The organism is Fibrobacter sp., assembly GCF_045112255.1.
Classification (GTDB): domain Bacteria; phylum Fibrobacterota; class Fibrobacteria; order Fibrobacterales; family Fibrobacteraceae; genus Fibrobacter.
In genome coordinates this window covers 1-57,671 of sequence record NZ_JBGUHR010000056.1, presented here as the reverse complement: position 1 = coordinate 57,671, position 57,671 = coordinate 1, and the positions used below count along the sequence as shown (strand labels likewise).

Here is a 57,671-nt window from a genome sequence, read left to right as displayed (position 1 = left end):
CCTTTCAAATAAGTTATACAAAGTATAGTAATACTTTATTTTACTTGCAATACAAACAAATAAATAAATTTCATTTTACATTAAACTTTATCAAAAAAAAAGGTAATTTATCATTTACGAACAACAAAATCCACACAAAATATTCACAACAACAAAAAAAAGCACGACAACAGCCGTACTTTTCAAAAAAAAACACATTTTTCAGCAATTTAGAGGTTACAGACCTTCAATTTCGAGCAATGACGCCATGTCGCTGGAATTGATTTCGAAATCAAGCTTGGCATTTTCGCGGATACGCTCCTCATGCACGGATTTTGGAAGCGGTAAAAGTCCGAGCTGCAGCACAAAGCGGCTTGCAAGCTGCGGCACCGTAACATGGTATTTTTCGGCCATCGCACAGACTTCAGGCACTTTCAGGAGGCGCCCCGTTGCATTCGGCGAATAAGCTTCCACCAGAACCCCCGTCTGTTCGCAAAAATCAATCAATTCCGTCGGCACATGCCCGATGTGGACGCGAATCTGGTTCACCGCAGGTATCACGCGGGCACTCGCCAGTAAATTATTCAAGTCGTCAATTTCAAAGTTAGAAACGCCAATTGCTCGGATTTTACCCGCCTCGTAAGCTTCTTCAAGGGCTTTCCAGACTTCGAGATTTTCCTTAAAATAGCGATTTCCGCCGATTGAACCCATCTCGGCCCACGGGCGCGGAGCATGGATCAGCATCATGTCGATATGGAACGCGTCTAAGCGGTCCATCGATTCCTGAATGCAGCGAACCGCATCATCGTAATTTTTGACTTCGGCAGGGATTTTCGTCGTGATAAAAACGCTTTCACGGTGGATTCCAGTCGATTTCAGCGCCGTTTTGAGACCTGCGCCGACCCCCGCCTCGTTTTCATAGGCAATTGCCGTATCGATATGGCGGTAACCCGCATCTATGGCAGTGGCAACGACGGTTGCAGCCACGTCATTTGGCGTTTGCCATGTCCCTAGAGCTATTTTGGGGATACGCTGACCGTTGTTCAGCTTGTAAAATTCTTCGAGTATCATATCCAACCTCACAACTTATTCTAAACTAATATAAATAGAAACACGAATCTCGCAAGGTAGATTCGTTAAAGTGCTAATACCACTTTGGAATATTTACTAGTGTGAAAGCCGCTTCGCGGCAGTTCCAAGTTCTGAGTTACTAGTTACTAGAGAATTTCATATTAAGAATTCTAGTAACTACTAACTATTAACTAGTAACTGTGCCGAAGGCTCTAAGTAATTACTTCTCTATAGTCTTGATGTCGCCTTGGGCGGCGCGTTTGGCGTTGTAGGGGTCAATATGAACGAGGGCATCGACGACGTTTTCGTTTGAATCGATGAGCAACTGTTCGACCTCTTCGGCTACGTCATGAGCATCTTTCAGCGTCATTCGGTCATCCACCACGATATGCACGTCCACATGCAAGTCGCTCCCGACATAACGCGAACGGAGTCCATGCAAACTGATAACTTTCGGGTGAGAAAGCGCCAAATTACGCAATTTTCCAAGAACATCCGGGTCCGCACCGCGGTCCACGAGCTGTCGAAGCCCCGGAGCCGCAATTTCAACGGCGGAATGCATAATGAAGAACGCCACAACCAACGCACCAACGGAGTCCGCAAACCACAGCTGAGGGAGCAAAATGGCGAAAACGACCGCCACAAGCACAGGGATCGAGCTGAAGGAGTCGCTACGGTGGTGCCAAGCGTTCGCTTCGAGCACCTGACTGCGGATTTTCCGCCCCGCATTTCGCGTATAGCGGAACAGGATCTCTTTCACAATAATGGACACAAGCGCCATCACAGCAACGACATTTTCCGGATGTGAAGCTTCGCCCGCCAAAAGGGCAATTACAGCCTTATACCCGATACCCACACCAACAGCGGCTACAGCAAGGCCGATTCCAATCGTAATTAGCGTTTCAAAACGGCGATGCCCGTACGGATGTTCCGCATCTGGCGGGGAATTCCAGAAATGACTGCCCACAATAACAGCAACATCCGTCACAAAATCCGATGCACTATGGACCGCGTCTGCAACTAGAGCTTGAGAATTGCCAACAACGCCCACAACAAACTTAGCAATAGAGAGCGCGGCGTTCCAGCCAAGCCCAACCCAAGTCACTTTGCGAACTTCTGCACTGTCATCTTTTTTGCGTACGCGAGTCATGACCTTTAAGCTAGAAAATTTGCAACCTTACGTGCTCCCAAATCATCAAAATTGCTGTAATAAAAAATCAATGTTACTATTTTTCTAATGCATATGAAAAAACTCTTGAAAATCATCATCGTTATCGCCGTTTTGGCAGGGGTCGCCCTCGGCATCAAATCGTACTTCTTTAACGACGAATCCGCCAATCAGGCGGGCGCCCTCATCAGTACCAAAGTGGTGACAGATACCATCAAGACAACAATTTCGGCCACAGGCACTTTGGAACCCGTTGACCAAGTGGAAGTCGGCACCCAGGTTTCCGGCGACATCGCTAAAATCAACGCCGATTTCAATTCCAAAGTCAAGAAGGGACAAGTCATTGCCGAGCTCGACAAGTCCAAGCTGCAATCGACATTGAAACAGGCTCTGATTTCGTACAAGAGTGCCGAGAACGACCTAAAGTTTAAACAAAGTACTTACGACCGTGTAAAGAAGCTCGCCGAAAGCAAGAGCGCAAGTGCGGTCGAACTGGAACAGGCTGAATACAACCTAAACGCAGCCAAGCTTTCCGTAGAACAGCGCCAGAACGAAGTGGCGCAGGCCCGCTTGAACCTCAGCTACGCGACCATCAAGAGCCCGATTGATGGTGTCGTCTTGAAACGCGCTGTAGATGTAGGCCAGACGGTTGCCGCCTCCATGAGTACGCCTACGCTGTTCATCATCGCAAAGGACTTGGTACAAATGAAGGTCATGGCTGCAGTAGATGAAGCGGACATTGGACAAGTTAAAGCCGGGCAGCGAGTTACATTTACCGTCGACGCTTTCCAGAACGATATTTTCAACGGCACCGTACAAGAAGTCCGCTTAAATCCGACGACCACGAGCAACGTGGTGACCTATACCGTCGTGATTACCGCCGAAAATCCAGAACAGAAGCTTTTGCCGGGCATGACCGCCACCTGCACGATTGTCACGCAAGAAATCACGGACGCAGTCACAATTCCCGTCAAGGCGCTCAAATTCAAGCCCGCCGAAGGCACTCCGATGATGGACCCGAAGGATATGCCGCGCCCGGAACGTCCGAAGACCGCCGAAGCTGGCGACAACTTCCCGCCACCGCCTCCCGGCATGGGACCGGGTAGCGCACCGGGCACAGGCGCCAAGAAAAAACACAAGAAGCCAAAACTTGAAGGCGACCACGTCTGGATCAACATCAATGGAAAGGCAGCACCGCGTCGCGTGAAGATTGGTCTTAGCGATGGCGTGAACGTCCAGATTCTCAAGGGCCTTTCCGTCGGCGATTCCGTGGTCACAAGCCAGGAAACAGCAACAGCAAAAGCTCGCAAGTCGGATGCCGCAAGCCCGTTCATGCCGCAGAGACCCGGAAAGAAGAAGAAATAATCGGCAAAACGTCATTCCGAGTCCATTAGGACGAGGAATCCAGTTATTTCTAGCGAATAATTTTACTGGATGGGGCCAAAGCCCCAACTCCTTGGCTCGGTCATAAAAATATATAAGCGTAATCGGAATTGTATGGATCCTCCTAACGGAGGATGACCGTGGACGCAACTCTCGCCTTCCTTATTACTCTAAAACGTACTTAAAATAAACGTCCAAAAGCGCTGAACCCCAGAGGTAAATAATTGGGGCGGCAATGGCGAGGAACGGTCCGAAAGGAATTTGCCCGGCGTCCTCGCTGTTCTTGTTTTGGGCATTTTTTTTCGCGGCAAGCATCCCGTACGGGACCATCACCACGATTCCAAGCAGAGCCGCAACTAGGAGCGTTTCGACAGCACCCGTCACGCCCATCAGCGCGCCATACCCCGCTAAAAGCTTGACATCGCCAAAGCCCATTGCATCTTTCTTGAGCACTTTAGTCGCAATCCAGCCGAGCAGATAAAGCCCGCCACCCGCAACAACGGCCCCAATCAAGCTCTGGAGAGGCGTCACGCCACCAGGAACGAGCGAAATCAAAAGCCCAGCGACAATTCCGCCCACCGAAATGGAATCAGGAATAAGCTTGTACTTGCAATCGACCGCGCACACAGGGTAAGCGCCAAGCAAAAGCCAGAACATTGCAGCCGCATCAGCCCAAACCACAGGAGACAAGACCGGTCGCGAAAAATCCGTTCCGAAGCCAGCCGCCGCATAAAGCGCAAGCGCCCCAAGCAACCCACAAAGGCTCTCGCCAATCGGATAAATCACGCTGATAGGTTGTTTGCAGCAAGCGCTCTTGCCACGCAGCCAAAGCCAGCCTACAATCGGCAAATTGTAGCGGATCGGGATCCTCTTTTTACAAAGCGGGCAATGCGATGGCGGGTTAATCAGCGAAATTCCGCGCGGCATGCGGTAAACAATGACATTATAGAAGCTCCCGACACAGGCGCCAAGGCAAAAAAACACGATCAACCAATACCAAAGTGGAATTTCTTGCATAAAATCCTCGTCTTTTCCGGAATATAATTATAATTTAGTTAAACATTTATCTAACACTTGGAGACCCCATAATGAATATTGAAATTGCCGCTATCTGTGATGCCGCCACCGCCAACGATGCCGGTGGACGTTTGAACATCCTGGGTGCATTTGACCGAATTTTCGCTAAGTTCCCGCTTGTGATCCCGCAGTGTTCTGCCGCTTTCCGCTTGCGCTACCAGCGTTCCGAAGCAGGCACACACCAGTTGAGCCTTTCAATCGAAGACGTTGTTGGACACGCCGTTGTACCGCCGATGCAGTCCGAGATCGAACTTTTGCCAGTCGTCCAGGGCTTTGACACCGCTGCCGTGAACATGGTTTTGAACATGCAGCGTTTGCAGTTCAAGCGCCCGGACAAGTACATCGTGCGCCTCGTCGTGGATAACGAAGAACTTGCCACGCTCCCGCTTTACATTCTCGAAGACCCGCGTCTCGCCCAGCAGAAGCAGCCTCCTCAGGCTGACGAAACCGGCGTTGACGGCAGAGCATAATCAGACGAGAGACTAGAGACGAAAGACTAGAGAGCGTCGGGTATCTAAGCCCGGCGTTTTTTCTATTTTAAGACTTAACTGGATGTGGCAAGCCCCAACCTCTTTGGCTCGGTTATATCCATGCAAGCACGGCTGCAACGCTCGCCTTCTGAGGTTGTCTTCGCTTCGCTCGGAATGACGTAATTCAACAATCATTTTTATCTTAATAAAATGTACTCTAGTTCTTTTAAAATTTTCGTTCCATTCATCGCCGCAAGCCTCACCGCATGCAGCGGCATCAACGACAGCTGGGAAGTCAAAGGCGGCGGGTTCCTCAAATACACCATCAACGGCAAAGACCAGATCAAGCAGGAACTCAGCAGAGACGATATCGAAATTCCATTCATCCGGAATAACCACCACTACCTTCAGATAAGAATTCCAATGGAAAGTAGTGAACGCAAGGACCAGCTGAGTATTCTTGTAAACAACCCAAAGCTCGGCAACAACAATATCGTCCCAACATACACGTGGATTCAAGTCCAGGGAACCCCCAAAGCATTTGTCAAAGGAGACAGCAACTACGTCCACATCGACCAGAAAGACGATGCAAAATGGACGGCCAATATCCATTTGCATTTTACGGATTGCAGGCAAGGAAAATGCGACGAAAGCCTCCCCCCGATACTTTTCGAAGGCCGTTTGCATTACTGGATTTCGGAAGACGACCGTTAAAAGCGAACTGAAATGAATTCGCTTCATTTTTTTTGAAAATTATCGTCCTCCACCCTTGACAAAGGGAAATTCTTTTTCTAATATTGGGCTACCTTAATGGTCGATTAGCTCAGTTGGTTAGAGCGCTACCTTGACATGGTAGAGGTCACAGATTCGAGTTCTGTATCGACCACTGAAAAGCCTCGCAGAAATGCGAGGCTCTTTTTTTTGTTTTAAAAAGTGCGGCTCATTCTCAACACCGACAGTGCAACACGCAAGAGCGAGATGCGCCAAGGCGAAACGCGACGGCTATACAAACAGAAAAGCTCGGGAGTTACCCGAGCGAATTTCGTAAATGGCGACCCGACGCGATGGCCAGGGTGACATTCTTAATTACTTAGCGATAGAATCTACCACAACCTTAGCAGCAGAGTCAGCCGGAATGGCGACAGCAGCGCTATCGGCAACCGGAGCAGCAACTTCAGCGGCGGCCGGTTCAGCAGCCTTTTCTGCGGCAGGAGCCGGAGCGGCAACAGCAGCAGGAGCGGCAGCAGCTTCAGCCGGATCTTCAAAGAAGTTCACCTTGGAAAGGCCAAACATCATGATCCAGGAGAGCACAAGACCGCCAACGCCCATTACAATACCTGTAACAGCCATGCCACGCGTATCCGTGTAACCCGTAGCGTGTGCAAGAGCGTTAGGAGGCGTAGAAATCGGGAGGCACATGCCGAGAGAGCTTGCGAATGCGACAGCAACCATCAAGGAGGTCACGCCACCGAGCGGAGCGAGGTTGTCCTTGCAGCTCACTGCCACGACGATGAAGATCGGGACGAGCAAACTAGCCGTGGAGGTATGGCTCATGAAGTTTGCCATGAAAAGGCAGATGAAGCCGCAACCGACCATGAGGACGACCGGGGACCAGGTGTTGAACGGAATAGCGTTGATGAGGTCCTTGGCAAGACCCGTCTGCTGCAAACCGAGACCGAGAGCAAAGCCGCCAGCCACGAGCCAGAGAACGTCCCAGCTCATTTCGTTGAGGTCTTTCTTGGTAATCACGCCCGTCAAAGCAAACACAGCCATCGGGATCATAGCAATCACGTTGTCGTTGAGGCCATGAACATTCTTACCGGTCACCCACAAAAGTACGCAAACAGCAAAGGTAATGTAAACGATGATAGCGCGCGGACTCTTGTCAAAGCCTTCGGCACCTTCGATATCGAGGTTCATTTCCTTCATCTTGATCGGATAGAGCTTGAGGAGCAAAAGCCAAGCGAGGATCATCATAATAATCACATACGGAACACCGAATTCCATCCACTGGCCAAACGAGATGTTGAAACCGCTGGACTGGAGAGCGCCAAGAGCAATGGCGTTAGGAGGCGTACCGATCGGAGTACCCATACCACCGATGTTAGCACCAAGCGGGATGGCGAGGGCAAAAGCAGCTTTACCGCGGTCGTTGGCATCAAAGAGCTTGAGCACCGGGCCGAGGATAGCGAGCATCATAGCAGCAGTAGCGGTGTTGCTCATGAACATGGAGAACACAGCGGTAATAATCATGAGGCCAAGGAGCACCCACTTCGGGTCCTTTCCGAACGGCTTCAAGAGCACACGGGCAAGGTTCTTGTCCATGTTGTACTTGCAAGCGGCAGAAGCAAGGAAGAAGCCACCCAAGAAGAGCATGATGATCGGGTTGGCAAACGTTGCCATGATATCCTTGAACTTGAGCGGTTCAACACCTTCCACGCGGAACGGGATAAGAGCCGAGTTCGAAAGCGTGAGAATCATCAACACGATGACGAACATGGAGGTGGACCAGATCGGGAACGGTTGAAGGATCCAGAAAAGGGCTGCCATCACAAAGATTGCGATGACGCGAATTTCGAGAGTGTTCAACGCGTGGTCACCAACGAAGCCGAGGGCTTCGTACGGGACGAAGAGGGCAGCGATGGCGAGCACCGATGCAATAATGAGTTTGATGAGTTTAGCTTTTGTCATAACGAGCGCAAATTTAGTAATTAAACTTGCGTTCGGCTAGACCGCTATTCAATTCGGAATTAGGAAGTAAGAATTAGGAGTTGTTTAATATGGCGGCTACGCCGCGATTATTTCTATTCCGAACTCCGAAATCCGAATTCCTAATTATCAGTGCACCATGATTCTCGTGACGGCACTAAGGCTTCCGACCTTGACCTTCACGAAGTAGACGCCCTGCTTGGGCTTTTTCATAGCGATGGCGTTCGTGCCCGCATTAGCAGTAGACTTGCCCGTCGCAACGATTCGGCCATCGATACCCACGACGCTAACTTTCACCTTGGCACCGGTGAGCTTGGTGGCTGCATCGAAACCGACGTTCAGGACGTTCGGAGTCTGGTTCACGCGGAGTCCCTTGAGGAGATTCTTCGAGACTCCAGAGACTACTGCACTCTTGGTCACTCGAACAGAGATATTCTTCGCCTTCGACGAGAGCGTCACATCCAGCGGACGGTCTTTTGCAACCTCGACAGTTTCATTATCAACCGTCGCGTATACACGCAAGCCCTTCGCCCAGACGCTTTCGAGACCTTCAAAACTCAAGTGACCATCGCGCATTGTCGTTGCACTCACTTCGAGATCCCATTCAAGGTCGTCAGCGTTCTTTTTCACACTCTTGACCAGGCGTTTTTTACCATCAACAATGGAGAGGTTCACTCGGTCACCCATGCCTGCGGGCGGTTCACCCAAAGTCGAAGCAGTCTTCCCGGCAGCAAGTTCGTTCCAGGAGTCGCGCTTGCCGTTATTGTCCGCCAGGACGACACGGAGATTCCAGTCGTCAGGCGCGGCATTCTTGTTCAAGGACTTCTTTCCATTTTCCTCTTCGAAAACGATGGCAGCCTTCAGCGGAATGCGATACGTCATGGGCTTTTCCGTATGAACCCAGATTGCTTCGTACGGTCCAAGCGTATCCGGTTCTACGTAAGTGCTCGCTTCAGGATCCCACTGGCAGAACTGAAAACCCTTTTCCTTCGGAATTTTCACATACCAGCCAAACGGATTTGCCACAAGATTCCAGCCAGAGAACTTGTTTTCCAGGCGCCAGACAATCTCATCTTTCATGTCAGGAGTTTCTAGACTCATCACCAACGGTTCGCTATCGATAGGGCCGTACCAGTAACCACGAGTGGAATCGAACTTGTCATCCACGCTGAACTTGCGGTACTGCCAATAATCACCGACCGGATTCGTTTCATCCCACCAGAAAATCGATGTCGAGACATCCGAGCCGTTCGCCTGGGCACAAACTTCATTCATTTCACGATAGAACTGGTCATTGTCAGGAGCGTTGCCTCGCTTGACTTCTGACTTCATTTCTTCGCACTGTTCAGCAGCCTTGTCATGCCGCTTACGGGCAAAACGTTCTTCAAGATTAGACAGGCATTCTTCGCCATTGTTTTGGCAGAAGGCATACAGCGAAAGCATCTGCCAGGAAGTAGTGGCGATTTCGCGAGTTTCCATAGACGTGATAGTCTGTTTGTAAGGAATGGAATCAACGCCGTCCCTAAGCATGAAGATTACGGTGTATTCGCCAACAGGTGCCGGGTCGAGGCGCCAAGTTCCGTTCTTAACGTTACCCACCGTTTTTCCATCAATCACGGTATCAAGGTAAATTCCGGCCTGCGAAATCACTTGAATGTGGTAATCCACCTTTTCAGTCATATTCGCAAGCTTGTTATCAAATTCCATACGGAGGGCTTTGCCATCCTGCGTTGCCGTCGGTTCTGCAATATCGAGCAGATACTTTTTGTGCTCTGTACTGCTGGAACTTGATTCGTCGTTGACGGAACCACCGGAACTGTACTTGCCATTACCCGCGCTGCTGCTAGAAGCGTTGCCGTTACCAGCGCTAGAAGAATTGCCACCATTGCCCGCACTCGAAGAACTCGAGGATTCCGAGGTATTTCCGCTGCTAGAACTGCTGGAATTTCCGCAAGCTTTAGTCTTCACCTTGACGGTCAGATCCGCCTTTACATTTGTATAAGTTCCGTCCCAGCTGTCGAAGCACTGGCCTTCGGGCAATTCTAGTTCCGTAGGAGCGGTTGCATCTTTGTTGTATTCAACCGTCTGCGTCTTAAAAACCTTTGTTCCGGCTTCATCCGTAAATTTAACCGTATAAGTGCAAGGAGCGGTTTTGACCTTAATGGTCAAATCAGACTTTACACTTGTATAAGATCCGTCCCAGCTGTCGAAGCACTTGCCTTCGGGCAATTCTAGATCCGTAGGAGCCGTCGCATCTTTGTTGTATTCAACCGTCTGCGTATCAAATATTTTCGTTCCATCTTCATTTGTAAATACAACTGTATACGTGCAAACCTTATATTGGGCAAGAATATCCACCGCAGCCATGATGTGAGTATAGTCTTCGCTCCACTTGTCAAAGCACTTGCCATCCTTCGGCGCAGGAGTTGCAGGAGCCACGGCGGCACCGCCAACTTTCACATTCTGGACATCAACAACTTTATCACCAATTTTGACAGATAGAACAGTTTTACCATCCTTGAACACAACAGGAACCGTCGAGATAATCTGCTCCGTCGATGGAGTTCCAAAGAACGGCAATCCCCCCGCATCATTAGAATAGGCCCACACCATATCTTCGGATTCAGTCCAGGGGCTGTTCAGGAACGCCGCAAAATTTGACGATTCCATATAGTCTTTAGAGACATAGCCGTTATTTTTAGCCGTCAATTCCGTTTTTGCACCATTGCGCACATTATTTGTAGCGGTGAATTCGCCAAAATTGCCCTCTGTAAAGTTCTTAACACTGGAACCATCCGCATCACCAATAGCAGCAACGTTATCTACACCATAATGGAAATTCGAAATAAGTATGGATTCTTTTTGTCCTTGAATTCCCGGGATTTCGCCAAACAGGTAACCCACTTTATTTTTGGGAGCTTCTTCATCAGCTTTTTCAACGGCAAACCCATCAGAAATGTTACCATTCGAATAGGTATTCTTTACAGTTATTGCTTCTGCAGCCCTTGATTTACCAACAAGACCGCCCAAGCTGAAAGTCTTTTTCTCAAAAGATCCGTTTTCGCCATCTAGTTTGTTAAAATGTCCCTTGACCGAGCTTTGTGCAATTTCACCAATCAAGGAACAATCTCCACAGAGGCCACCTACAGAGGCATAACTGTCATATCCAGGAGTACCATAAGCTTCATAATCCACAAGGATCGATTTTTTCGAATTTCTCGGCAAGACCTGGACATCCTTAAACGAGATCTTCGAATCACCACTGCTGATCAACGGGAACTTACCAACAACACCGCCCACATAGGATTCAATACCATCATCGACAACCTTGATGTAGTTTGAAGAACGCAAGCCTTTTACCACAGCCGATGAATTATACGTATTGACCGTACCAAATGCACCGCCAATATAAACCTTCTCCGAAGCTTCGGCTATTTTGATATTCGTTTTCTTTACGTCGTAAGTAATGCCAACGCTTATTTCGTTCTCAGCCACAGCATTTTCATTTCCGGCAATAACAGCCGCACCCACAAGGCCACCAATCGAAGCCGATACATGAACTTCAGCGGTCGACGCAATATCGGGTTCCTTGGCACTCAGATTAATCGAACCCGTAGCCTTTGACTTTGTAAGTGTCAAATACAAATCAGTCGATGACGAATTATTCACATGGTCACACCCTGCATAACCGGCAATGCCACCCATATAATACTGATAAATTCCATTTTTCTTTAAGGCTTCAGTAAACTCGAAATCCGTTACAGAAGCGTTTGATATTTCGAGCTTTCCACTATTGCATATATCACCGTTTCCTATAAGGCCGCCAAGATAAGTAGCTTTAGGCAAAGTCTTTTTGAATATGCTTTGCGAAACCTTCAGATTTTCAATCTTTGCATCCTGGATAATCAAACTTGATTTAGGGTAGTTATTCGAATCAATCCGCTTAACCTCTCCAAGCAAGCCACCCATTGATATACCACCAGCAACAGCAGGTCCCGTCGCTGCGTTTGAGCCTTTGATAGAAATCCTACTGATATTAAATTCTTTGTAGTCTTCATTATTCTGGTTACCCTTGGTGACATACAGGCCAACAAGACCACCCACGCTCGACAAGTCAACAGCAGCCTTGTTTCGGACATCGACCTGCAAGTTGATGTTGTCAAAAGAGGTTTGGTAAGCGACACCGGCAAGACCGCCGACAAGGGCCTTGTAACCTTTTGTATATGAAATATTGCAGCCTTCACATTCACCAACATAGCCATCGGTCACCGCAATTTCATTTGAAACATTTACTACGTTATTAGTTCCAAATGACCAAAAACTCGAAATCAAGGATTCTTCAATGACCCCAGCAAGACCACCAGCTAGCGGCCCCTGAATAACAACATTGTTAAAATCAACGCCTTCCACCCTGCTGTTATAAATTTTTCCAGCAAGCGCCCCAACAGGGTAATACTTAGTTCCCAAGTCAGAAGGGTTCTCTGTCGAAGTCACAAATTGCACATCTGAAAAAGCCACGTTCTTAACGATAGCATTAGAAATCTCCTTAAACAAGCCTACCGAGGAACCCGTCTGGTCATCGATGGTCTTGCAGAGATTTGAAATAATATAGCCGCTACCATCAAATACCTTTCCTGTAAAATCAGGCGCGAAATGATCTTCTACGCAGACCCCGGCTTGAAGCTCATGGAAATCAAGATCAGACGCCAAGACCAAGGTGGATGACTGTTTCAGATCGGGATCGGGATTTGTTCTCCATCGAAATCCAAACTTGTTCCCACCAAGATCCATACGAAGTACTTTAACGAAAGCATCCGACACGGGGAAATCAGCCTTCACCTGCGCAAAATTGACGCATTCAACGCCATCCTCATTTACCGATCCGATGGTACATTTTTCATTTTTCTGTTTCAGGTAAAGAGCGTTATCTGCGGCGCTATAGCCAAGATTCAAATACACGGACTTGGCCCAATTCAGCGGGGGTTCCGCAGCAAGTGCAGACATCGGGATAGCCAAACCTAAACCAAGCAGCAGACGTGTTAAATAATTCATTCAAGCCCTCTAAATTTTTTGCGCGCTAATGACAGATTACAGCGAGCCTCTCTGCCTGTAAAAATACCTTTTGTAGCAACTTTTGCAAGCGCAATGCAAACAAAAAATATCATTTGTGACTATAAACACGATATGAGGAAATTCTCATATACATCATTTGCAAGCTTCGATTTCTATTGCTAAATTGAAAACAGTCATTCAAGCATTTCATAGGAGCAAAAATGATAAAAAAGGTCATTCTCTTGGCAGCTGCGATTGCCACATCCAGCTTTGCAACGTGGGATTACTTTAGCCTCCTAGACGGGAACCAGGGATCCGTCAAGGCCGGGCTTTATTACGACATGGATAACGACTGGTCTCAAATGGGTCTCAAAGTCGGTGCACGAATGAACATAGCACCAAAAGTCGAACTTTCCATCCAGAGTTTCGGTTTCCAGTTCTGGGGCGAAACTGAATGCGACGCCTGCGCTGAAGGCGGCTATGGGCTTCGCGACTTGATCATCGGAGCGCGCTACGCCTTAGATCCGGAACTATACTTCTTCCTTGACTTCAATCTCCCCATTGGACGCGAAAGAAACGATGGAACGACACCTCCAAGCCAAGGCGAAATATTCCTTTACTTTGGCGCCCAGCACAACAAGGCCATCGACGCGATAAAGGGAGCCTCCTACGGTACTGAAGCAGGTATTTTCTGGGGATTCGAGCATCACGACCTGGAAAGAGGTCTTGAACTGCACCTGGGCGCAGAATTCGACTACAAGCTTCCTTCGGCGCCATTGACGCTTTTAGTCGGCACTCAGTTCTGGCTGCGCATTTTTGAATCCGAAGACCACGACAAGGACTTGCGCGACGACTGGTCTGACCAGTGGAAATTCTGGGTTGGTGCAAACTTTGAACTCAACAAGAACATTGCGCTCAACGGTCAAATTATCCTCCGTAGCCAGGACCTGAACCACCGTAAAAACAACGAAGGCTTCCGCGAGGTCCCTATGGAAGGCGACGCCCTCGGATTTGCGCTTGATATGGAATTCAAGTTCTAATTTTTCCCGGTCAATTTCACTTTAAAACCAGTCGATTTTTCGGCTGGTTTCTTTTATTTTACATAACATCATTTTTCCCTATAGTTTTTAATTATATTTGCCGCAAAACTCATGTATGGAGATGTTATGTTAAGAAAAATTCTTATGGGTGCAGCTGTACTCGCTACATCTAGCTTCGCAACTTTCAGCAACTTCCCAGTCCCTGCCGCACAAAGCGGCGAAGTCAAAATCGTCTCGGACTTCACGATGCAAGGCGACTGGAAGGATCTCGGTCTTTCTGCAAAAGGTCGCTTTGTTCCGGTCCAGAACCTGGAACTCTATTTGAAACTCCCCTTTACGGTCGTCACCCGTTGGGAAGGCCATGATGCCGACAAGGAAGGCATGAAGAACCTGACTTTTGGCGGACGTTACCAGATTATCTCGACTGTAGCCGCTTTCCTTGACGTAACTTTTCCGACCGGCAAGGACGCCATCAACGATGACGGATTTAACTTCTACTTTGGCGGACAGTACTCCAAGGACTTTGGAGCCGTAGCTCTCGGTTCTGAAGTTGGACTCACAATCGTCACCGAAGGCAGCAACCACAAGAAGCCGCCGATGGTATTGAGCCTCAATGCAGAACTGGACCCCAATGTTTCTCCGGTTGTAACCCCGTACTTCGGCGCAACAATGAATATAATCTTGACCAACCCGCAGGCTAACGGGCACAAGGACGGCGAGACCAGCGGCGATGTCGGCATATCTCCGTATGTAGGCGCCAACATCAAAATCAACCAAATGTTCTCCTTTGACGTAAGCGCTTCGTTCACCTTGGGCGATGACTATCTTGCCGCTACATGCGATGGCAATACAAAAACGCCGATTACATTGTCCGCCTCGTTCAACGCAAGCTTCAAATAAATAGTTTTAAAGGCTCACTACTAATATGTATGTGAAAAGTCCCGGCTATGCCGGGACTTTTGCGTTACGAGACTGACGAGATGGAGATGCCCGCGCAGTGGCGGGCATGACAAACGCTGGAGGAATGTGCCTAACGCGCTCAGGACGACGCTGGAGGAACAGCGCGCGAAGCGCAACTTCCTACTGTCTACCGTCTACTGCCTACTATCTAATATCGAACGGCGGAATCGGGAGCGATTCACCGGATTTCATTGCCTTGTCGAGAGCGGCAGACTTGACCGGATCGACCCACCAATATACCGGAATTGCGTCTTCGCGATTGAACTGGTCGAGAATCTTTTCGGGCGTACCGTAACGGTTCCAGTAGAGGATGCGGTGGTGGTCGCATTGCCACATCAGCACGTACGGGACGATTTCGGCAAGGCGGTTGTCGAGCGCCTTCAGGATTTCGTTGCGCTTTGCAAGGTCAAATTCCGTCTTCTGCAAATTGATGAGGCTATCGACAACCTTATCCTGGACGCCGGCGAGATTGTTCGTGCCTTTCTGCATCGCGGTCGTAGAGATCCAGCTTGCTTCCGGGTCGCGGAGGCGGCCAGCGCCCCAGTTCACCCAGTAAAGGTCAAAGTCGGCATCGTCCAAACGCTTGCGGAGCGTACTCTGGCTCATCTGCTCGATGGTCGCCACGACACCTACTTTCTTGAGGTCTTCCTGAAAAAGCGTAAGGTGACGCAAGTCTTCCTGGCTCGTGATGAAGTTGATGGCAAACGTCTTGCCATCCTTTTCAAGAACGCCCTCGCCATTCACCTTGTAGCCCGCTTCAGCAAAAAGCGCACGAGCCTTTTCAGGATTGTAGCTGTAAACAGGCGCCGTCGGGTTCTGGTTATTCGCCCAGAGGTCCGGATAATAGCTATTCAAAAGGAAGTACTGACCGTACATGTACTTTTCGTTCATCGCTTCGCGATTGAGGAGGTACGAGAGTGCGCGGCGGACGCGGACATCCTGGAACTGCGGCTTGCGGAGGTTAATCGCCATGCCCTGGAAGCCAATCGGTTCCTTGTTGTAGATACGCTGCTTGACGGCCCAGCCCTTCTTGACAGCATCAAAGTCGGTCTGTTTCATCCAAATGCTGCTCGTGTAAATCGCGTAGGCGTTGAAGTCCTGCTTCTTAAACGCTTCGAGAGCCTTCGTCTGGTCGTTCATGAAGCGGTAGCGGATTTTCTGGAAGTTGTACTTGCCATGGTTCCAGTTCTTCTTGAAACCCCACCAGTCGCTGCGGCGCTGGAGTTCCACGTAGCGGTCTTCGCGGAAAGTCTTGATGATGTACGGGCCAGAAACCACCGGAAATTCGTAACGGATCTTGTTGAAGTCCTTGCCTGCCCACACGTGCTTCGGGAATGCGAGCATGCCAGCAGCTTCCCAGAAGTTGCCCCAGTGGGATTCCTTCGCGGTCATGCGGACAGTCAAGCTATCAACGACTTCCGGGCGTTCAAAGCGGCTGAGGCCCACCTTGAAAATCGGCGTGAGGTTTTTCTCATCCATGATGACATCGTAGTAGAACTGCACATCTTCGGCGGTGATTGCTTTGCCGTCGCTCCACTTGGCGCGCGGGTCCACGTGGAAGGTGAATGTCTTGCCATCTTCGGAGACTTCCCACTTGTCCGCGAGGATGCCGACTTCGCGATCTTCGGTGGTATGCAGGCTCACAAGCGGTTCGAACATCATGTTCATGAGTTCGGCAGAGAAGCTGTTGTAGTCTTCCCACATGTTGAAAGACTTCGGCATGGCGGAGCCCCAAAGCGTGATGGAGCCACAAGCGCGGGCTTCCTTGGAGGCAATCGGGTCGAACTCGCCGGTCGCCGTAGAATCGAGCGGGAGAATCGGGCAATCGGCTTCGGAAACGGCGGTGCCTTTTTTCGAAGATTGACCAGATTTGGAATCGCCGGATTCATTGCAGGCGACAAGAGCAAAAGCGAGAGCAGCCGCCATCGGGACGGCAAATAAAGTGCGGAGGGAGAATGTTTTCATGCAGGATAAGATAATAAAAAGGCGACCCCGGCACGATGGCCGGGGTGACAATGCGAGATGTATCGTGTAGAGAGGCAAGAAATAATGGATCCCCTCCGCGTCGCTCCGAGGATGACAGGCCGGGGTGACACCATAGCGGACAGATGGCGGATCGAGTCCGCCATGACGCAACCATCTAAGTTCTAATTACGGCAATCCGATATGGTGTGCGGGTTGTTTGACTTTGGGAGCGGCTGCTTTTTTGGCATCGGCTTCAGCGGCTTCCGCCTTAAGTGTTTCAAGCGACAAGCGGGAAGCTTCCTGTTCGGCCTTCTTCTTGTTCGGGCCTTGACCGCGGGCATATGCCTTGCCGTTCACGACCACTTCGACCGTAAACACTTTCTGGTGTTCCGGGCCTTCTTCGCCAACAATCACGTACTCCGGAGAGCAGCGCAACTTGCCCTGGCAAAATTCCAGAAGTTCGCTCTTGTAGTTCACGAAGTCGGTCGCGCTGATGATTTCCTGTACGCGCGGGAAGTGGAACTTATTCAAAATGGCTCGGACCTCTTCAAGGCCACCGTCGAGATACACGGCACCGAGCACGGCTTCGTAGGCATCGGCGAGGATGCTTTCCTTGCCGCGACCGCCCATCTTGGCTTCGGACTTTCCGATTTTTACATACTCGCTCAAATCCCATTCCTTGGACGACTGGGCGCAGGCATGCCCCGAGACAATCGCGCTCTTGCGCTTGGAGAGTTCGCCCTCCGGATCGCTCGGATACATTCTGTACAAGTATTCCGTCGTAAGCATGTTGAGGACGGAATCACCGAGGAACTCCAGGCGCTCGTTGTTGCTTGCGTACGGGACATCTTTCCCGACGAGGAACGAGCGGTGGACGAGAGCATGAGCCAGCAGTTCTGGATCGCGGAATCTGTACCCAAGCTTAGCCTCAAGCCCGTCACCGGACTTCTGGCGAAACCAGAGTTTAAGAATCTTGTGGAGCAGGTTTTGATCTTCCAACAGAATCTCCTTATGTAGTTTGTGTTTCAAAATTATAAAAATGGCGATGCCGGAACGGAGTCCGGCATGACAAAGAGTCAGGCTTGATAAGAATAAAAAAGAATCCCCGGCGGAACCGGGGACCCAAAGCTCTTTCTTTGCCCAACAGATGCGGGCTAAAGTAAAACTAGATTACTTCTTGTGTGCTTCGAGGAAAGCAACAACGTCAGAAACCTTCTGGAACTTTTCAGCGTCGGAATCGAGGATTTCGACATCGAATTCGTCTTCGAGGGCCATCACGAGTTCAACACGGTCCAGGGAGTCAGCACCGAGGTCATTACCGAATTCAGATTCGGGCTTGACATCTTCAGCCTTGACTTCCAACTTAGCAACGATCACGTCCGTGACCTTCTTGAAAATTTCTTCGTTCATTTTTTTCTCCATGGGAAAAAGTTTTGTCCAAATTTAATAAAATGTTGTTAAGCGTTCAAGCCCCCATCGACACCAATTACCTGTCCGGTAATGTATTTGGCATCGTCGGATGCTAAAAATGCTACAGCCTTGGCGACATCTTCCGGCTGACCGAGGCGGCCAAGCGGAATCTGGGCGGCATATTTTGCACGGGTTTCTTCGCTCATGGCGGCGGTCATGTCCGTATCGATGAATCCTGGAGCGACTGCGTTCACGGTGATGCCGCGAGAGCCGAATTCCATGGAATTGGACTTGGTCATGCCGATCACGCCAGCCTTCGCAGCGGCGTAGTTGGCCTGGCCGGCCTGAGTTCTGATACCGTTCAAGCTTGCAATGTTCACAATGCTGCCTTTGCGGGCGCCCATCATCGTCCTGAGGACGGCTCTGGTGCAGAGGAACGTCGAGCGGAGGTCCGTTGCGATAACGTTATCGAAATCTTCGTCCTTCATGCGAAGTACGAGGCCGTCACGGGTAATGCCAGCGTTGTTCACGAGGCAGTCCACGCCACCCAGTGCGTCGATAGCTTGTTTGAAAGCGTCCTTCACGGATTCGGAGTTGCTCACGTCGCATGCGAACGTGAACGTCTTGACGCCGAATTCCTTGGCGATAGCTTCGGCCTGTTCCGGGCAGCCACCACGGGAAATAAGCACAACATCAGAACCACGAGCCGCAAGTTCCCTTGCAATAGCAAGACCGATACCGCGAGATGCGCCAGTCACAATAGACTTCGTAGGCATTATAAATAGACCTCCTGTATGACATTAACTGTCATTGGTGAATACAAATGATTTAAGCTTAGAAAAGCCGTCACACCACCGGTGCCAGACGGTTCGTTCAAAGCATATTTATTTGTTACTCAAGATAAAAAAAGACGAGAGACTAGAGACGAGAGACGAGAGAAAGCAAACGAAAAATCTTTAGTCTCTCGCCTGTAGGACCGGAGGTCCGTTCTTTCGTCTAAAATAAAACGGACCTAGCGTTCACTAGATCCGTCTAATTGCAACTAAAGTCTAAAGACAAAAGTTATGCTTTCGGAGCTTCCTCGGACTTGATTGCAGCGAGGCGAGCGTTGACCTTGTTGGCAACGTCAGCTTCGGCATACTTGGCAGCTGCATCGACAGCCTTTTCGATTGCAAGAGCATCGGAACGGCCATGAGCGATGATGCCAATGCCATTGAGGCCGAGCAGCAAAGCGCCACCCGTAGCGCGGTAGTCCCACATTTCGGCAAAGCGCTTGCCAGCCGGAGTGTCGATCGTGCCGAACATTTCCTGGTGCATTTCGAAGAAACCTTCCAGAAGCTTGAGCACGACATTACCCGTATAGCCGGAGCAAGCGACAACATCGGCCTTGCTTGCGATAAGATCGCGACCTTCGATGTTGCCCATGAAGTTGACCGGGGCCGACTTGAGGAGCTGGTAGGCTTCCTGCAAAACCGCCGGACCCTTGTGTTCTTCTTCGCCCATGTTCAAGAGGCCAACCTTCGGATTTTCGTAACCCAGGTAAGCTTCAGCAAATGCAGAACCTGCAATGGCAAAGTCAACGAGAGTAGAAGCGCGTTCATCAACATTTGCACCGCCATCGACCAACACAATGCGGCGATCCTTTGTCGGAAGTGCAACCCCGATAGGCGGACGGGAGAATTCGTCACAGGACTTACCGAGAATCATGAGGCAGCTAGCCATCATAGCGCCAGAGTTACCGGCACTGACAGAAGCATCGACAAGACCTTTCTTCTGCAAGGCAACGCAAGTCACCAAGCCAGAATGCTGTTTCTTCTTGACCACCATGACAGGATGTTCATCCATAGCCACAGGATCCGGAGCATCAACTACGGAAATCTGATTGCCGGTGTAACCAAGCTTCTCGAGAGAAGCCTTGACCTCGGCCTCAGGTCCGCAGAGAACCACATGAATATTGGGGTTTTTCTTGACGGCGTTAACAGCGCCTTCAATGCAAACACTCGGGGCGTAGTCGCCACCCATGGCATCCAGTGCAACTTTGATCACGGATTCCTCCTAGATTAAGCTTCGGCACCCTTCATGTCAACAACTTCCACACCGTTGTAGAAGCCGCAAACCGGGCACACGCGATGCGGACGCTTCACGGAACCGCAATGATCGCAGGTAGCCATAGCCGGCACTTCCATCTTCCAGTGGGTGCGGCGCTTGTCACGACGAGCGGTCGAAGTTTTTCTCTTAGGTACTGCCATTTTTAACTCCTGTTTTCCATTTTGCTCTTAAGAGCTTTGAGTTTTTCCCAGCGGGGGTCGAGCGGCTTTTCAGCATCGGCACCTTCGCCAGCTTGATTGTTTGTTACAAAGATAAAATCTTCGTCAGGATTTTTCACGGGCGCAATGGGTTCCTGTAGGGTCACCAGCTGTCGGACGCACTCGGAAACATCTACGAAGTCCTGTGTCTGCGGAATCGTGTAGGCGAAAACGTCATCGTCGTCGTCATGAAGTTCCTGTGCAGCACATGCTCCGCGTTCCACCTCGACAACAATCTCGGTTTCAAACGGACGGTCAAAAAGATCCAGGCTGCGGACACAAGTGAGTGTTTGCACTCCAGAGATAGTACCGGTCACAAGGCACTTGCCGTTGCCTTCGGGGCTAACCAGCACCTCGGCTACCAGATCGCCCTTGAGGTGCAGTTCGTCGAAGATTTCAGGAGCGTCGGCATGGGACCAGACCACTCGTTGGTCTTCGGAATCAGTAAGTTTTTGTGCGATATTTATTCTCAAAGTGGCACAAATGTAGTAAAACGAGGGAAAGGGGTCAAGTTATTTCGAAATTAGGAGTCCTGAATTAGGAATTAAAAGCATATGGCCGTTGTCTATAGACAACCCTTTATTATAGTAACAGGCAACATTTTCCCAAACAAAGGTATTTTAGCACTATATTGTCGTACAAGGGTGTATATGGGATAATCTTTTGGTTTTGGCCGAAATTTCGCGGTTTCGGCGCTCTGCTTATAAACGTTTTGGTGTATAGAAGCGAGCGCCGAGCCGCCTGTTTTATTGCAGGCACCGAGATTTTTAAAGAGAGAAAAGCTTTACTTTCCACCAACGGGGAACAGCGCAAACTGCAACTGGAAAACCTTGTCGCTATTTTTATCTTCTTCGGCGATGAGCGCAATTTCTTTACGGAAGGCGTTGATGCGTTCCACGATTCGTTCGTAGCCCTCTTGGCTGATGCCGAGCGTAAGCCCGGAAACATGGCGCGAACCCGGCGGGTCGCGATCGATTGAATCCGCAGCAAGCTTTAGACAATGCTGGTGGAAACCGCGCAATGCAAGTTTCGATGTGCGGTCGCCCGTGCTGATCGCACTTTCGGTGAGCACGTATTTGCCGTCCTCCCCTTTCTTGATGAGATCACATTCTTCGAGCAACTTGACCGATTTTTTAGCCTCATCCGCCGTCACGTGCGGGTGGACCATTTTCGCAAGCGCTTCATAATCGCCATCAAAGCCAAACATGCCAATAAGGCTGCGGATAATCAAATGGCGCCAATGCGAATACACCATATACTGCGTGTGCCCGAGAATATGCTGTTTCTCGGAAAATCGCACAACCTTGAGCGCCGACTGCATTTCTTCAAACGCAGCATTGCGTTCGTCCATCGTTTCGGCCTGATTGAACTTCACAAGTCCGACGAAAAACTCCGTTTCATGCTTGCCCAAGCGAAGTCCTGATGCGACCTTCGGGATGCTCGCGCTCGAAAGGTTCTTGTCGCCATTCATTACGCGACTGATGAAATCCTTGGCCTTGAACCCGATCTTATCAGAGAATACACGGAGCGAAAAGGCGGGGTTAGCCTCCTTCTTTGCGCTATAGTAATCCTTCAAAAATTCCCGGTAATCCAGGTATTCGAAGATTTTTTTCCCTAGTTTCTTTTCGCCCATGCCATAAATGTAAGAAAAACAGGCCATAAAAGAGTAGAAGATTTCACTTTTAGCGTTGTCCAGAAACAACGAGAAATTCGACTTAAGGAGAAAAGCGCTTTGAATAGCCACCAGCAAGATTTAGATTATAGATATATAAAAAGTGAGGATGAACAATATGGGTGTTAAAGGTTTTGGTTACATCGCGTTTGCAAGCGTTGTCTCAATTTTCGGAATTTCCGCAGTACACGCAGCAAATTCCGCTACAATTCCAGCTACAGAAGTGGTTTCGCTCCCGTCCGATGATGCATACGGCGGTGGCGACAAGATTGGTTCGCAGCTAATTGCAGCAACCTACAACGCAGGGATCGGTCCCGGTATTTGGATTGTCGCCGATGGCGGTTACAGGCTTTACCACAACGGCTCGCTCCTCGCCGAAGACAACCAGGCAGGCCGTGTACGCTTTATCCCGATGACATTCTTGCCCGGCGAAAACGCAATTTCTGTCGTGGGCGTAAACGGCAAAGGCGCCCCGGGCGTTCTCGTGCAAATTGACGACCTCGACAAATCTTACTATTCCGGCAGCGGTTGGAAATCAAAGCCAGTCGTTGGCAACAACTCTTGGAAAAACAAGGACCGCGACCTTTCGCAATGGGGAGGCGCTACGACGCTTTCTTACGCAAGCAACAAGATGCCAAGCGGAGGTTCACTCGAAAACTTCGCCGCGAATACGCAAGCCAAATGGATCTGGACGAGTGACGAATCTGACCCGACTGCTGTTTTACTTTTCACGTTCAACGTGAAAGCCGAGGGCTTCGGCGCATCAACGACAGGTGGCGACGCAGGCAAGGTCGTCATCGCAAGCGATTCCGCAAGCATCCGCAAGTACTTACAGAGCAACGATGCCATCACGATTCTCGTGCCCGAAGGCACTTACGACTTTAGGCAGTTCCGCAATGCCGTTACTGAAGCCAAAAGCAAAAACCGCACTTGGTGCAAAACGACCTGTACCGAAAAGAATCGCGTGACGGGAAAAACCAATACATTCTACCGCATTACATTCAAAGCGAACAGTTGCAGCGACCTCACCGAAGCAGGCGTACAAATCGTGAAAGAAAGCGAAAACTTGCAACAGTGGGAAAACTGGATTACCACCAAGCCAAACAAGAGTCTCGTAGGCATGGGCCGTGGCGCAAATCTGCGCGGTGCATCCATCGCCGTGCGCAGTAACGAAGGTTCCAGCAATCACATTTACCGCAACCTCGCCATTTACGACGTGAACCCGCATTTGATCGAAGGCGGCGACGGTCTTGAAACTGTAGGCACAGCTAGCAAACACGTAGACAAGTTCTGGGCAGACCACATCAGCTACAAATGGATTTCCGATGGCATGGACATGGAATTCGTAGACAACGCGACCATCAGCTACCTTGATTTTGATGGCGCCAACGAATACAACTGCTGGGGCACCGACCCATACATGGCACTCGTCGAAGACGCGCATTTAACTTATGCAAACAACTACTGGCACAACACTTACGGCCGTGTCCCGAAAGTCACCGGAGAAAACAACGGCTCGCAAGTTCATTTGTACAACCAGTACGTCGATTACAACCGATTCTTTGTCGCAGGTGCAAATGGCCACAGCGCAAACGCGAAGGCTTACGTGCGCTACGAAAACAGCTACATCGATAACGGCCAGGGCTACCTCGCCGAATGGGGCGACAACGGCTACGTTTACTTTAGCGGAGTCTCATTCGGGAATGGCACCAAGCAACAGCACCGCTACAACGGCACCGTGAAAAGCGGAATCCCGCAAGCCGAAACGTTCAACCCGAGCTACAGCTTTGAAAAGCGTAACGTTGCAAACCTCCAGAAAGAAATCCCGAGTCTCTCGGGCGTCGGCGGACGCTACGGCAAAATGCCCGAATACAACCAGGGCTTTGGCCAGAGCAACAAAGCTGCAAGCGTAACGCTCACCGCACCTGCCGCTGGCGCAAAAATCGCCGCAAGCGCAGGCGTGACCTTAAAAGCCGATGCCAAGGACAACGACGGTTCCGTGAAAAGCGTTGCATTCTACGTTGGCAACACGCTCGTCGGGACCACAACAGCCTCGCCGTACCAAGTCACCGCCAAGAATCTCGCCGCAGGCACACATTCCGCAGTCGCCGTCGTGACGGACAATTCCGGACTCACGTGGATGTCCGAATACGTGACGTTTACCGTCGAGGGATCGGCAGAATCTAGCAGCTCAACGATCGCGGAATCCAGCTCCAGCGAAGGTACCATCGGTATTGCCTCCCCCGTGCATCGCGCCACCGAAGCCGAAGCAGGTTTCTACCGCATCTTTGACATTCAGGGCCGCCCGCTATACTCCGGCGACCGCAAGCCCGCCAAAATGCCCGCCGTTCACGTCATCGTCATCGAATACTCCAAAACAGGCAAAACATTACGCCACTATATCCAATAACGATTACAATCGCGATTAATAGCCCTCCCGCTTTTCGCAAATCTTATATATATTGGTATTAATGAAGTTCTGCAAAAACATATTGGCTGTTTCAATTGCGTCCGCCGCAATTTTTGGAGGCTGTTCCTCCGACAGCCATATTGCAGGCAATAGCGCCGAGACGGGTTCTCCGGAACTCGCCGGTATTTTCCTTTTGGATAATGGCAACCCTGCCGCATTCGCACGCGTAAACTGCGTTCCTAGCGACTTTGACGCCACCTCAGGTGTGCTCCCCGCCGTCTACTCCACGGAAACGGATTCCGCAGGCCATTACAGTCTCGATTCCATCCCCGCAGGCACTTACGCCGTCGAAGCTTTCCACGAAGAATCCGGCAAGCGACTCCTCGTGCAGAACGTGAACGTTACCGAAGACGATTCCATCGCCGTTAGCGACACCTTGCGCGATCCGGGAATCATAAAATTCGAAGGCATAGGAAATCTTTCGGACGGCGCGACGGGTATCGCCACCGTTCTGGGAACGACGATTCATAGAAATATCGTTGTTCACGAGCATACACTGCTTATCGATAGCCTGCCTGTTGGTAAACTCGATTTGCTGGTTTTCTTTGACGAATATTCTAGTGAAAATCCTTGGGCGCATTTCAATATTGATGTTGTTGCGGGAGATACCGAGACGATTCTTGAGCCAAGTCCAATTGAACCCGACATTGAAATTCCTCGTGATTCAGTAACCCTTACCTTTGTGGCGCCGCTTGCACTCCCCAAAGGGACCGACACGCTGAATTCTGTTGTGACCGACATCCCGATAGCCCTTCGCCTCACAGAAGACGAATGCAACTTTGATTCGCTCAAGTATATTGACTATGGCCGCTGGGAAGCCGCGCGTATTTCGAAAGATGGGCGTCGCCGCAGCAATCTTCCGATTCGCTATACAGGTCTTGACAGAGAATCAAAGGAAATGATCATCTGGGTCCGCGTAGATTCCTTGAATGTTGATGATTCACTAGAGGTTGTTTATGACGGGTTGCAGCTCCCGGTTTATGCATTGGACATATTCCCGACCAACCGCAGCTATTCGCTCATGTACCATTTCGACAGCGGAACCGCCATCAAGGACGACGCCGAGAAGGGCTATTTCAACGGGTCGCTAAGTTCCACCGAAACAAGTGCAGAAACAGCCACAAGCCGCAAATCGGAAGGTGTTCTCGGATCATCCATCGCACTAGACGCAGCCACCTCCATCACCGCAACAAATTCCGCCAAAGTAGATTCGACCCGCAAAGTCAATTTATCCTTTGGAAACGGTCAATTCTCTTTCTCGCTGTGGATCAATCTCGAATCGCTAAATCAGCAGACCATCTTTGAAAAAGCAGACGAATACGCGCTCCGCTACAATCCCGATCAGGGCTTTGTCGTAGAGTTCTACGCCACGGACACCATAAGTTACAAACAAACGTGGGCCTCCGGCACAGAAGGAATCGAAGTGGGCAAATGGATTTTCATAGCATTCAGCAAGCACTCCATTCCACAAACAAGTTACTTTATCAATGGCACCCCAATCAAGGCCGAAGAAACTAGCAACGACTGGGATGGCAACCGCGAACTTGCAGACTTGAAAATTGGCGGATTCGCAGGGAAAATTGACGAGTTCATGCTCGGCAGCGCATTCCGCGACGATTCCTGGACCCGCCTCACCTACCTCAATCAAAATCCCGAAATTTCCTGGCCAAAACTTTCCGCGAGAAAGTAAAGCCTGCTTCCACCAATTCCTAACTCCGAAATCCTAATTCCTAATTATTTGCTGCCCACGCGTTCAGCACCTAGTCGCTTACTATAATATTATATGCGCAAAAATGCCCCGCGATTTTGATGGTGCGTTTTAAACATTCAAAAAAACCTTATTACATTTTGCCGAAGAACAATGTTCCTTACGGTTTTGACATACGTGGCCATCGGGCTTTTGGCAATACTCGCCATCTTCTATCTCGGGTTAGAAGTGCGGTTCTACCGTGCGCTCGGGCGCGTACGCGAGGGCTTTGCCGACCCGGAACCGCTCCCGAAGGTGAGCATCCTGATTGCAGCCCGAAACGAATCCGAAGGCATCCGCGAAACGCTCAACTCCGTCCTCTCGCAGGATTACGAGGGCGATTGGGAAGTCTGGGTGGCCGATGACCGCTCCACGGACGACACCCCGAAGATTCTCGCTGAATACGAAGCGAAATTCGAACGCCTCCATGTGCTCACGATTGATTCCATTCCCGAAGGAGTGAGTCCCAAGAAACAGGCCATCAGCAAGATGATCGAAGCCTGCAACGGTGAAATCCTCTGCCTCACGGACGCCGACTGCATCGTGCAGCCGTCCTGGATCAAGTACATCGTCAAGGAATTCGAACCGGGGATCGAACTTGTCGCCGGGCATTCGTACATCCCGACCGACAAGAATTCGCCATTCATCATCTGCATGCAGGCGGTCGAAACGCTGATTTACCGCATCGCAGGCACAGCAGGGCTTGCCATGCACCTTCCGCTCACAAGCACGGGCAACAACCTCGCCTACCGCAAGAGTTTCTTCCAGAGCGTAAACGGATTTACAGGCGTCATCAAGATCCAGAGCGGCGACGACGACCTCCTGATGCAAAAACTGGCAGCCGACCGTCCATGGGCCATGCGCTACTGCATTACCCCCTCTACGTTCGTCACCACAAACGGCAAGGAAACGCTCAAGGCCCTCTGGGAACAGCGCAAGCGCTGGGCATCAAAGACCATCTACTACACTCCCAAAATCGTCTTTGTGCTCTCGATGGTATTCCTGTTCCTTGCAATGCTCTGCGTCACCGCAGCGCTCTCGATTTTCAGTTTCAAGATTTTCGTCGCCACATTGATAGCGTTCTTGTGCAAGAGCGTAGGCGACATGGTTCTCATTATTCGCGGGCTCAAAATATTCAAGCAGGAACACCTCCTCAAGTGGTGCATCCCGGTTGAATTCATCCACGCCCCCTTTACCGTACTGGCCGTACTGTTCGGCCTGTTCGGACGTTTTAAGTGGAAATAAAAATGGCAACGACTAAAACTACAACTAAGGCGACAACTAAAACCACTACAAAGAAAACTGCCGCAAAAACATCAAAAGCGGCTATCGAAGGCAAGACGCTCATCATCGCAGAAAAACCTAGCGTGGCAGCCGACCTCGTCAAAGTGCTCGGTGCAAAGTCCTTCAAGAAAGAAACCGCCTATTACGAAAGCGACACGACCATCGTAAGCCATGCGATCGGCCACCTCGTAGGCATCGCCGACCCGAAAGATATTGACGAACGCTACAAGGCATGGGACATGAAGACGCTCCCCATGCTCCCGGAAAAATTCCCGCTCGTTGCCCTCCCGACCACTAAAGCCCATCTCTCCGCCCTCGGCAAGCTCATCAAGCGCAAGGACGTGACGACGATTATAAACGCATGCGATGCGGGCCGCGAAGGTGAACTGATTTTCTATTACATCGTGGATTACATCCTCAAGGGAAACTTCAAAGGCAAGACATTCAAGAGACTTTGGATGCAGAGCATGACGCCAGCCGCCATCAAGGACGCTTTCGAGCACCTCCGTACCGAAGAAGACATGGTGAACTTGAGGAACGCCGCCCTCTGCCGTAGCGAAGCCGACTGGCTCGTGGGCATGAACGGCAGCCGCGGACTCACCGCCTACAACAGCTCCATGGGCGGGTTCCAGATTACGCCGTGCGGACGTGTGCAGACCCCGACGCTTGCCATTATCGTGAAGCGCGAAGAAGAACGCAACCGCTTTGTACCGCAAAAGTTCTGGACGATCGAAGCCGATTTTGACAACTCCGGCGCCGGTTACCAAGGCAAGTGGTTCACCGTCGATAAAGAAAACGGCAAGGACCGCGTCAAGCAGATTTTTGACGAAGCCCGCGCTCAGGAAATTCTCGCCAAGTGCAAGGGCAAGACCGGCTCCATCGAAGAGACCACCGCCCCGAGCCAGCAAAAGTGCGGCCAGCTCTATGACCTCACCACGCTCCAGCGCGAAGCGAACAACCGCTTTGGATTCAGCGCCAAGACAACGCTTTCCATCGCACAGTCGCTCTATGAACATTACAAGGCGACCACGTACCCGCGTACCGATAGCCGTTGCTTGCCCGAAGACTACGTGGCCCCGGTGAAGGCGACCCTCGGCAAAATCGAAGGTCCGCTCGCCAAGTTCGCACAGGAAGCTCTCGACAAGAATTATGTGAAGCGTACGCCGAAGGTCTTTGACAACTCGAAAATCTCGGACCACTTCGCCATCATCCCGACAGGCGTTGTTCCGAAGGGTCTCTCCGAAGCTGAAGAAAAAATCTACACGATGATTTGCCAGCGCTTTATCGCTGTATTCTTCCCTCCGGCACAGTACCTCAATACGACGCGCATCACGACCGTCGAAAACGAAGCGTTCATCACCGAAGGCAAGATTCTTGTGGATCCGGGTTTCAAGGCCATTTACGGCAAGGAATCCGACGAAGAATCAAACATCCCGAAGCTGAACGGCAATACCGCCAAGACGCTCGAAATTGACGCCAAGGAAGACTTCACCAAGCCGCCTGCACACTACACCGAAAGCACACTCCTCTCGATGATGGAAAGTGCAGGTAAACTCGTGGAAGACGATGAACTCCGCGACGCTATGAAGGAACGCGGCCTCGGAACGCCAGCCACACGCGCCGCCATCATTGAAAAGCTCGTCAGCGACAAGTACGTTGTCCGCGACGGCAAGGAAATGATCCCGACCGCAAAGGCATTCGATCTCATCAGAGTCCTCTCCGCCATGAACTGCGAAGCCCTTACCAGCCCGGAACTCACCGGCGAATGGGAATACAAGATGGACCTCATCTCGAAGGGCAAGGAATCTCGCGAAACGTTCATGAACGGCATCGTCGAAATGACAAAAACGATGGTGAAAAACATCAAGGGATTCAAGGAAGAAAGCACGACCGACGAAGCAAGCTTCAGCCCCGTGAACGGCAAGAAGGTTTTCGAAACGGTCAGCCGCTACACCACCGAAGATGGCATCGTCATCCGTAAGATTATTGGTGGCAAGCACCTCACCGAAAGCGAAATCGTAGAACTCTTGACCAAGCGCAAGATTGGCCCACTGACCGGTTTCCGCAGCAAGAAGGGCGCAGAATTCTCGGCAGTCCTCATCATCAACGACGAGAATAAAGTTGAATTTGTCTTTGACGAAAAGCCTGAAGAAATCGAACTCGGCGAAGTCATCGGCAAGTCGCCTGTTGACGGTTCCGACGTTTACGAAACGCTCACGAGCTACGTCTCCGAAAGCTACGTGAAGAAAGAACCGAGCGGCATCACGCTCCCGAAGATTCTCCTCGGCAAGGAAATTCCGCTCGATGACATCAAGAAACTGCTCGCCGGCGAAAAGACTTCGCTGATCAAGGGTTTCCGCAGCAACAAGACTCGCCGCCTGTTCGATGCGTACCTCACGCTCGTCAAAGGCAAGCTCAAGTTCGAATTCCCGCCGCGTGAATTCAAGCCCCGCCGATTCGGTGCAAAGAAAAAGAGTGAAGAGTAATTAAACTCGTCATTTGTCATGCCTTTAAGATTTTTACTAGCTATTCTCGCAGCTTTTTCTGCGAACATCGTCTTTGCACAGGATTACCAAATCGACCGGTATATACCGGAATCGAGTTCTTCCGAAGTTACGATGTGCGTGATGACATCCTCGTCAAGTGTGCCGCAGATGACACTTGCCGTGAGCAGTTCGTCCGCGACTCTCGCGACATCAAGCTCTTCCGCGACCTCTAGTTCCGCGACTCTTGACTCATCATGTTCCGCGACTCTCGTAAAAGACACAACGACTCTCGCAGCCGGGAGTTCGTCCGCAGCGGCTGTCAAGCATTCCGCCAAAAGCAAGCCGAATCCGTACAACTTGCCCGACGAACTCATGCCGTTGTGGAATTCCATGTCCATGCGCCAAAAAGCTGGCCAAATGATTATGGTGTTCCTCACCTCGCCGCAATTTGTGATCGAAAACGAACTCGGAGGCGTCCTCATCACAGGCAAGCACCTCCGCAGTTTCGACAACTACAAAGAACGAATGGACGAAATTGACAGCAACCTGAAGATTCCTCTTTTCACGGCACTTGACCAAGAAGGCGGTATCGTTAACCGTTTGGCATCATTTTCCGACAATTGGCGACACACCCCCAGCGCCCTTGAAATGCGCCGTATGGACACCACGCAAATTCACTCGCTCGCAAAAAAAGTCGGGAGCGTACTCAAAGACATCAAAATCAACATGAACTTGGCACCGGTTTTGGACCCGTCCAAAGACAACCGCGGCTCTAATTCGTTCATGGAAGAAAGTCGCCGCTCCTGGGGGAACGACACTTCAAACGCCTATAAAGTGAGAGCGTTCGTCAACGGCATGCGCGACAACGGCATCATCTGCGTTTCAAAGCACTTCCCCGGTTACGACTCCTGGACCAACAGCGATTTGCAAATTGCCATCAGCGCCTCGCCCAAGGAAAAAATCGACCAGAACATCTCCTTTTTCAAGACTCTTGCAAACGACATCCCAGTAACGATGATGTCGAGCGTCCATTTTCTGCGTATTTCAAGCCGCCCCGCCGTCTTCGACGCCAACATTGTGAAAATGGCCCGCCGCGGATTCCCGGACATGGTCATGCTTACCGACGACCTCTGGGGCACCTCATTACGCACCTGGGCTAGTGGCAAAACGCAAATTGCACCTCGCAAGGCCTATCCGGACAAAGACTTCAAGCGCCTCGTCATCGCCATCATCGACGCCGGCAACGACATTCTCATGATATCCTACACATCCAAAGCCAAAGATATGCTCGACATCATGATGGACCTTTGCGAAAAAAGCTCAAAATACAAGCGTCGAATCGAAGAATCCGCCGCCCGCATCTTGAAGCTCAAATATAAAATGGGATTGTTGAAGCTATAAAACCCCGCGCATCCCGCGCGATTCTCGAAGGTGCGATTCCCGCATTAGCCATTGACTAATGACTATCGACTACCAACAACTACTTGCTAAACGCCTGCTTCTTGGCAACAGATAAATTCACAACATTTTTCATCACGCCGGCCTCGCCGACCTTCTCCAGCGCCGACTTCAAAATAGCGGCCGCAGCAAGCGTATCGTCCAAGGCGCGGTGATGGTTAAAGTCCGGAAGCCCCAGCGATTCCGTGAGCTTGTGCAAACTGTAGCTCGGCTGCCCCGGGAACACGCGCCGCGCAAGCTTTACCGTACAAAGTCTCGCAGGGTTGAACTTGATGCAGCAGCGCTTCAGTTCCGCCGTCATGTACTTGCAGTCAAACTGGACATTGTGCGCTACAAAAATGCGGTCTTGCAAAAGCGCAGCCACATGCTCTGCAACTATGCCAAATTGCGGTTGTCCATTCACCATTTCGTCGGTAATGCCCGTCAGTTCGCGCACAAACGGCGTAATAGGCTTACCTGGGTCCACAAGTGCGTGGTACGTTTCAACAATTTCGGAACCGTCCATCAGGGCGATTCCGATTTCCATTATACGATTATCTTCACCATGTCCGCCGGTCGTTTCGAGATCGACTACCGCAAATTTTAGCAATGCAAATTACCTTACGGGAATATCGATATCGAGCGTTTCCATCCCGTCTCGTGTTTGCACTCTTGCAAGCATCACATTGGACTTGGGGTGTCCGTAAACAGGGACGACGAGCAGGTTAGAAACGCCTCTCTGTTCACTTGGAACCGCTTCGGTATCGTAAGCTGTTTTCGTAAATATAGGTTTCTTGCTGCCATCGTACAACGAGTACGTCAACTTGCGAGGCATTCCCTTCTTGATTTGAGATGTTTTCACCTGAAAATAGATATAGCCGCCCTTCGGGACCGTTCTCAGGCTGTCGCGAATTTCTTCTTCAGTCGCATAAGCGGCCTCCATCGCAAGGCGCAAGTTCTTACGCACCTGCTCAGGCCTTTCGTATTCGACCATTACATTGAACCTGGCATCTTCGGGAATGGCACTTTCACGCACATCGCGAATCTTGCTGTTGTTCTGATGGTACTCCCAGCGACCATTGTCGTGTAATATTACTGTTGCGCCGTTCGAAGCCGTAGCGACAACATCATTAGCGAAAGCATTTGCTGCAAACGCAAAGAAAAGAGCCACGCAGGCCCTCGAAAGTCTCATTCCACCCATAATTACTCCAGTGTTACATCCCATTACCTCAATAATATATTATAAGAAATGCGTTTTAGAAGCAAAAAGTGAAATAAATATGTTTTTTCATAGAAATTATGTGACTTTAGTAATAATTTTACAACTTATATTTACTCCGTAACTACATTTACACCATGTCTGGAAAAATTCGATTCGCACCTAGCCCCACGGGTTACCTTCACGAAGGCCATCTGCTTTCGGCACTTTATGTGTGGGCCGCCGCAAAAAAATGGAATTTAAAAGTCCATCTGCGAATTGAAGACCATGACCAGAGCCGTGCGCGTCCCGCCTATATCGCAGGCATTCGGGAAGATCTGGCCTGGCTTGGTTTTAAATACGATTCCGAGAGCATACAAAGTGCCCGCGGACTAGTCTACGAAGCCGCGCTACAAAAACTTGTTGCAAAATCGCTCGTTTATCCGTGCTATTGCAGTCGCAAGCAGCTCCTCGCCGAGAACCCGCAAAGCGAAACCGGAGAAATAGTTTATCAGGGAAAGTGCTATTACAAGACGAGAGACGAGAGACGAGAGACGAGAGAATTATCAACATCCGATATAGCAAACGCATCTCGTCATCCTGAACGAAGTGAAGACAACTCAGAAGGCGAGTGTTGCGCCCATGCTCGCATGGGCATAACCGAGCCAAAGAGTTGGGGCTTTGCCCCATCCAGTAAAATCTTGAATAGCACTTCCGCGCCGCACAGCTTGCGGTTTATCGTTCCAGACAAGTTCATCGACTGGCACGACCTACGCCTCGGGGACTTTCACGAAAATCCCAAGCTCCAATGCGGGGACTTCCCCATCCGCGACCGCGACAACCAATGGACCTACCAGTTCGCCGTCTGCGTTGACGACATTGACGAAGGCATCACGCATATCGTCCGTGGCGAGGACATCCGCAATTCCACGGCCCGCCAAGTTGCGCTCATGGAAGCACTGGGCCGCACAGAACGCCCCGTCTACTTGCACCACCCGCTCATCGTGGATGCAAACAACAAGAAGCTTTCCAAGCGCGAACTCGCCCACAGCCTGCGCCAAGACAAAGAAGCCGGCATCACCCCCGAGATGCTATTCGGACGCGTCTGCTACAAGGCACACCTGACTGAAAATGACGCACCAAGAACCCTCATTGACGCAATATCCATAATTATGGAACATCTATAGCGTCCATTTCGTTAAAAAAAAATTTATATTCGGGACATGGCATCAACGTCAATGTCCGCAACCATTGAAAAAATTCGCGAAGCAGCAGCAGCCTTTGATAGCAAAGACCGCTTACTGAGCTTTTCTCAAAAAAACAAGTTTCAATCCCCGCTGCTTTTAGGTAACGGCGACCAGTTTTTTGATATCTGGCAAAACGATCCAAAGCCTCGCGCTCTTGCGCAGTTTTTCCCTGTTACAGCAAAATACGACGAAGAAAAACAAAAGGCCGACCTCGAAAAATTCCGCAAAGTCCTCAATGCCAAGACCGAAGATTTCTGCAATCAGGACTTGTACCTGGTCACAGGCTTTATCAAGTGGGGCGAAAAATCGCTTGCCCCCGCACTCCTCATCCCGCTCGATTACGATGCCGAAAGCGACTCCGTCTCCATTTCGGTTCGCGCCCCCATCGAAAATATTGCTCTCCCGGCGCTGGACAAGAACATCAAGTTTCCAAAGGCTTTAGACTTTGTCAAGAACGGCACCTTTGGAATCCAAAAGTTTTTCGACACGCTCGAAAAAAAAATCGAATCGAGAGCGGACTGGAAATTTACACGCAACGGCTTTTGCATCACATTTTACAGCACCAACAGGATTCTTCTCAAAAAGAAGCTGACAAGCGAATGCTGGACAACAGCCAAAGCCGCAAACAACGATTTTTTCATCGCAACGATTGGTAACGAAGGGTTCCTGCCACAGACTTCGATTTTTGACGACGTCTCCTATGACCACGTTTACAATCCGGCAGACCACTACTTCCCCTACATAACCGATTCACAGACAAACAAGGCTGTCATTGACGCACTGAACGAAAAGTCCACCGTCTATGCAATACAAGCGCTCCCTGGATCGGAAAAGGCCAAAGCCGCTGTAAACATAGCCGCCGACTTGATCCAGCAAAAGAAAAAGGTCTGTGTAGTATGCCGTAGGGCCATCACCAAGTTCAATTTCGAGAACACCTGGAACCCGCCGTTCCGTTCATTCCAAGGTCCTGACCGCGATACGCTCAAGACTACTCTCTGCGATACCCGAGCAAAGCTCGTCTCGTATTACGATGCTGTCAACAATCCGCTTAAGCCAAGCGGCGCAAAGCTCACGGATTTACTTGATGAAATAGCAAAGTTAAAACCCGTCAAGACAAAGTTTTCAAGCAGCCTTTTCAAGAATATCGAAGACGTGCGCTACAAAAAATTCAAGTCCATGCACTACAGCCTGGAACAGATGGCGCATCTTTTCTTCAACGAAAACGGCATCGACATTTACAATTCATTCCAGGGAATCACGCTGCCCGCCGTTTCTCAAGAGCGCAAGAACTCCATCGGTGAAGACCTAGAACAAGCGACAAGCTTGTTCGAAACCATCAAGCCGTTTATCGAAAGCATCGGCAAATCCAAGCTTTATCTCGATGGTATAAAACTTTCAGACGTCATAGCCCTGGCAAATGTCCTTAAGAAAAATTTCGACAACGAAATGCCCGGCTTTGAAGAATGGGATCTCCATTCAAACGGATGGATCGCCTATCAAGACGACCTGAACGATTTACCGAACGCAGGCGCCCGCTGGTCAAGCTATCGCCGCAAAGGTTCCGACATCTTTACAGAAGACGCCATTGACGAAAACATCCTTGCTGCGCGCAATGAATTTGACGAGAGCCTAAGTTCAGCACTCAAGGCCCTGTCGGATCACTACCGCAGACCCAAGCGACTCCTACTGAGCGTTTTCAAGGATCCCAAGAGCATCACCTCGGACGACATGCTCCTTGAGCAAATCGACAAGCTCATTGAAATCCAGGATTACAGACGCAAATACAAAGATTCCTCCGTGCTTGCCGCACGTTTGTTCGGTAAAGACTGGAAATACGAAAAGACCGACTGGAAGGATCTGGCCGAAAAAATCCGCCATTACTATGTATTCCGTGCCCGTATTAAAAACAGCGACCAGCACGATTACCTGCTACAGCTACTCGCCAAATGGCACTTGTTCAAGCCATTCGCCGAGAATTTCGACAACATCCAGGAAAGCGCCGAAAAGCTGCAAAAGAAACTCCAGAGCATAAGCAAGGCGCTCAACTTGAGCGAATCCATGGACTCACAGAATGTGGACTCGTGGATTGGAAAAATAGAATGCTGGTCCAAGCACTGGAACAAGCAGGACATTTACCTGCAACTCTCTGAGCACATGGAAAATATCAGCGATTCGCCATGTGAAAATCTCGCCCAGTTTGTAAAAGATACAAAGAACGCCAACAAAGATATCGCGATGGCGTTTGCCCGCGCCTGGACAAATCAACAAATGCAGGCAGCAACAGCAGACTGCCCGGACCTCTTCAGTCCATCTGCCAAAAACAGAAAGCAGCAAGGCAAGCAGTTCCGAACAGTCTTGGAGCAATTCAGCAACGCTAATTTCCGCGTCGCACATGAGACCGTAGAAAAGAATCCTGACTTGCTCCAGGTTGTCACATTGGCAAACACCTACGAACAGGATTTCGATTCGTTTGATGCCGCATTGATTCTGGATGCCGACTGCATGTCGATTGCCGAATCCATGTCCGCGATTTTCAATTCCAGAAAAGCCATCCTATTCGGTAATCCCTGCGCACCCGCGCTCGAAATGCTCCCGATTGACGCATGCAACACGGAAATATCAACGCAGTCGATTTTCTTCAAGGACAACGTGCTCTCGGCAGCACTGCGCAAGGGTATCCCGACCCGAATCATCGGCTATACAGCGCAATATGCGGACCCAGCTTTATTCAGTTTTGCAAACAGCAAGATATACAATAACGCCATATCGCAATTTCCAAATCCGGCATTAGCAACAAGCAAACCGCAAACGCTCAAGATCGTTCGCGACAAGATTTCGTCAATTGCAGAAAAAGCCGTTCAGCATGCGACAAGGAATCCAAGCCAGACTCTAGGAATTGTCGTGTTCAACCAGTCGCACATCAACGAAATTGAAGACTCGATACAAAAGCTCCTGGAAAAAAATCCAGGCGTAGCAAAGTTCTTTGCGCAAAAAAACATCACAAATAAGTTCTACATCAAGACCGCAGAGCGGGCCGTTGATTTGTACCGTGACGTGATTTTCATATGTGCCGACATCGATCACGCCACAAGCATTTCCGGAATTCGCAAAATTTCAATTTGTACAACACTTGCAAAACTTAGCCTCAGCCTGTTCATGACAAGCGAAGACGCCGAGAAACTTGCAAGCGCCAAGCCCAACCTGTTCCAGGAATGGATCGGTTCGCTCAAAAATTCTGAGATTGCAGCACCTCAAAACAACGTCTCCGAATCCGTTCTTGACGCACAAATTAAGGATGTTTTCACAAAAGAATCGATAGCCTTCAAGGAGAGCATCGCCATGGGCAACATTCCTATAGGGCCAGTCGTCATCGACGCCAACAACTCCAAGCGGTTCCTAGCGGTCGTCGAAAGCGACTGCAGCACCTCGCCCTACAAGGAATCCATTGAAGATCGAGAATACATCCGACCGAAAGCGCTTTCAAGTCGCGGCTGGAAAGTCCTGAACATGTGGCTTCCGCTTTGGAACATTTCGAATGCCGATGAAAAGGAAAATCTCATCGCAACAATCGCCATTGAACAAAGTGTCGCACCACCACCGCAAGAAGACATTCCGCTCGACGAGGCAGAGCACGTCGCAGCAGCAAAAGTCGAACCATACAGCGTAAAGCACCCCGCAAGCACAATCGACAAACCAATGGCGGAGCTTTCGGCAGAAGCGCTCATTGAGCAGCTCAAATTCTATGTGGATAGTGAATCGCCTATTCACGGTGAACTCCTTTTGCAAAGGCTCCTGGAACTGCATCATGTCGAACACACGAACGCCAAGATCAACGCGATATTAAGCAACGCCATCAAGCAGGCGCTGCACCAGAAGCAGTTCATCAAGACCGGGCCATTCTTCTATTCCCTCACAAACAAGAGCATTGTGCTCCGAGACCGCTCCAAGAGGCCCGACAGCGAACGCAAGATGGCATATATCCCCCCTGAAGAACGCGCCCTGCTCAAGCTCGACGACCACAGCCTCAAGCAGACGCTAGGTGTGCTGTAGGTAGTAGGAAGTAGGAAGTAGACAGTTGGCAGTGTATTAAGAAAGCCTTCTTGATGTCATGCCCAGTCATCCTCCGCTAAAAGACTCCTTCCAAAGTGAGCGTCGCAACCACAGTCATCCTCCGCTAAGAGACTCCTTTCAAGGTGAGCGTCGCGACCACAGTCATCCTCCGCTAGGAGGATCCATACAGTTCTAATAGCACTGTATTAGGCAGTTCCTCGGAAATGACAAAGAGCAGGCGACATGCCTGCTCTTTGTGTCTTAAGAGTTTTAACAAACTTTATCGAAGCTTTACAACAAAAGCGTTGATGTTGTATGCAGAAAGTTCGCGAGCTTTATCTTCAGCAACCTTGCGCTTTGTCCATCCACCACCACGTAACTTATAGAACGGAGGGTCAAAGACAACCTGAATGGTATAGCCCGTGCTAGCAGAAAGCTGCGCCTTACGTCTCTGCGCAGCATCAAAATCGCCAACAGCTTCGAACTGGAGCATATAAAATCCATCGGACTTTTCGTTCTTGCCCGAGACCTTCGCAGGAACAGCGGCGTTGCTTGTCGTATCGCGAAGCGAAGCACTAAGCTTTGGCTTGTACTCGTTACCACGGAAAAGAGAGTCCATATCAGTCGGCGATCCGGCCCAGGCCATAGCGCACAAGGAAGCTGCAATTATAATCTTTCGCATGCAAGGAAATATAGAAAAAAGCCTCCCCAAAGGGAGGCTTTCTAAAGTTTTTACAAATGCGTAAGACTACTTTTTCGGTTCAGGAATAGTACCCTTGATATGGGAGTTGTGGCGAACGCCCCACATTTCAGTCTTATTGGACTTGAATGTCTTGCCGCGAGAACCGAGATTTGCGTAAGCCTTGATCTTGGAAACATAAGCACCAGTACCCACAAGGCGGTTCTTGGCACCCTTCATGTTCCACACGATAAAGAAGTTCTTACGGTTTTCAACGCAGTTTGCATTCGCACCACCATAGAAGTACTTTCCGTGTTCCTTGTAGTTCTTGTTATCTTCGCAGTAGATACGCTTGTGATTCGTCAAGACATGGGAACCCAGGTTCGTAAAGACCTGAATTTCATAGTCGAAATAAACCTTGTCGAGCTGGTAGATGACAGAATCTTCCTTAGATTCAACCATTGCGCCCAAATCGACCTTAGCGAACCAACCATGCGGGAAGAAGCCATACTTACGGAATTCCGGATCAAAATCGGTATTCTTGTCGATGATGGCATTCTTGAAGTCATTTTCATCCTTGAATGCATCAAAGGTGAATACTTCCGTGATCGGGAGTGCAGCCGGATCAGTGAGATCAGACGGAACACCATCCTTTGCATCCGGAACAAGTCTTACAATGTATGCGTTCACGTCACCAGAGACAAGTGCCCACGGAGACGGTACGCGATCAGTTGCATCGAAACCAGGAGCAGTATTCCACAGGTGATTTGTTTCAGCACGAATAGAATCAGCACCCGGAATAGAATCGTACATAGATCTATCCTGCACAAGGCCAACACCACCAATGCTTCTAAAGTGGATGTAGTCACCAGACTGCGGGAAAACGTTCTTCTTGTCATAGGTCAAGACCAAGTTTTCACCGAGGACCTGCGAGAATGCAATACCAGTGAAAAGCGGAAGGCTTTCATGGAATGTCGGGGTCTTCGAGTTGTTGATATAGAAGGAGAACACCTTATCACCTTCACCAACACCCTGTGCTGTCTTCTGAACTTCTTCAGAGAACGTGATCTTCAGCTGAGCCTTGTCCTCATCTGTATCCGTCATTGCTCTAGCAGAGATGATAATCGGAGCAATACGGTCGTAGATGATGCCATCGTAATCCTGAGTTACAGGAGTCGTACCGCAAGTTCCATCATCCTTACGTCTCGGGCAGTATGTAGCCCAGGACTTGAGCTTACCCATACCAGAAGTCTTTACCTTCTTGGAGAGCTTGATATCCTTACCGCCGAGTGTAATTCTGGGCAAGCAGAGGGTATCAGCAGAGGCGCCCTTAGCAACACCGCAAGCAGAACCAGCAGCAATTGCAGCAGCATCAAAGACTACAGTCGTATCCGTGCTCCAAGAAATTTCGATCTTTTCCGGGAGAGAGTCCTTATTGAATTCACGATGGTAGTAGACGACAATGGAGTCACCGATACCGTCGAGATAATCCTTATTCTTGTCGAAGTACTCGAGAGGCATATTCATTTCGCCAACAGGAGCACCATAGACGTCGAACACGTCAGCAAACTGCGGAGTCGGAACCGGCGGTTCCTGGAACTGCATGTTGTTGTAAGTAGCAACCATGAGGTTCTTGCTCGGGCCACGAATTTCAAATGTAGCGGTGCCAGAACCATCAGCCTTTCTTTCGTAGACCTTAGAAGATCTAATGGTAATCGTCACACGGCCGTTAATCAATTCGGCATCGGAAATCATGTCAACGCCAGGATCAGAGCCTTGGCCCTGCTTGAGCTTAATGTGCGAGCAGGTGGTGCAAAGGCTATCGCGATCATCAACAGCGACAACATAGAATTCATAAGCAGTGCCCTTCAAGCGCTTGTCAGTATCCTTATCGCCCTTGACTTCATCCATCGACGTTGCAGAAGCGACAAACTTAAGTCTCGGAACGAAGAACGAGAGTTCAGCCTTGCGGTTGCCACCCACAACATTGATCGTAGCCGTTTCGACAGCGGTCTGCATACCGTCAAACGGAATCGTAACGTAGACCGTATCGATACCAGAAGCACCCGGGGTACGCTTTGCGGCAGGATCAATGCTGTTCAAGACACCATTCTTCATTTCATAGAAAAGGACACTTGTGTTTGAAGAGGCCAATGAATACGGATCGCCAGAAGCAGACATTTCAAGAGGATCCGTGCAGGTAGGAACATTGTTACAAGGATCCGTAATAGATGCAATATAGAGCGGAATCATCTGATCCGGGTCTGGAGTACCATCGTCCTTTAATGTAGAAGCCATCTTGCTCGAAACATGCTTGTAAACCAGGCTCTTGTTGTTATTGCCATCAACAAAGACTGCATCGCGGTTAGCCACGTTGACAGAACCCTTGATCGGAATCAAGATAGGATAGCTATCCTTTTCAATAGTAATAATGAGGTAGTAATTACCCGGCTTCAAGTAGTTGCGCAACGAGTCAGGAGTAAACTTGGGACGACCAGGGTGGGTAACATCCAAAAATCCATCAAACTGCACCGGATTCTTAGCAAATTCTTCAGCAGAGATTTTCACGGCCGTCGGATCGGTATTGGACTTATCCGTTGTAAGCACAAAGCTTGTCTTCAATCCTAATTTTTCGATTTCATCATCACAAGCGTCGAGATCCTTTCCATCCGGATCAGATTCAGCGGCGCAAGATCCATTGCTGGATTTACTATAGCAAATTTTCACTTGGTTCGTACCAGTGGTAGTCCAGTCCTTGCGGTCCGCTCTTTCCGTAGGATCAATACCAGACTTCTGTTCAATGAACATGTTCGTCTTGATATGGACGTTACTCATCGTAGTACGGCGGTCGCAGAAGAAGATATCGATCGGGTAAGAAGTACCAACTTGAGCATAGCTACCCATAAACTTGTCCAAATCAACATAGCCCGGAGCGGCAAGGTGGGTACCACCAAGGTCCACAGCAAGCTTGTTGTTGATGAACACCCAAATATCGTCGTCTCCACGGAAGCTGAACTTCAGTCCCTTCTTGAAACGGAATGTCGCATGAGATTCAAAGCAGAAGTGCTGGTTACGGCCTTCCGTTGTAAGGACCTTGGAATCATCCGTACCAGAAGTCCAACGGTATGTACCCTTAGCAGGCGGCTGGTTCTTTACAGCCATTACACCAACAGAATCTTCAGTGTTTTCAGTATAGAAAGTCCAGCCGATCGGAGCCATATTACCACAGGCCCATCCCCAGCCTTCACCTTCAAAGCTCACATTAAGCTTCTTGCGAATTTCAATACCAGCTTGTTCCGTTTCCTTAAATTCGCCACCAGCGGCAAAGAGTCCTTCACAGTCAATACCGCCTTCCCAACCCGGGCCACTGCAAATCAAGTCGCTCAAAGCAACACCTTCCGTCGGGTGGATCGTACGGAGACCTTCTGGAGTCGTCGTTTTTTGATTGTTATAGTCAGGGCAGAAGAATACGGGGCCTTCTGCTCGGCGCTTGTTTTCGGCTGCAGGCAGGCGTTCCGAGAGCATCACCGGTTTATCTTCGCTCTTCATCCCCATTTCGAGAGGAGGTTCTTCCGCAGGGTAGAAGCCACCGACAGCGGGTGCACCAGGACTCCTATAAGTATCTGATTCAAATTCGTACTTGCCATCAGGAGTCTGTTCAAAGGTCATGTTAAAGCAGTACTTTTCGTTCACGCCCGGCGTATAGTTGAACATGGCCTTGAAAGCGTTTTCGGCATCTGAACCGAAGCAAGTCTTACCTTTAGCGGTAAGCTTCATGTATTTCTTACCATTTGCATCACGGTAAAGCGTATCTTCGACCATGCCCTTTTTCACGCCGATACAAGGCACGACTTCCGAAGCATTAGCAACAACATTATACTTAGCACTGCTATAGAAGCAGGCGTTGTTCTTACAAACATCAGGATTACCTTGGCACTGCGTTTCATAATGGCTACAGGTAAATGCACCGTGGAGCGAAGCATCAGTATCGTAAATGAAAGCAGCCAAAGGATAGCTACAAGTACCCGTAACAAGGGGGCGTTCGACATACCAACCGGGCACATCACTAGGATTGTCTTGGGCTTTTGCACCATCAGCGACAAAGAAAACACCACCTTGGAACTTAGCATCCTTTTCGAAAGCCTTGTAAATAGTTCCCAAAGCAATAGGAGTCGGGGCATCAGCAGTTTCAAAATCACCATTCATGCCCAACATTTCGGCCTTATCTTCATCATCATCACGACGGATATAAATGCTGGACGGGAGAGCTTCATCCACATAGCGCCTGAAATACCAACCGCAGTTGTCCGGGTCGATATTCATTTCGTGGTCCTTGCCATCTTCGACAAGCAACGGCACGGCGCTCTTCCAAGTTTCGTTATTCGGCAAGAACACATAAAAATACTTTACGTCAGGAGGATCTCCTTTGACATAAGGCTTGGTAGGATCGTCAAAATCAGCCTGAATCCAAAGTTCATTTGAATTCTTCCCGAAATCCTTACAAGAAAAGCCCGAACCATCCTTAAATTGAATGTTAGCCCCAATTAGAGTCTTAGTCATGCCTCCAGTTTGGCCGTAATCATTTAGAGCCTTTGAAATAAAGAACTCATTTTGCGGATTCGCGCCACCAATTAAAGCAGAAGAAATTTCATACCAACTTGGGTATTGCGTACTCTTTTTGAACCCAATGAACTGACCTCCAGCAACGGAATAAGCGGTCGTCCAACCTTCAGGGAGCTTGAGATAAACGGTTCCCTCGCACCCAGTCAAGGATGCCGATGCACTTTGGACACCGGCAATGAGCATTGCACAGCTCAACACCCACAATCTTAAGGATTTGATTCTGTTCTTCATTGTATTTCTATCCATTTCGGTTCTCTCCGACCACGCGGAATATCAAAAAGACCAGCCTTCTTGATAGACCACACCATGCGAAATCTACTTTTTTTAAGGAAAAAAGGAAATTTTTTCTATTAAAGAAATGTGAAAAAAAATTTATATAAAGAAATCCACAGACTTAATCACATTATTTCAACAATGTTTGTATTAAATATTTTACAAACAAAAAATTTAGTAACAGAAACTTTACAATTAACGTAGCATACGCCGTATCATAAGCGTATTATATATAGTTAGCTGTTTTCGATTTTAGAAGAGGGAACGACAGCACCGAAGGCGAGGACGACATTGTCAAAAGGTCCTATATTTGGACTGGGATTAACAAGGGATTTTATGGAAATTTTAAAACCGATGACCGTTCATCCGCACTTGATAGTGCTGTACCCTCAAAGCGAGTTCGCAGAGCTTCCGCTCGAATTAGGGACCGTGGTGCTCGGTCGTGGGCAAGACGCCGACATCCGTTTCGAAGATGAGCTGGTGAGCCGCAGGCATTGTGCGCTCACGTTTGACGGCCAGAGCGTGACAGTCGAAGACCTCGGCAGCACGAACGGGACATTCGTTGACGGCAACTACATTCACAAGCAGATTCTCGATTCGGACAACAGGCTCCAGATTGGCAAGATGGTGCTGAAGGTCGCCTACAAGGATCCGAACGAGGAGGCTTTTAGCCGCGAGCTGTACGAAGCAGCAACGATGGACTCGCTGACGGGAATTTTGAACCACCAGGCGTTCATGGACCGCTCGGCAGGTGAACTCGTTTGCGCCCGCCGTGTGGGCGCATTTATCCATGTGGCCATGATCCGCGTGGACGATTTCAAGCGTTTAACGGATTCTTGTGGTGAAATGTGCGGTAACCTGATTTTAAAGGAAGTCGCAAGGCTCTTGAACGATGAGAAGCGCGATTCCGACTTGCTCGCACGATACGACGGTGAAAAGTTTTTGCTTCTCATGATCGGGATTTCGCCCGAAGACGCAAAGAAACGCATCGAGAAGTTGCGCCTTGCCATCGAGCGCCACATATTCTCGTGGATGGATTCGAGAATTCCGGTGACGATTTCAGTCGGGCTTGTGTCGCGCCAGAGCGCCGAAGTCACGCAGACGAAAGAGCTCATCGCCGAAAGCGATGGATTGCTCAATACTGCGGAGTAAACGCGACGAGATGGCGACCCCGTCCCGGAACGGAGTCCGGGATGACAGGCCGGGGTGACAACGCGATAAAAAAGTCTTTTTGATGTCATGCCGGACTCTGATCCGGCATCGCCTTTTTATGATGCAGGAACTAGACACGCGGGATGTTCTTGAGTTCGGCGCGGAGCATGAAGATGGCAATGAAAGCCGTCACAAAGTCTGCGATGGGCTGCGCCATGAACACGCCACGGAGTCCGAAGAATCGCGGCATAATCAACAAGAACGGGATAAGCAAAATGAGCTGGCGGCAAGCGTTCAGGAACATCGAACGCCAAGCCTTACCCGTTCCCTGGAAAAAGTTACCCGACACCATACCTAGCGGCACAAACGGCATCATACAAATGAACGTGCGGAGAGCCTTGCACGTGAGCTGCTGCATGTTCTGGTCGTTCGGCACAAAGGGCGCCACAAACGCAAGCGTATTCGTCATCACGAGAATCCACGCAATCACGATAAACGCCGTTGCATAAAGCATGGTGAACTTGAGCGCGTCGCGGACACGGTTATTGTACTTTGCGCCGTAATTGTACCCGATAATCGGCTGCGACCCCGTCACAAAGCCCATAAGCGGCAAAATGATCATGGAGACAATACTCATCAAGATTCCAAATGCGGCAATCGCCTGGTCGCCACCATCCATACCGTTCACGACCGGCAAATCACGGGTGCCATAAGCCGTGAGGCTGCGGGCCAAAATGGCGTTCAAGAGGCTGTTGCTAATCTGCATAATGCTCGGCGGGAGGCCGAGAATGAAGATTTTGCGCACGTACGGGAAGCGGAGCTTCATGAAACGGCGATTGACCTTAATCGGCGTCGTCTTTTTGACGAAGAACTGCATCACAGCAAGGCCACCGATGAGCTGGCTCAAGACGGTCGCCCAGGCAGCGCCTTCGATGCCCCAGTGGAGCTTCATGATGAAAAGCCAGTCGAGAATCACGTTACTGCCGGCGCCAATCATCACACGGGTCATAGCCGTTTTCGGATGACCCATGCTGCGGATAAAGTGGTTCATGCCAGGAACAATCGTCTGGAAAATCGCACCGCACAAAATGATGCGCATGTAGCTCGAAGCCACTGGCAAAAGCTGGTCGCTTGCGCCAAAGAGCTTGAGGAGCGGCACCATGAAAATCTGGCCGAGCGTAAAGGAACTCACCGCCATGATGATGAGCAACACGAAGGAATTGTTGAGGATAATGGCCGCCTGCTGGTACTTGCGTTCGCCAAGGCGGATGGCAAAAAGCGTATTGCCACCCACGCCAATCATCATGGACATGGCCATAATGAAAAGAGCTATCGGGAAGCAGATAGTAATGCCGCCGATGCCAAGGCTACCGACGCCCTGGCCCACGAAGTAGCGGTCCACAATGTTGTAGAGCGCTTCGACGAGCATGCTGATGATGGCCGGAACCGAAAACTGTAAGACAATCTTCGGGATGCTAGCCGTCCCCATCGCGTTAAGCTTTTTGTTGTTTATGACATCTTCCATTAAACACCCGTGAGGCCCGCAAGACGCAAAGGATTGGCGCTGGATGCGCAGAGCCGCCCAAGATAACCGCTAAATGCGGAAAACGTCGCAAAAACCTCGTTTTTCGCGCGCAAAGATAGAAAATTTGGGGGCGCTTGCCAAGCTTTTAATTTAGATATGAAAAAACGCCTTCTAGTGCTTTTTCTCAAGAATCTGGAGAGCCTGCTCAATGATGGCAGGCGAGAGCTTAAAGATGTCGCTGAGTGTCTGCACACGGTCGGCAGGGTCGATTTTAGTCATCTTGGAGCCTGTTGCGTTACGGACGACGAGGTTCCCTTTCTGGTAGTAATACTGGATGCCCTTTTCGCGGTCGAGGCGGTTCAAGACCGGGTAAGTCATCATTTCGCGGTAAAAACTCTCGTTCCAGTGGTGCTTGAATTCTTCGACGGAAACGCCTTCGACGGGGTACTCGAAGCGGAGCTTCATCGGCGCGCCTGCGCCACCGGTCCAGAGTTCCATCGATTCGAGCGTCGGGCGCACAAGACGCACACAGTTCGGAGAAAGCGGGAAGAAGGCTTCGCCCGTACCGAACGGCTGCGGAAGCGGCATCTGGAGCGGGTCGAAAATCAAGTAACCGGGATCGAGCAAAAATTCGGAATTAGGATTTAGGAATGAGGAATTAACTCCGAATTCCGAATTCCGAACTCCTAATTGGTCTGGATCGGGCAAAATGAGCGCGCAGTGGATGTTGCGCTCTTTGCGTTTATGCCCCATCACAAGACGCGGCTTGAAACCCATGTCCGTGAGCGCCTGGTACAGGTGCCATGTCATGCTGAAGCAAGTGCCCCCGCCCATCCAGGAGTCGATATCGTTCTGATCGCTATCGTCGAGCTTGCGCGCGCCGGTGGCGCTCCCCGTCTGTTCCAGACGGATGATTTTCGTCAAATTCTCGTAAGTGATATTCGAAATCTGGTTGCAAAGGTCCACGACCTTTCTCATGTTCTCGGGAGTCATAGTCGCACCTAGTCCATGTCTGTTGGGATTCCGCCGAGCATGCTGCAAATTTCAGGGCCAATGACGCCATTCTGGATGGCGATGGTGAGCAAGCGCTGTTCAATTTCTTGCGGCGGGAAGCGAAGACCAGCGGCATTTTCAGCAGAAGGCGCCGCATCAGGAGATGCATCGAAAGCCTCATCAAGAGTCGCAGCCTCCTGAACCAAGCGTTCGGCAAGCGCTGCATGGAGCGCAAGCGACGTATCGATATACTTCAAGTGCGTCGGTTCTTCGAGAATAAAGTTCAGCGGACCTTTATCGTTGAGCACTTTTTCGGCGGGAACCGATTCACCGTATTCATCTTCGACGCCCATGTTCGCAAGAGTTGCCTTGGTCGAAAGAAGAGCCTCCGTCAATTCCGGGGCCGCAAGGGCATTTTTGACACCCGTCGCCGTCACGACGAAATCTGAATTTTCAATCAAGGAAGCAACAGCTGCGTAGTCATGACAATCCACGACAGCCACGTCATTTTGCAAAAGGACCGCCGAGAAATCGCCCGCAGGCATTGTTTCGGAATTCGAGGAATTTTGAGCCACCCCACGCTTCAAGTCCGTCACGACGGTCACATTGCAGCCTCGGCGCACCCCCTGAAGCGCAATCCCAGAACCGACTTTGCCACTACCAAAAACCAATAACTTCTTGCCTTCGAAATCGCCACCAAAGCCAAGCTTTTCGAGTGCACGGAAATAGCCATCGCCCGTGCCCAGCGAGGTCTCGATTCGCTTGACGATACCGCTATCGGCAACATAGACCGGCTTTTCGGCATTTTTGTAATAGTTTACACCCGAGCGCGTGAGTTCCACAAAGCCAATTTTCGGGTGGAGCACCGCAAAAGGCCCCGCACAGTCGAGCACCAAGTCCACAAATTCGCCGCGAGATTCCGCTTCGAGCATTTCGGCAGGCGTTACCACAGGCACACCCCATTCCCTCATAAAGTCCACGACATCGGGGTCGTTCATCCCCGAAAAGCCCACGAGAAGATCGGCACCGCCCGCCACAAGAGCGCGGTATTCGGTCATAGTGTTGCGATAAATCGGGGTCGCCACCAGCACACGGAGGCCATCGAACGGGCGTGTGTGCGTCCATTCGCTTTCGAGCGCCGCAAGTGCAGGGTATTCATTTTTTTCGTAAACTTCATCCAGAACGGAGGAGAGAATCGATTGCAAGTCCATGCGCGGAAATATAGAATTTAGAGCGGCTCCGCCGCAGTTACTAGACACTAGTTAATAGAACTAAAAACTCTCACTATTCCTGTTGCATTACTATACAACAAAAATAAATTTAACATAGGACGCTTCCTTATATATGGAGCTAAATTACTTTTGCATAATACATATTAACAAGGTGTGGATATGAACTACAAAAAAATTTCTATTGCCTCTGTCGCAGTTGGAATGTTCGCAGCAGGCGCCGCTTTCGCGCAGAATGCAGAAATCGCAACTTGGTCGGGTTTCCGCAAGGGCGCAGCTTCCTTTACGTTTGACGACGGCGCTCCAAGCCAAGTCAGCGACGCCGCCCCAGTCTTTGACAAGTACGGCTACAAGGGCACCTTCAACCTGGTTTACAACTGGAACCCCAACTGGAGTGGCTTCCAGAGCATGGCCGACAACGGTCACGAAATCGCTAGCCACAGCAACACCCATGGCAACAACATGAGTGGCGAAGAAGCCTCCTCCAAGAAGAATATCGAAGGCAAAATCAAGCAGAAATACGGCATCGTTACAGTCGCCTATCCGAACTGCAACGTGCCTAACGAAAGCGCTGTTCTCCAGAACTACATCGTAGGCCGTATCTGCAACGGCAGCTGGAAGGGCATGTCCGATGAAATGGGCAAGGACGGTCCCAGCAACTGGGCTCAGACTCCCGCTACCATGACCGGTGCCGAAGGCCAGATCAAGAGCACGAACGACTTTACCGGCAGAATGCAGAAAGTCATCCAGAGCAACGGCTGGGCCGCATTCCTCACGCACGGTTTCCAGGGCAAGAACAACGGCAACGCCACCTACTCCCCAACCGATCTCGGCGCTATTGAAGGTGCTTTGAAGTGGGCTAAGGAGAACGATAAGGACATTTGGGTTGCCCCGATGGGCTTTGTCGCCATGTACATCAAGGAACGCAAGGCTTCCAAGATTGAACCGCAGGACGGCGGTGCAGCAAACACCATGACGTTCGAACTCAAGCACAGTATCGCAGACAACATTTCCAAGTATGACTATCCGCTTTCCATCAAGGTCAAAACCGACTGGACCAAGGTTGAAGTCACGCAGGGTGAAGCCAAGCTCGAATCCAAAGTGGATGGCGGCTACGTTTACTTCGATGCCGTCCCGAACGCAGGCAAGATTGTCGTGAAGAACGCCGACGCTGCAGCTCCGGAATCTTCCAGCAGCACTCCGGAAAGTTCCTCCAGCGAAGCTGAATTGTCTTCGAGCAGCACAACAGGACTCATCGAACAAGCATTTGACGGTCGTCATCTCGCCGCATACGTGGATGCAAGCGGTTACATCACCGTCCAAAATGCACAAGGATTGAATATCACCGTATTCAACAGCCTCGGAAACGTCATTCGCACAACGAAGGGCATCGGTTGCGAACAGAAGGTTTACACTGGCGCGAAGGGTGTATATGTGGTAAAAATCGGCAACAAGGCCTGGTCTTTAAAGATCAAGTAAAAATTGCTGATTAAGGAAAAACTCCCGCTCAGTTGAGCGGGAGTTTTTTTGATTTAAGGAGTTGTAGGATTATGACATAGCAAGCGACAGACATGACATTCTATTTTCTAAATTTTGAACATGAAACCGTGGAAATTGTTGAGTTCAGAATTTTTGGTGGATGCGCCGTGGCTAAAGGTCGCAAAGGAAACATGCGAGCTGCCAAGCGGCAAGGTCATCGACGATTTTTATACGTTGTGGCAACCCGACTGGGTTTTGATTCTTGCCCGCACAAAGGAGGGCAAGTGGGTCATGACGGAACAGTACCGCCACGGAACAGGCAAAATTGCGCTCGAGTTCCCGGCAGGGATTATAGACAAAGGCGAAACGCCAGAAAAGGCTGCAATCCGCGAATTGCAAGAAGAATGCGGGTACGGGATAATTCGGATTTCGGAATCAGGAATTAGGAATAACGCTGTCACTTATCTCGGTTCTTTTTCGGTGAATCCGGATAGGCATCGCGGAAAATTCCATGTGGTGTTCATCGACGGCGTGGAACGTCTGGGCAAAACGAGCTTCGACGACACGGAAGATATCGAGACGTTCCTGTACACGGACGAGGAATTTCAAGCAAAAGTTGCAGACGGCACGTTCAATCACCCGCTTCAAATCGCAGGCTACTTCAAGTGGAAATTATCGCAATCCGCCTCCCGATCTTAATTCTCGGGTTGAATGGCGTTCCCGGCTTTGCGCTTTTTAGGCATTTCAACAAGCTGTACGGCAGCGTAACCGTTGGCGAGAATGCGCCGGGCGTTATTGGCATCCGTCCAATCAAGCATCCCTGCGTTTTGGGAGAAAACGTCTTCGGCGTAGACGCCGAAGAAACTGATCGCTTAGGCGAACTTTTCGAGAAATTCCGCTTTGGGACCGTCATTGACGCAAGCGGAAATTGCGCACTCAAAGCTTGCGAATGCGACCCCGCCCGCAGCAGGCTTTTGAATTACAGCCAAGGAGTCGATACAGCTACGTTTGCGGCCCGCTACAACGCGACACTCATCCGCATTTCAGCCGACATGGTCTTTAGCGGTGACGAGAAGACAAAGCCAAACCGCCCTTACGTCGAGACTGACCCTAAAGACCCCATTCACAATTACGGCAAACACCAGGCCGAAGCCGAAGATGCAATTACCGCCATCAAGCCCAATGTCGTGATTCTCCGCGTGCCGCTCCCAATGGACTACGCGCCCGGCGGATGCGCCGGCGCCATTGACTGGATCACTTACCGGTTCCGCCCCGGTCGCCCAGCGACCTTGTTCACCGACGAATACCGCAACCCGCTTTCGGGCCCGGACCTTTGCCGCACGGTACAGTACATCCTGGAACATAAATTTCCCGCAGGCATTTACAACTGCGGCGGTCCACGTCGCGTTTCGCTCTATAATGTCGGGCAAATCGTAAATGCCGTTGGCGGCTACCCCGCCGAACTCCTCCACGGAGTGCCGCGAATTGAAGGCGGTCCGATGCCTCCACGCGTGGGGGATATCAGCATCAATTCAGAAAAGCTCTACAAATTGCTGCCGCCAGGATTCATTAAGCCCTGGCCCGCATTCGACTGGCTTGTGCCCGACAGCTTCGACTGGCATAAAACTTTTGGACGTAATATTAAAGACAAACGTAAAATGGGCAGTGACGAAGCAATTACGAACCTACTCGTCAACGGGATCGAAGTCCAATAACAGCAAGCTTAACACAGCACAGAAAATTATTCTGAAACGGTCAAACGGCCACCACCCCGCTTTTTCGAAGTCCTCATAAGTTTCTCGGCGGCTTCGATGAGTTCATCATAGTTCTTCGCCTGGTCGCAATCAAGAGCGGCACCCATCGATAACGTCGGCGCATCCGCTTCCGATGACACCGTCACAGAAACTTTATCATAAATCTGCTGCGCACGGTCGTACATATAACCCGGTGGAGAGTTCTTTTCAAAGAACAGCATTGCCACAAAAAAATCTTTGCCCAAACGGCAAGCCATATCATGTTCGCGCAAGGAATCATTCAACGCTTCGGAAATAAGCAGCAAAAAGTCCTCGCCCGCCTCGCGGCCCTTGCTTTCGCAGAACTTTTCATAACCGTCCACATCGACAGCCAGCGCCATCACCCTGTATTTGCCATATGTTATTTTTTCTTCGGCATCTCTCCGGAATGTTTCTGGATTCAGGAATCCCGTAAGCGAATCCCTGCTGGACGGATTTTCCAGAAGTTTCATACGGGCGGCAGCAGATTCCTTCGCTTCGCCCTTCATCATCATCATGGCATAGGTGTTAGAGCTGTTCGTAACGATAATCTCGGAACGCGTTTCACGGCTAACGGAATCATAGAACACCTTTCCAATACAGAACACGTAAATAACGGTTCCGTCCTTACGCTTGAGGCGGTGTTCGCAATACAGCATCGGACTTTTGGCAAGGACTTCAGAAACAAGGCAGAGGTACTCCGTCAGGTCTTCTTCTGGAATCAAGTCCAGCTGCCTCAACGACTTCGCCCTGACATCATCCATCGTAAATCCCGTCATTTTTTCGAAGTTTTCATCTACCTCGATAATGGCGTTATGAATGTCAAGAACATATCGGGTAAACATCACATTGTGGACACGATGCAACGATCTATTGTTTTCATCCCCGTTCTTTTTCGTCCGATTGACAATTTCATCAAAAATGGGATCGAACCTGCCCTCGTCTGGTTTTACATCCTTCGCTATGTCACGGCAGATTGCAACAAACTCAGAAACAAGATACGGATCGAACTGCGTACCGGCACAACGTTCAAGTTCAACTATCGCTTCTTCGATAGGGCGCGCCGCTCTGTAAGAACGGTTACTGACCATAGCATCGAACGAATCGACAACAGCAATAATTCTGGACAAAAGCGGAATCTGTTCGCCCTTGAGTCCATCGGGATAACCGTGACCATCCCAGCGTTCGTGATGGTGCAAAATCATATCCGCAATTTCGACCAGACCCTTGGAACTCTTTGCAATCTCGTAGCCCTTTTTCGCATGGGTCTTGATGGTATTCCATTCTTCTTCCGAAAGCTTGCCCGGCTTATTGAGGATATCCAGCGGGATACCGATTTTACCGATGTCATGCAGCAAGCACAGGAGCGAAAGATTACTTTGCTGCTTATCGGACAGTCCAATTTTACGACCCAGCGCGGCCCCCATACGCTGCGTACGTTTCACGTGAGCCTCGGTATCGCTATCACATTCTTGCAAGGCACGCACTAGCGAAGTCAAAAGTTCCGAATGGGCAGAACTCCTATCGAGCAGTTTCTTTTGCATCAACGTGTGCGTTGCCGAATCAATCGCATCAACAATGTCTGTATTCCACGTTGTGGCGCCATCGACAGCATACTGGAAACTCGACTGCACCTTTTTCTTTACGATTTCCATTCGTTCGTTGACTTCGGCAAGTTCCATATAATCGCAAATGACGATGAGCTTTGCATCTTCGCCACGTACAAAGCAGGACCCCTGCGGAAAAGCCTCGCGTAAGGCATCGGCCATACCGATCAGCAAACGATCGCCAACGTTATGGCCCTTCATATTATTTAAGCGGGACAGGTTATTCAGATCACAGACAACAACCGTCAACGGATAAGTAAACTGAGAAGCGTCCTTGGCCACAAAATTCTTGAAGTGTTCCCAGCTATGGAACCCTGTCAATAAATCCGTACGAGCCACAGTATCAGAAATCACAAATAAATTCCCTACCGGGCAGTCGCCTTTTCCCTTGATTTTCCGGAAATCGCAACGTATCGGCTGGATTCTATCGTCACGGTTCACAAAGCCCTGAGTAGAATAGACCTCGGCAGAATCAGAGTAGGAATCCGAAATATTGCAAAACTTCATAAAATCTTTTTGCGTCAACGATACATTAAGGTCAATCCCCGCCAAAAGCTGTTCCGCCATTTTATTGTAAACAACCAACTTGCCCTTATAATCAAAAAGGACTACCCCTCGATCAATATTCTTAAAAATGTTGTCATTAAAGTAATTGATTAGGTCAATCACAGCAAACCGACAAGAATACCAATACACGCAAACCGGGAGCAGGCAATAAAATTCAATGGAATAATCCAGCTCAAGATCCGTAAATTTATCCAATAGGCAATTGATCATAAGCAAAACGGCCACAATAACGCTAGGCCCAATGTAACGCTTTCTGTAGACCTTCGGTTCACGCGCATAACGGTAGAGCATAAGCCCAATGGATACCGCAAACATCGTAAACACAAGCGCAAGATGGAAAACGTAAAAAGCGCTTTTATCTGAAACGGCAAAAACCATACGTTCTGAAACCGAATCAAACCTAAAGGCCCACGGATAAAACGGATTGACAATCCAGATAACGGCATCGAGAACAAGGCCCAGCAAAAAACAGCGCAGCAACAAGCGACTCCATCTATTATCGGACAAACAAGTAAAATGCACCGAGAACTGGGCAAAACAGAACATCGCAGCAGCAACGCTTACAAGACAAAGGCTTGTCCACACCATGAAGGCGTCACGGCTTTCGATAAAAAGCCGCCCTATGTAGAAAATGACAGCAAATACGCCAAAAACGGTCCCGGTCGCAAGACGATTCAGCTCCACACGCTTTGACCGAAACGAAACTACAGCCTGATACAATGCTGCTGCAATAAATACAAGGGATATAACTATAAAGGTAACAGTACTTCTATCCATAATCTCCCCGTCCGATTATTTTCTGAAACTCTTTTTGAAAATAATCTTTTCTAATCACATGTGAAAAAGAAATCGCACAAAAAGGGCGTTTTTTAAGCTCTAAAACGGTATTTTTCGGGCAAGGCCGCCGTTTTAACGAAATTTTTCAATAAATTCGTTATGGATTTTCTTGTCGCCGTACTTATCTTCGGGCGAGTAGAGTTCTTCGGGAGTGTAACCGCTGCGGAGGCTTGTCAGGACAATTTTTCGTGACAATTCATCGTAGCTGAAATCGACTCGGAACGTGCGGTAGGCAAGTACACCCGTTTTTGCAGTATCATCGATTTCGAGACGGCGGCGGGTATCGTCAAACGGGCCACGCGTGAGCTGGATTTCGACAAAGCTCAAGATGTCGAACGGTGAATTTTCGCGGAGCCATTGGATGCGCTCGTCAAACGCGGGAGTCGTCTCGATGGTCCACAAGTCGCGTTCCTGTTCTTCAACCCAGCCCGCCTTTGCATCCGGGAAAGCATCGGCCATCGGAATATACGGTTTGATATCGAGCACAGGCGTTCCGTTCAGCAAGTCCGCTTCATCGACATAAAGCGTAAGCCCTTCGACTTTCAGGAGTCGCACACAGCTAAGTCCAATCGGATTCGGACGGTACGGGCTACGGCTTGCAAAAGTGCCTACGCGATCCTTACCCTTGGGCGGTACCGGCGGACGCGTCGTCGGGCGCCAACCTGCATTTTCATGGAACTGGAAAATCACCCAAAGGCGTTCGAAGCCATCAAGATCGCGGAGGGCCGTTTCAAAATTCATCCCCGGATTCAGCACAATGCGGCCGGGATGCCCCGCAAACAAGCGCCCCTGTCGAGGAGCGTCATACTTGTAGACGGCATCACCATAAAATGTACCTATCGGACAAATCTGCACAGCGGAAATATAGATAATAGAGGGCGCCGCAAAGGTGTAGGGGACCAAACGCCTTTATGTCATTTGCTGTAGTAACCGCGAAGGTCGTAAACCAGGTTGACCGAAATTCGGCCAGATTCGGAAAAAGACTGTCCCAAAGTCCAATCGTAGCGCAACATCAAGGACAGCCAATGAGACTTGGAACTAGACGCTAAAAGGTTATACCCTATATCGCCACCCATAAACCAGCCTTTATACGTTCTATCATATGCGCCGCCCCAAACAATATCGACAAAGAGACCCTTACTCTGCGAGAACCTATGGACAGATTCAAACGCCCATCTGGATTGCGTCTTTCCCATGGTGCCCGCATAATCCAATTCCCAAAGCCAGGAGTGATGATCCGAAAAGCCCCACACAAAAGCGAAACGCATATCCGGATACCATTTACCATAAAGATCCTTACCACCAGCGGCCACTTCGATTCCAACATAATCAGAAAGATAGCACAAGAAATCAACGAAAAGACCTGCAAAGACTCCATCGACAGAACTTGCAGATTGCGTGGCGCGGCACCGAGCCTCATGAGTATTGGAGTAATCCACCACTTCAGTATCAGGGCTATCGGGCTCCACATCCTGATCCATGACCAGACACGTCAACGAATAAACGATGGATTGCAGATCTTCGTCCCGCGAGAACTTTTTATGAACGCCTTTGACGACCTTGGAACCGTGCAAGCGCACCATCCCCGCCCAATAATAATCTTTCAATTTTATCAGGAACAGTTGGACATTGACCTTGTTGCTGTTTTCGGAAAGCTTATACCCAAGCACCCCAAGAGCCGATTCCGCCCTTTGAGTTGCAAGATTCGCCTTACGGTCTTCAACATCTACAAATACGGGATCCATAAAATATACTTCATCCGGTTTTTCGCCTTTATAAATCTTTGACGCCTTTCCAAAAGACATCTTGAGCATGGTTTCCACGGCGTTGTCAACGTCATCCACTTCCGCGACCACAGAAGAATCCGTTTCGATTTGACCATCTGCCAAGAACTTTTTCATCTGTATATGATGCATCACAGGGTTCGATGATGAAAAAGAAACTCCAACCTTTTCAATATGATGGCTGGGAACATAGCCCAATTCCGCCAAATAGACCGTCGCCATAGCCTTCAGCTTTTTCGCCGAAAGGTCTCGCGGCCCTCGGCTATCGCCTTCAATGACCTGCACTTCAACCGCTCCCGCGAAAGCAGCAAGGAACACTAACAAAGAAAAAATACGAGAAAACAAGGACATAGGATTAATGTACAAAAATCAATTGTCAATACGCACAAAACATAGATAAAAGAGATGAATGGTAAATTAGGATAGATGATGTACAAAAAAGGACTGCATTGCTGCAGTCCTTTGAATGTTTTGATACGCTTGTAAAGGCGATGCCGGAACGGAGTCCGGCATGACACTTTAGGCGTTATACTTGGCGCCAATGGCGCCAGTTCGCGGCGCCTCGGTCATGCCCAAGCGAGCTTGGGCGCGACTCTCGGCTTGCTACACTTCTTCAATTGAAGCGTGATATTGACGCCTACGGCGTCAGCGACTTCGGCTCAGCCATGCCAGAGTGCAAGCACTCTGTCGCGGCATTCGCCTTGCACGCTACTCCTGGAGGCTCTTCAGTTAAATTTCTTCAATGCTAGAATGATATTCTTGCAGGCTCTTCACAGCACCATGGCCGTTGCGGGCGGCGGCGATGCCCTTAACGGTGTTGTAGGCACCGGCGAGGGTCGTGATGTAGGGAACCTTGTACTTGATGGCAGCCTTGCGGATAGCACTTTCGTCCTTGATGGCGTCGCGCTTTGCCCACGGCGTATTGATGATGAGGTTCACCTGCTTGTTCAGGATGATATCGAGAACGTTC

Annotated in this window: 40 protein-coding genes and 1 tRNA gene; 17 read left to right on the top strand and 24 right to left on the bottom strand. The window is 49.9% G+C overall.

Annotated features, from left to right (window positions below):
• Window positions 1-216 precede the first annotated feature (216 nt).
• Both ACJMM9_RS07820 and ACJMM9_RS07815 read right to left on the bottom strand, forming a co-directional pair.
• Window positions 217-1,050, bottom strand: coding sequence for an aldo/keto reductase (locus ACJMM9_RS07820; RefSeq protein WP_405325464.1), 834 nt, complete (start codon window positions 1,048-1,050; stop codon window positions 217-219).
• A 220-nt stretch (window positions 1,051-1,270) separates the two neighbouring features.
• A complete protein-coding gene (locus ACJMM9_RS07815; protein ID WP_405325461.1) occupies window positions 1,271-2,200 on the bottom strand; it encodes a cation diffusion facilitator family transporter in 930 nt (309 codons plus the stop codon).
• A 93-nt stretch (window positions 2,201-2,293) separates the two neighbouring features.
• Here ACJMM9_RS07815 and ACJMM9_RS07810 point away from each other — a divergent pair, with 93 nt between their 5' ends.
• The gene (locus ACJMM9_RS07810) at window positions 2,294-3,583 is read left to right on the top strand and encodes an efflux RND transporter periplasmic adaptor subunit (RefSeq protein WP_405325458.1); all 1,290 of its coding nucleotides are present in this window, start codon (window positions 2,294-2,296) and stop codon (window positions 3,581-3,583) included.
• Between the two features lie 183 nt (window positions 3,584-3,766).
• Here ACJMM9_RS07810 and ACJMM9_RS07805 read toward each other — a convergent pair whose 3' ends face one another.
• Entirely contained in the window at window positions 3,767-4,618 is an 852-nt protein-coding gene (locus tag ACJMM9_RS07805; RefSeq protein ID WP_405325455.1) for a prepilin peptidase, read from the bottom strand.
• A gap of 71 nt (window positions 4,619-4,689) precedes the next feature.
• Here ACJMM9_RS07805 and ACJMM9_RS07800 point away from each other — a divergent pair, with 71 nt between their 5' ends.
• The 3 genes from ACJMM9_RS07800 (at window position 4,690) to ACJMM9_RS07790 (ending at window position 6,034) form a co-directional block, all read left to right on the top strand.
• A complete protein-coding gene (locus tag ACJMM9_RS07800; protein WP_173831679.1) occupies window positions 4,690-5,148 on the top strand; it encodes a DUF6941 family protein in 459 nt (152 codons plus the stop codon).
• Window positions 5,149-5,358: 210 nt separating this feature from the next.
• The gene (locus ACJMM9_RS07795) at window positions 5,359-5,862 is read left to right on the top strand and encodes a hypothetical protein (RefSeq protein ID WP_405325452.1); all 504 of its coding nucleotides are present in this window, start codon (window positions 5,359-5,361) and stop codon (window positions 5,860-5,862) included.
• Between the two features lie 98 nt (window positions 5,863-5,960).
• Window positions 5,961-6,034: transfer RNA gene (locus ACJMM9_RS07790), tRNA-Val, on the top strand.
• A gap of 200 nt (window positions 6,035-6,234) precedes the next feature.
• Here the strand turns inward: ACJMM9_RS07790 and ACJMM9_RS07785 are convergent.
• Both ACJMM9_RS07785 and ACJMM9_RS07780 read right to left on the bottom strand, forming a co-directional pair.
• Window positions 6,235-7,839 carry an SLC13 family permease gene (locus tag ACJMM9_RS07785; protein ID WP_405325449.1) on the bottom strand — a complete coding sequence of 535 codons (1,605 nt, stop codon included), beginning with the start codon at window positions 7,837-7,839 and terminating at the stop codon, window positions 6,235-6,237.
• Window positions 7,840-7,986: 147 nt separating this feature from the next.
• Window positions 7,987-12,909, bottom strand: a complete 4,923-nt coding sequence (locus ACJMM9_RS07780; protein WP_405325447.1) for a T9SS type A sorting domain-containing protein — start codon at window positions 12,907-12,909, stop codon at window positions 7,987-7,989.
• Window positions 12,910-13,130: 221 nt separating this feature from the next.
• On the opposite strand from ACJMM9_RS07780, the gene ACJMM9_RS07775 reads away from it, so the two are divergent.
• A complete protein-coding gene (locus ACJMM9_RS07775) occupies window positions 13,131-13,949 on the top strand; it encodes a hypothetical protein (protein WP_405325444.1) in 819 nt (272 codons plus the stop codon).
• Window positions 13,950-14,075: 126 nt separating this feature from the next.
• Window positions 14,076-14,849 (top strand): hypothetical protein, encoded by a 774-nt coding sequence (locus ACJMM9_RS07770; protein WP_405325442.1) that lies wholly within the window; start codon window positions 14,076-14,078, stop codon window positions 14,847-14,849.
• 204 nt (window positions 14,850-15,053) lie between these two features.
• Here the strand turns inward: ACJMM9_RS07770 and ACJMM9_RS07765 are convergent, their stop codons facing one another.
• The 8 genes from ACJMM9_RS07765 to ACJMM9_RS07730 form a co-directional block, all read right to left on the bottom strand.
• Window positions 15,054-16,874, bottom strand: coding sequence for an extracellular solute-binding protein (locus ACJMM9_RS07765; protein WP_405325439.1), 1,821 nt, complete (start codon window positions 16,872-16,874; stop codon window positions 15,054-15,056).
• A 186-nt stretch (window positions 16,875-17,060) separates the two neighbouring features.
• The gene (rnc, locus tag ACJMM9_RS07760; RefSeq protein ID WP_405325436.1) at window positions 17,061-17,873 is read right to left on the bottom strand and encodes a ribonuclease III; all 813 of its coding nucleotides are present in this window, start codon (window positions 17,871-17,873) and stop codon (window positions 17,061-17,063) included.
• A 171-nt stretch (window positions 17,874-18,044) separates the two neighbouring features.
• Entirely contained in the window at window positions 18,045-18,284 is a 240-nt protein-coding gene (gene acpP / locus ACJMM9_RS07755; protein WP_014546672.1) for an acyl carrier protein, read from the bottom strand.
• 47 nt (window positions 18,285-18,331) lie between these two features.
• Window positions 18,332-19,060 carry a 3-oxoacyl-[acyl-carrier-protein] reductase gene (gene fabG / locus ACJMM9_RS07750; RefSeq protein WP_085491094.1) on the bottom strand — a complete coding sequence of 243 codons (729 nt, stop codon included), beginning with the start codon at window positions 19,058-19,060 and terminating at the stop codon, window positions 18,332-18,334.
• A gap of 286 nt (window positions 19,061-19,346) precedes the next feature.
• Entirely contained in the window at window positions 19,347-20,330 is a 984-nt protein-coding gene (gene plsX, locus ACJMM9_RS07745) for a phosphate acyltransferase PlsX (RefSeq protein ID WP_405325432.1), read from the bottom strand.
• Between the two features lie 14 nt (window positions 20,331-20,344).
• Window positions 20,345-20,533, bottom strand: coding sequence for a 50S ribosomal protein L32 (rpmF, locus tag ACJMM9_RS07740; protein WP_014546669.1), 189 nt, complete (start codon window positions 20,531-20,533; stop codon window positions 20,345-20,347).
• Between the two features lie 2 nt (window positions 20,534-20,535).
• Entirely contained in the window at window positions 20,536-21,063 is a 528-nt protein-coding gene (locus ACJMM9_RS07735; protein WP_405325429.1) for a YceD family protein, read from the bottom strand.
• A 311-nt stretch (window positions 21,064-21,374) separates the two neighbouring features.
• The gene (locus ACJMM9_RS07730; protein WP_405325427.1) at window positions 21,375-22,250 is read right to left on the bottom strand and encodes a TIGR02147 family protein; all 876 of its coding nucleotides are present in this window, start codon (window positions 22,248-22,250) and stop codon (window positions 21,375-21,377) included.
• A 130-nt stretch (window positions 22,251-22,380) separates the two neighbouring features.
• On the opposite strand from ACJMM9_RS07730, the gene ACJMM9_RS07725 reads away from it, so the two are divergent.
• From ACJMM9_RS07725 to ACJMM9_RS07705, 5 genes are all read left to right on the top strand, one after another.
• Window positions 22,381-24,672, top strand: coding sequence for an Ig-like domain-containing protein (locus ACJMM9_RS07725; RefSeq protein WP_405325424.1), 2,292 nt, complete (start codon window positions 22,381-22,383; stop codon window positions 24,670-24,672).
• Window positions 24,673-24,733: 61 nt separating this feature from the next.
• Window positions 24,734-26,422, top strand: coding sequence for a LamG-like jellyroll fold domain-containing protein (locus tag ACJMM9_RS07720; RefSeq protein WP_405325421.1), 1,689 nt, complete (start codon window positions 24,734-24,736; stop codon window positions 26,420-26,422).
• A 171-nt stretch (window positions 26,423-26,593) separates the two neighbouring features.
• Window positions 26,594-27,724, top strand: coding sequence for a glycosyltransferase (locus ACJMM9_RS07715; RefSeq protein ID WP_405325418.1), 1,131 nt, complete (start codon window positions 26,594-26,596; stop codon window positions 27,722-27,724).
• A gap of 2 nt (window positions 27,725-27,726) precedes the next feature.
• Complete coding sequence (locus tag ACJMM9_RS07710; RefSeq protein ID WP_405325415.1) at window positions 27,727-30,249, top strand: DNA topoisomerase III; 2,523 nt, start codon at window positions 27,727-27,729, stop codon at window positions 30,247-30,249.
• A gap of 18 nt (window positions 30,250-30,267) precedes the next feature.
• Complete coding sequence (locus tag ACJMM9_RS07705; protein ID WP_405325412.1) at window positions 30,268-31,650, top strand: glycoside hydrolase family 3 N-terminal domain-containing protein; 1,383 nt, start codon at window positions 30,268-30,270, stop codon at window positions 31,648-31,650.
• 79 nt (window positions 31,651-31,729) lie between these two features.
• Here the strand turns inward: ACJMM9_RS07705 and ACJMM9_RS07700 are convergent, their stop codons facing one another.
• The gene (locus ACJMM9_RS07700) at window positions 31,730-32,296 is read right to left on the bottom strand and encodes a PolC-type DNA polymerase III (protein ID WP_405325409.1); all 567 of its coding nucleotides are present in this window, start codon (window positions 32,294-32,296) and stop codon (window positions 31,730-31,732) included.
• Between the two features lie 6 nt (window positions 32,297-32,302).
• On the bottom strand, window positions 32,303-32,887 hold the full coding sequence (locus ACJMM9_RS07695; RefSeq protein WP_088640411.1) for a hypothetical protein: 585 nt from the start codon (window positions 32,885-32,887) through the stop codon (window positions 32,303-32,305).
• 155 nt (window positions 32,888-33,042) lie between these two features.
• Here ACJMM9_RS07695 and ACJMM9_RS07690 point away from each other — a divergent pair, with 155 nt between their 5' ends.
• Together ACJMM9_RS07690 and ACJMM9_RS07685 are read left to right on the top strand one after the other, a co-directional pair.
• Window positions 33,043-34,071: a glutamate--tRNA ligase family protein gene (locus tag ACJMM9_RS07690; RefSeq protein ID WP_405325406.1), complete on the top strand. Its 1,029-nt coding sequence runs from the start codon at window positions 33,043-33,045 to the stop codon at window positions 34,069-34,071.
• 51 nt (window positions 34,072-34,122) lie between these two features.
• Window positions 34,123-38,181 (top strand): hypothetical protein, encoded by a 4,059-nt coding sequence (locus ACJMM9_RS07685; protein WP_405325403.1) that lies wholly within the window; start codon window positions 34,123-34,125, stop codon window positions 38,179-38,181.
• 280 nt (window positions 38,182-38,461) lie between these two features.
• Here the strand turns inward: ACJMM9_RS07685 and ACJMM9_RS07680 are convergent, their stop codons facing one another.
• Both ACJMM9_RS07680 and ACJMM9_RS07675 read right to left on the bottom strand, forming a co-directional pair.
• The gene (locus tag ACJMM9_RS07680) at window positions 38,462-38,863 is read right to left on the bottom strand and encodes an SPOR domain-containing protein (RefSeq protein ID WP_088640408.1); all 402 of its coding nucleotides are present in this window, start codon (window positions 38,861-38,863) and stop codon (window positions 38,462-38,464) included.
• Window positions 38,864-38,929: 66 nt separating this feature from the next.
• The gene (locus ACJMM9_RS07675; RefSeq protein WP_405325400.1) at window positions 38,930-43,729 is read right to left on the bottom strand and encodes a fibro-slime domain-containing protein; all 4,800 of its coding nucleotides are present in this window, start codon (window positions 43,727-43,729) and stop codon (window positions 38,930-38,932) included.
• A gap of 363 nt (window positions 43,730-44,092) precedes the next feature.
• Here ACJMM9_RS07675 and ACJMM9_RS07670 point away from each other — a divergent pair, with 363 nt between their 5' ends.
• Window positions 44,093-44,908, top strand: a complete 816-nt coding sequence (locus ACJMM9_RS07670) for a GGDEF domain-containing protein (protein WP_405325397.1) — start codon at window positions 44,093-44,095, stop codon at window positions 44,906-44,908.
• Window positions 44,909-45,038: 130 nt separating this feature from the next.
• On the opposite strand, the gene ACJMM9_RS07665 is transcribed toward ACJMM9_RS07670, so the two are convergent.
• The 3 genes from ACJMM9_RS07665 to ACJMM9_RS07655 all read right to left on the bottom strand — a co-directional run bounded on the left by ACJMM9_RS07665 (window position 45,039) and on the right by ACJMM9_RS07655 (window position 48,637).
• Window positions 45,039-46,433 (bottom strand): MATE family efflux transporter, encoded by a 1,395-nt coding sequence (locus ACJMM9_RS07665; RefSeq protein WP_405325395.1) that lies wholly within the window; start codon window positions 46,431-46,433, stop codon window positions 45,039-45,041.
• 171 nt (window positions 46,434-46,604) lie between these two features.
• The gene (locus ACJMM9_RS07660) at window positions 46,605-47,426 is read right to left on the bottom strand and encodes a hypothetical protein (protein WP_405325392.1); all 822 of its coding nucleotides are present in this window, start codon (window positions 47,424-47,426) and stop codon (window positions 46,605-46,607) included.
• A gap of 8 nt (window positions 47,427-47,434) precedes the next feature.
• On the bottom strand, window positions 47,435-48,637 hold the full coding sequence (locus ACJMM9_RS07655) for an adenosylhomocysteinase (protein ID WP_405325389.1): 1,203 nt from the start codon (window positions 48,635-48,637) through the stop codon (window positions 47,435-47,437).
• Between the two features lie 180 nt (window positions 48,638-48,817).
• Here ACJMM9_RS07655 and ACJMM9_RS07650 point away from each other — a divergent pair, with 180 nt between their 5' ends.
• The 3 genes from ACJMM9_RS07650 (at window position 48,818) to ACJMM9_RS07640 (ending at window position 51,849) form a co-directional block, all read left to right on the top strand.
• Window positions 48,818-50,134 carry a polysaccharide deacetylase family protein gene (locus ACJMM9_RS07650; RefSeq protein ID WP_405325386.1) on the top strand — a complete coding sequence of 439 codons (1,317 nt, stop codon included), beginning with the start codon at window positions 48,818-48,820 and terminating at the stop codon, window positions 50,132-50,134.
• Window positions 50,135-50,254: 120 nt separating this feature from the next.
• The gene (locus tag ACJMM9_RS07645) at window positions 50,255-50,833 is read left to right on the top strand and encodes an NUDIX hydrolase (RefSeq protein WP_405325383.1); all 579 of its coding nucleotides are present in this window, start codon (window positions 50,255-50,257) and stop codon (window positions 50,831-50,833) included.
• A complete protein-coding gene (locus ACJMM9_RS07640) occupies window positions 50,800-51,849 on the top strand; it encodes an SDR family oxidoreductase (RefSeq protein ID WP_405325380.1) in 1,050 nt (349 codons plus the stop codon). Before ACJMM9_RS07645 ends, ACJMM9_RS07640 begins: the two co-directional genes overlap by 34 nt.
• A gap of 26 nt (window positions 51,850-51,875) precedes the next feature.
• Here the strand turns inward: ACJMM9_RS07640 and ACJMM9_RS07635 are convergent, their stop codons facing one another.
• The 4 genes from ACJMM9_RS07635 to ACJMM9_RS07620 form a co-directional block, all read right to left on the bottom strand.
• Window positions 51,876-54,857 (bottom strand): HD domain-containing phosphohydrolase, encoded by a 2,982-nt coding sequence (locus ACJMM9_RS07635; RefSeq protein ID WP_405325377.1) that lies wholly within the window; start codon window positions 54,855-54,857, stop codon window positions 51,876-51,878.
• Between the two features lie 132 nt (window positions 54,858-54,989).
• Window positions 54,990-55,772, bottom strand: coding sequence for a tRNA (N6-threonylcarbamoyladenosine(37)-N6)-methyltransferase TrmO (gene tsaA, locus ACJMM9_RS07630; protein WP_405325375.1), 783 nt, complete (start codon window positions 55,770-55,772; stop codon window positions 54,990-54,992).
• 59 nt (window positions 55,773-55,831) lie between these two features.
• Entirely contained in the window at window positions 55,832-56,986 is a 1,155-nt protein-coding gene (locus ACJMM9_RS07625) for a hypothetical protein (protein ID WP_405325372.1), read from the bottom strand.
• A 444-nt stretch (window positions 56,987-57,430) separates the two neighbouring features.
• A partial coding sequence (locus ACJMM9_RS07620) for a hypothetical protein (RefSeq protein WP_405325370.1) occupies window positions 57,431-57,671 on the bottom strand: 241 nt, incomplete at its 5' end.

What these genes read in the sequence shown, in the direction of transcription:
- ACJMM9_RS07770 (WP_405325442.1), top strand. Translation starts at nt 14,076, where the DNA reads ATGTTAAGAAAAATTCTTATGGGTGCAGCTGTACTCGCTACATCTAGC.
- ACJMM9_RS07680 (WP_088640408.1), bottom strand. Translation starts at nt 38,863, where the DNA reads ATGCGAAAGATTATAATTGCAGCTTCCTTGTGCGCTATGGCCTGGGCC.
- ACJMM9_RS07715 (WP_405325418.1), top strand. Translation starts at nt 26,594, where the DNA reads ATGTTCCTTACGGTTTTGACATACGTGGCCATCGGGCTTTTGGCAATA.
- ACJMM9_RS07655 (WP_405325389.1), bottom strand. Translation starts at nt 48,637, where the DNA reads ATGGACTTGCAATCGATTCTCTCCTCCGTTCTGGATGAAGTTTACGAA.
- fabG (WP_085491094.1), bottom strand. Translation starts at nt 19,060, where the DNA reads ATGCCTACGAAGTCTATTGTGACTGGCGCATCTCGCGGTATCGGTCTT.
- acpP (WP_014546672.1), bottom strand. Translation starts at nt 18,284, where the DNA reads ATGAACGAAGAAATTTTCAAGAAGGTCACGGACGTGATCGTTGCTAAG.
- ACJMM9_RS07785 (WP_405325449.1), bottom strand. Translation starts at nt 7,839, where the DNA reads ATGACAAAAGCTAAACTCATCAAACTCATTATTGCATCGGTGCTCGCC.
- ACJMM9_RS07695 (WP_088640411.1), bottom strand. Translation starts at nt 32,887, where the DNA reads ATGGGTGGAATGAGACTTTCGAGGGCCTGCGTGGCTCTTTTCTTTGCG.
- ACJMM9_RS07805 (WP_405325455.1), bottom strand. Translation starts at nt 4,618, where the DNA reads ATGCAAGAAATTCCACTTTGGTATTGGTTGATCGTGTTTTTTTGCCTT.
- ACJMM9_RS07710 (WP_405325415.1), top strand. Translation starts at nt 27,727, where the DNA reads ATGGCAACGACTAAAACTACAACTAAGGCGACAACTAAAACCACTACA.
- ACJMM9_RS07675 (WP_405325400.1), bottom strand. Translation starts at nt 43,729, where the DNA reads ATGGATAGAAATACAATGAAGAACAGAATCAAATCCTTAAGATTGTGG.
- ACJMM9_RS07690 (WP_405325406.1), top strand. Translation starts at nt 33,043, where the DNA reads ATGTCTGGAAAAATTCGATTCGCACCTAGCCCCACGGGTTACCTTCAC.
- ACJMM9_RS07815 (WP_405325461.1), bottom strand. Translation starts at nt 2,200, where the DNA reads ATGACTCGCGTACGCAAAAAAGATGACAGTGCAGAAGTTCGCAAAGTG.
- ACJMM9_RS07705 (WP_405325412.1), top strand. Translation starts at nt 30,268, where the DNA reads ATGCCTTTAAGATTTTTACTAGCTATTCTCGCAGCTTTTTCTGCGAAC.
- ACJMM9_RS07730 (WP_405325427.1), bottom strand. Translation starts at nt 22,250, where the DNA reads ATGGCCTGTTTTTCTTACATTTATGGCATGGGCGAAAAGAAACTAGGG.
- ACJMM9_RS07810 (WP_405325458.1), top strand. Translation starts at nt 2,294, where the DNA reads ATGAAAAAACTCTTGAAAATCATCATCGTTATCGCCGTTTTGGCAGGG.
- ACJMM9_RS07780 (WP_405325447.1), bottom strand. Translation starts at nt 12,909, where the DNA reads ATGAATTATTTAACACGTCTGCTGCTTGGTTTAGGTTTGGCTATCCCG.
- ACJMM9_RS07725 (WP_405325424.1), top strand. Translation starts at nt 22,381, where the DNA reads ATGGGTGTTAAAGGTTTTGGTTACATCGCGTTTGCAAGCGTTGTCTCA.
- ACJMM9_RS07670 (WP_405325397.1), top strand. Translation starts at nt 44,093, where the DNA reads ATGGAAATTTTAAAACCGATGACCGTTCATCCGCACTTGATAGTGCTG.
- ACJMM9_RS07775 (WP_405325444.1), top strand. Translation starts at nt 13,131, where the DNA reads ATGATAAAAAAGGTCATTCTCTTGGCAGCTGCGATTGCCACATCCAGC.
- ACJMM9_RS07660 (WP_405325392.1), bottom strand. Translation starts at nt 47,426, where the DNA reads ATGACTCCCGAGAACATGAGAAAGGTCGTGGACCTTTGCAACCAGATT.
- ACJMM9_RS07635 (WP_405325377.1), bottom strand. Translation starts at nt 54,857, where the DNA reads ATGGATAGAAGTACTGTTACCTTTATAGTTATATCCCTTGTATTTATT.
- rpmF (WP_014546669.1), bottom strand. Translation starts at nt 20,533, where the DNA reads ATGGCAGTACCTAAGAGAAAAACTTCGACCGCTCGTCGTGACAAGCGC.
- ACJMM9_RS07645 (WP_405325383.1), top strand. Translation starts at nt 50,255, where the DNA reads ATGAAACCGTGGAAATTGTTGAGTTCAGAATTTTTGGTGGATGCGCCG.
- ACJMM9_RS07820 (WP_405325464.1), bottom strand. Translation starts at nt 1,050, where the DNA reads ATGATACTCGAAGAATTTTACAAGCTGAACAACGGTCAGCGTATCCCC.
- ACJMM9_RS07800 (WP_173831679.1), top strand. Translation starts at nt 4,690, where the DNA reads ATGAATATTGAAATTGCCGCTATCTGTGATGCCGCCACCGCCAACGAT.
- ACJMM9_RS07665 (WP_405325395.1), bottom strand. Translation starts at nt 46,433, where the DNA reads ATGGAAGATGTCATAAACAACAAAAAGCTTAACGCGATGGGGACGGCT.
- ACJMM9_RS07795 (WP_405325452.1), top strand. Translation starts at nt 5,359, where the DNA reads ATGTACTCTAGTTCTTTTAAAATTTTCGTTCCATTCATCGCCGCAAGC.
- ACJMM9_RS07650 (WP_405325386.1), top strand. Translation starts at nt 48,818, where the DNA reads ATGAACTACAAAAAAATTTCTATTGCCTCTGTCGCAGTTGGAATGTTC.
- ACJMM9_RS07765 (WP_405325439.1), bottom strand. Translation starts at nt 16,874, where the DNA reads ATGAAAACATTCTCCCTCCGCACTTTATTTGCCGTCCCGATGGCGGCT.
- ACJMM9_RS07685 (WP_405325403.1), top strand. Translation starts at nt 34,123, where the DNA reads ATGTCCGCAACCATTGAAAAAATTCGCGAAGCAGCAGCAGCCTTTGAT.
- ACJMM9_RS07720 (WP_405325421.1), top strand. Translation starts at nt 24,734, where the DNA reads ATGAAGTTCTGCAAAAACATATTGGCTGTTTCAATTGCGTCCGCCGCA.